This window comes from uncultured Campylobacter sp., assembly GCF_947255105.1.
Classification (GTDB): Bacteria; Campylobacterota; Campylobacteria; order Campylobacterales; family Campylobacteraceae; genus Campylobacter_B.
The window spans coordinates 1-57,671 of record NZ_CAMYFP010000003.1 but is presented as its reverse complement, the minus strand read 5'-3'; the positions used below and the strand labels follow the sequence as shown (position 1 = coordinate 57,671).

Sequence of the window (57,671 nt, the reverse complement as noted above, 5' to 3'; positions counted from 1 at the left end):
AGCTGAACTTCTTGTAAAAAAGGCAGTTACACCGCTCTCTTTATAGCAAGTAAATACTATTGGGAATGGATTTTTACGGATATAAAACCAAGTTATCAAAGGGTTGATAATCAGTGCCAAAAATAGCATTGCAACTACCAAAAGAATGGTAACTTTTGCATAGCTAATAAGTCCCTCTTTGCCTGTTACATAGATACTTGTAGCAATAAGTCCCATAACGCCTATCGGTGCAAATTGTATAACAAACTGAACTATCTTTGTGATAGCTTCTGAGAGATCTCTAAAGACATCTTTTGTGGTATCGCTTGTATATTTTAGAGTAACACCAAGTGCTACAGCCCAAACAACGATACCTATGTAGTTGGCATTTGCAATTGCTCTAAATGGGTTATCGACCATATTAAATAGCAAATTTTTAAGAACAGAGTCAAGTCCGCCAGGCGCTGATGTAGTGGCACTTTCAAGCCCAGTTAAGGTTATTTGAACAGGGAAGAGCATAGCAGCTCCAACGCCGACACATGAGGCTAGGAATGTAGCTATTAGGTAGAGAAATAGCACATTTTTAAGACCATCTATATTTTTAAAATCTCTTAGTAAAATCGCTGCTGCAATTAAGACAAATACAAGTATTGGAGCAACCGCCCTAAGAGCACCTACAAAAAGTGCGCCAAAGAGATCAAAAATAGCTGCAACTCCAGCACTTCCGCCAAAGCCGATTCTACATAGCAGACCTACAGCTGCACCAATCAATAGCCCAATGATGATACGATAAACTAAATTTATCGAAGTGTAGGCGTTAAATGCCTTGATTATTGGATTCATCTAAATACCCTTTGTTATAAAATAAAGTATGAATATAGCCAAACTTTAATAAAAATTGATTTAATTTTGCATATTTAGCTCAAATTTAACTCCAATTTGAAAATTGTATATTGGTATCTAAATTAAATTCATTTTAAAAATTAGATGGTAAAATTGAGACTTTATAAATATAGATAATAAGAGGTAAATTTTTATGTATTTATTTACATCAGAGGTAGTAAGTCCAGGGCATCCTGATAAGTGCGCTGATATTATTGCCGATACCATTGTAGATGAGGTTTTAGCAAGAGATAAAAATGCTAGAATCGCAAGTGAGGTCTTTATAGCGGGCAACAACATCATCATAGGTGGAGAGATAAAGTCTAGCTTTGAGTTAAAGCAAGATGAGTGTGAAAAAATTGTCCTAAAAGCTCTTAAAGAGATTGGCTATGATGGCAATCCACACTTTACAAAAGAGCAGTGCCTACATCCAGACGATGTTAAAGTTCAGCTACTTCTAAACAAACAAAGCCCCGATATCAATCAAGGTGTAGATCAAGAGTGCGGCGAGATAGGTGCAGGTGATCAAGGGATAATGTTTGGTTTTGCCACAAATGAGACCAAAGAGTATATGCCAGCGGCATTGACCTATGCTAGGGTTTTGTCAAATAAGGTCTATGAGTATGCAAAAGAGCATCCGCACGAAATAGGTGTTGATATAAAAACTCAAGTCACTGTTGATTATGGAAGTAAGAAAAATTTTGAAGAGTGCAGACCGCAAAAGATTCACACTATCGTAGTTTCAGCCCCTTGCGTAGAGAGTATGAAGATAGAAGAGGTAAGGGCGCTTATTGGCACTCTTATAGACAGCGCTGGACTTCCAAAAAAGCTCTATAACAAAGAGCAAACCATCATCCACATCAATCCTACAGGACGCTATGTCAATCACTCAAGCTTGCACGATAGCGGAGTTACAGGAAGAAAGCTTATAGTTGATAGTTTTGGCGGTTACTCGCCGATTGGCGGTGGTGCACAATCTAGCAAAGACTACACAAAGGTTGATAGAAGCGGACTTTATGCAGCTAGATATATAGCCAAAAATATAGTAGCAGCCGGACTTGCTAAAAAATGTATAGTTCAGCTTAGCTATGCCATAGGACTTGCAAAGCCAGTCTCTGTTAGTGTCGATTGTATGGGGACAAATAGAGGGATTAGCGATGATGAGCTGTCAAATTTTGTCTTAAGACGTTTTGCTTTGACTCCAAAGTGGATAATAGAGAAATTCAAACTAAATAGCCCTAAAGATGGCGGTTTTAGCTATGCACAAGTAGCTGCTAATGGACAAGTTGGACAAAAAGACTATCCATGGGAGAGCCTTGATAGCGTCGATATCTTCAAAGAACTTCTCAAAAAAGAGGATATAGAGGAGTAGTTTTGAAATTTAACCTCTTAAATTTTAGTTTTGAGGTTAAATTTATCCATTATAAAAAGCTTCAAAGACTCTATAAATTTAGCCAGCTCTGTTCTTTTTGGAGTTATTATCTCGCTTTTGCTGCCATTTACGCTGTGATAGACTACGGTGTTGTGCTTTGTAGCAAAATATTTTATAAAAAGTCTTTGTAGGGTTGGCTCTGTAGATGGAGTAAACCAAGCGTTGTTTGAGATGGCGATGACAAAACTTGGGCTGTTTTTGTAAATTTCAGCTCTAGTTGCCTCGTAGCAAATAGCATTTGTAAAGCTAACTCCATCAATCTCATAACTTCCAACTTCACTAGCCTTGCTAAAGTCATCTTGAGCTTCAAAGATAGTTTTGTTGATGAGTTTTTTGATAAATTTAGGCAGAGGAATTTCCTCTCCAAAAGGGACTAAAATGACTTTATCTAGCCTCTTTTGCTCACCTTTATCAAACAGGTAGGTAGAGTTGTAAAATTTGCCATCTTCATAAGAGAGAGCGCCAGTTACTATGGCTATCTGTTTTGATAGCTCTTTTAGATAATTTGTCAAATATCTCTCTTTGTTTAGATAGAGCATAAAGGCACTTTCAGGCAAAACAACAACTCTATATCCATCATCTATCGCCTTTGTGATGGTTGTTAAATTCTTTCCTATCATCTCATCAATTTTGTTGTCATCTAGTCGCTCGCTTTGATCTACATTGTAGTTTGCAAGATAGATATTAAGTGGTGCTTTATTTATAGCAAGAGTGGTAAAACTAAGAGCGCTAAAAAAGCCAATAAGTGCTAATAAAAATTTGAGTTGAAATTTAAGCCTACTTTTTAAAATGACAATGACAAATAAAAGAGCTCCAAGTCCTCTTAAATTTGGCTCAAAAACTCCATTTATCAAGGTTAGCTCCAAGCTAAACCAGTTAAATCCAAAAGGGTGAATATAGCCAATGGCAATAAGAAGCAACGCCCTTAAATAGAGCTGTTTTGGCAGTGCAGCGATAGTAAAAATCAGACCATAAACTATGGCTATTGCAACTATCTCTAGCGGTATAAAAAAGCTAAGATTAAAATATCTAAGAGAAAAACTTATCCAATAAAACCAAAAAACTCCGATAAAAAAACCGCTATGATAAAACTCCCATCTACTTGCACCAATGACTCTATAAAGACCATATATCGCAAGAAAGGGGCTTAAATTTTTGAGTAAAACTGAGTCAAAAAGATCAAGAAAAATAAAAGCCGATATAAAAATTGCATTAACAAAGCCTTTTATAATTTCATTTGTGGTAAAATACTCTCTTAAAAATTTTAACAATAAGGATTTACTACATGCAAGGAAATTTATTTGGTTCATTACTACCTCTTTTTGTATTTTTTGCTATTTTTTATTTTTTAATTATCAGACCTCAGCAAAAACAGGCAAAAGCACACAAAGAGATGCTCAACAACCTAACTAAGGGCGATAAAATAGTCACAAACGGTGGTTTAAAATGTACCGTTGTAAAAACTAGTGATGATTTTATCACAGTAAAACTTAATGATGACGTATTGGCTGAGTTAGATAGACAATTTGTTTCAAAGAAATTAGATGCGTAGTGCTAAAGTAACTTTTAAGCTGATTGTTTTGATATTGGCTGCTATTTTTGCCATAGCCTTTTCAGCCCCGTCGATATTTCAGCTTGAAAAAGGTTCTAAGATAAACTTGGGACTTGACCTACAGGGCGGTCTTCATATGCTTTTGGGTGTTAAGACCGATGAGGCGATAGCTTCTAGAGTTAAGTCAGTTGCTGCAAGTGTTAATTACTCTGTTAAAAAAGATGATCTTTTGATGAGTGATTTTATGATTGAAGATGACTATTTTAGTTTTACTGTTCTTGATAGCGATGAGGTGGCTAAATTTGACGCTATTTTAAAGGGCATTAATGGACTAGATATTCAAAAAAATGGTCTTAGCTATATAGTCTCTCTAACTCCTAAAGAGGCAGCTGATACTAAAGAGTATGCGATAGATCAAGCAGTTGAGACGATAAGAAATAGACTTGATCTCTTTGGACTAGCTGAACCTGTTGTTGCAAGACAGGGCGCTACAGATATACTTGTAGAGCTTCCTGGAGTAAAGAGCGCTCAAGAGGAGCAAAGAGCCAAAGATCTTATTGCAAAGGCGGCTCATTTGGAGCTGATGGCAGTAGATGAAAAAAGGCAAGATAGAGCTCATCAACTAAGCAAAGAGGACGCAGCAGCCTATGGCGATATCATCTATCCTGATGTAAAAGATGAAAAAATAAAATATATCTTAAACAAAGTTCCTGTGCTTGATGGCTCTATGCTAATTGACGCAAAAGTGGCTTTCGACCAAAGAAACAATCAACCTATTATAAACTTTACTCTCAACTCAGAGGGAGCCAAAATTTTTGGTGACTTTACAGCGGCAAATGTTGGCAAAAGACTTGCTATTGTGCTTGATGGCAAGGTCTATTCAGCACCTAGGATAAATGAGAGAATTGGCGCTGGTAGCGGACAGATAAGTGGAGCTTTTACAGTTGAAGAAGCAAGAGATGTTGCTATTGCTCTAAGATCTGGCGCGCTTTTGGCCCCTATAACTTTGCTTGAGAAAAGAAGCGTTGGACCAAGTTTGGGTCAAGAAAGTATCGATAAAAGTATCAATGCGCTTATTGGTGCCTCTATTTTTATAGTGCTCTTTATGATATTTTACTACCGCATGGCAGGCGTTATTGCCAATATTGCACTTTTTGTAAATATCTTGCTACTTGTCTCTGTAATGGCACTTTTTGGAGCAACTCTAACTCTGCCTGGTATGGCTGGTATAGTTTTGGCTGTCGGTATGGCAGTTGATGCAAACGTCATTATAAATGAGCGTATAAGAGAGGTTTTAAAAAGTGGTGCAGGGATTAGAAAGAGTATTGCGCAGGGCTATCAAAATGCAATGAGTGCTATCATTGACTCCAACCTAACAACACTTATTACTTCAGCAGCACTTTATACCTATGGAACTGGTCCTGTTAAGGGCTTTGCTGTTACTATGAGTATAGGAATTGCTGCCTCTATGCTTACAGCAATTGTTGGAACACATGGTATTTTTGACCTACTAATGGATCGCATAGAAAAGAGTGGCAATACCAAATTTTGGCTTGGTTATAAAGTAAGAAAGGCAGAAAATGCAACTATTTGATAAAGATAAAGTTTATAATTTTATGGGGATAAGAAATCCCGTGCTTATTGTCTCAACTATCTGTATGATTATAGCTGTAGTCTTGCTTTTTACTAGAGGTTTTAACTATGGAATTGACTTTAGCGGTGGAACGCTTATTCAAATTCAATATGATAAAAAGGCACCACTTGATAAGATAAGAGCCTCACTTGAGGGTGTTGAGGAGTTAAGTGGCGCAAATGTAACTGAGTTTGGAAGCGATGATGAAGTTATTGTGAGATACTCTGGAAGTAGTGACTCTCTTGGAAGTGATCCGGCGAAATTTATAAGCAATATTTTAAAAGATACTGGCAATTTTGAGATAAGACGTGTTGATGTGGTTGGTCCAAAGGTTGGCGATAGTCTTCGAAAGGGCGGTGTAATGGCACTTAGTATCTCTTTGGTGCTTATACTTGTCTATATCGCTGCTAGATTTGAGTTTAGATTTGCCATCGCTGCCATTATCTCTGAGATTCATGATATCTTGTTTGTAATTGGCGTCATACTTTTGCTAAAAATTAGTGTAAATTTGGACACTCTAGCGGCTCTTCTTACCATAATTGGATATTCGCTAAATGATACAATTATCGTCTTTGATAGGATTAGAGAGGGAGTTAGGGAGAGCGAGCATACGGATTTGAGCTATGTTATAAATGAAGCGGTCTCTAGAACACTTTCAAGAACAATACTTACCTCTTTTACAACATTGGCTAGTGTTGTTGTGCTCTATTTTTTCGGCGGAGATATGATAAAAGATTTTTCATTTATTATGATAGTAGGTATTATAGTTGGTACATATAGCTCTATATTTGTTGCTTCTCAAGCACTTATTTGGCTGAAATTTGATGTCAAAAAATACCGAGCTAATCTTGCAGAGAAGCATAGAAAAGAGAAAGAGAAAGAGAAAATGAGACAGATGTATGAACAAGGGACGGTGTAAGTTATGAATTGGGGTAGAGTTATACATGTATTTTTTGCCATAATGAGCCTTACAACGATTGCTGTTTATCTTTATGGACAAAATGAGATATCGCTTTTTTTAGCAGCCGGTATAAATTTGATATCAACTATATTAAAAGTTGGTGTAAGGTCGCTTTTGGCAGTTGAGATTTTTGCAAGTTCCCTTGTAGCAGACCTCCACTTAATACCTGCATTTACAATCCACATCTTAGGCGGAGATGAGACTTTGGTCTACTCTTTGGTTATTGGATCTTGTATTGCAAATGCATTTTCACTTATCTTAATAGTAATAGAGTCAGTAAAAAGTAGTGATGAGTTTTAAAGGAAATTTATGGGATACGATAGTTTAGAAATAGAAAAAAAATGGCAAGAAATTTGGGAAAAAAATGGCGATTTTGAGCCAAAAGATGACTATAGTTTGCCTAAAAAATATATTTTAAGTATGTTTCCATATCCAAGTGGGCGGATACATATGGGGCATGTTAGAAACTACACAATAGGCGATGCTTTTGCAAGATACTATAGAAAACAGGGCTTTAATGTCCTTCATCCAATAGGCTATGACAGCTTTGGAATGCCTGCAGAAAATGCCGCTATAAAACATGGCATAAATCCCAAAGTTTGGACATATGACAACATTAGCTATATGTCACAAGAGCTAAAAAGACTTGGTTTTTCTTTCTCTAAAAAAAGAGAGTTTGCCACATCAGATCCTCTCTATACTAAATTTGAGCAGGAATTTTTTATCAAATTTTATGAAAAAGGGCTAATTTATAGAAAAAATGCCATTGTAAATTGGTGCGAACATGACCAAACTGTTCTTGCAAATGAGCAAGTAGAGGATGGAAAGTGTTGGAGATGCGGGCATGAGGTAGATCAGCGTGAAATGCCTGGATATTATCTTAAGATAACAGAGTATAAAGAGGAGCTTTTAAAAGACTTAAAATTGCTTGAAGGACACTGGCCAAAAGAGGTTCTTACTATGCAAGAAAATTGGATAGGCAAGAGTTATGGGCTAGAGTTTTTGCTTAAATTTGACGATGAGAGTAAAAGGGCTTTGGGAGATATTGAAGGGTTTAAGGTCTTTACGACTCGTCCAGATACTATATTTGGTCTAAGTTACGCTGCTGTTGCGCCTGAGCATGAGGTTGTAAAAAGAGTGCTTGAGAAAAATTTACTTGACAAAGAGAGTGAGACAAAGCTAAGAGAGATCTTAAAAAAGACAGCTCGTCAAAGACAGATGGATGACAAAGAGGGATTATTTTTAAATCTATTTGTAACTCACCCTTTGACAAAGGCAAAAATTCCTGTTTGGGTGGCAAATTTTGTTCTGTCTGACTATGGTGGTGGTGCTGTTATGTCGGTGCCTGCTTATGATGAGAGAGATTATGAGTTTGCAACGAAATACAATCTAAATATCATTGAGTCTATTAAGCCTTATGAAAACGACTACTCTTTGCCATATTTGGGTGGCGGAGTTTTGATGAGTGGTGGTGAGTTTGAGGGGCTTGATAATGAAGATGCAAAGGGTGCTATTATTGACTATTTTGAAAAAAATGGTCTTGGCAAAAGGATAACTAATTATAAACTAAGAGATTGGGGAGTGAGCAGGCAAAGATATTGGGGTGCGCCAATCCCTATGATACACTGCCCAAAATGCGGTCTTGTGCCTGAAAAGATAGAAAATCTTCCAGTAACTTTGCCAGATGATGTTGTGATAAGTGGCAAAGGAAATCCGCTTGATAAACATCCTACTTGGAAAAATTGCCACTGCCCAAAATGCGGTGGCAAGGCACTTAGAGAGAGTGATACTTTAGATACATTTTTTGAGTCAAGTTGGTATTTTGCAAGATTTGCAAGTGATGAGCGCACTTGGAAAGATGTTGCATTTGATAAAAAAAGTGTAGATTATTGGATGAGTGTTGATCAATATATTGGTGGGATAGAGCATGCCATTTTACACCTTTTATATGCTAGGTTTTTCCAAAAAGCACTAAGAGATAGCGGTTATTTGAGAGATGATGAGCCATTTTCAAATTTGTTAGCACAGGGCATGGTTTTAAAAGATGGTCTAAAGATGAGTAAAAGCAAGGGTAATACTGTAGATCCAGATGATATCATAGAGAAGTATGGAGCCGATACAGCAAGACTTTTTATACTTTTTGCTGCGCCACCACAAAAAGAGCTAGAGTGGAACGATAGTGCAGTTGAGGGGGCTTTTAGATTTTTAAATAGACTTTATGATAGAGCCTCTTTGATAACTCCAACCGATACACTGCCTAGGATAAATCAAAGCTTGCTAGATCCAGCTCAAAAAGAGGCTAGATTTAAGGTTTATGACGCTTTAAGACGCTCAGAAGAGATTTACAATAGAACTTTTTCATTTAATACCTTGATAGCTGCTTGCATGGAGGCACTAAATGCACTCAATGCACAAAACAACAAAGAGCTTTTAACTGAGGGCTTTTGGATAATTTTAAACTTGCTTGAGCCAATTATTCCACATTTAGCTCACGAACTTAGTCAAAAACTTTTCAACAAAAAGAACTTTTTGCCTATAAAGTTGCTTAATGAGGTCTTTATAAAAGATGACCTTACTCTTGGAGTTACTGTAAATGGTAAAAAAAGAGCTCAAATAGAGGTAAAGGCGACTTTGGAGCAAGAAGAGATTATAAGTGAGGCAAAAAAGAGCGTAGAGAAGTGGATTGATGGAAAAGAGATTGTAAAAGAGATTTACGTCAAAGAAAAACTTGTAAATTTGGTCGTTAGATGAGATTTTTTCTAGCACTTTTTACTGCGATTTTTTTTGTTGGTTGTGGCTATAGACCAGCTTCTGTAGCCTCTAAAGAACTTTTGGGCGATAGTGTTTTTGTATCTGTTGTAATAAGTAGCACCGATCCGCAAAACACAGTTGCCCTAAAAGACGCCATAAGAGATGGAGTTGTCAATAGACTAGGTAGAAAACTTCTATCAAAACAGCAGGCATCAAGCAAGATTATTGCCTCTTTAAACTCTATCTCTTTTACTCCAATCTCCTATGATAGGCTTGGCTATATAACAGCCTTTAGGATAGATATCTCAGTAAATTTCAAAGTTGATTTTAAAGATGGTAGCACCTTTAGCAAAACTACCTTTGGCGACTATACTTTCAAAGTCTCAACTCATACCAAATACATAACAGATATAAATAGTATCTTAAGTGAATTTGATAGATACAATGCCATTGTTCAGTCATCTTCACAGGCATTTGATGAGTTTATTGCTACACTTTCTATAAAAGGATTGGATAGATAAGTAGATGAAATTTAAAAAATACCTATCAGAAAAACCGCTCTTCTATCAAAAATTTGACTTTGAGAGAATGCCACGTCTTTACAATAAGATAAAAGATGCTCTTGATACCAAACCAATCATCCACATCATCGGTACCAACGGCAAGGGCAGCACGGGACGTTTTATAACTCAGCTATTAGAAAAAGAGGGCAAAAGTGTAGGGCATTTTAGCTCGCCACATATCTTTAAATTTAATGAGCGTTTCTATAAAAATGGCAAAGATGTAGAAGATGAGGAACTAGAGAGAGCACATAAAGAATTGCAAAGAGTTTTAGGCGATGATATTGATGAGATTTCTTATTTTGAGTATGCTACATTTATTGCGATGATACTTTTTAGAGAGTGTGAGTTTTGGGTCTTTGAGGCGGGACTTGGAGGGGAGTTTGACTCTACAAATGTTTTAGAAAAAAAACTCACTCTTTTTACGCCAATTGGACTAGATCACACAAATGTCCTTGGAGATAGTATCGAAAAGATATCTCTTACTAAATTAAGAGCGATGGGTGCGGTGGCAGTTTTAAATAGCTCTATGGATAAAACAGCTTTGCATTTAGCACAAGACTTAGCAAAACAAAGAGGCTCAAAGCTCTTTTTAGCAGATGAGTTGATAACTAAATTTGAAAAAGAGCAGATAAAAAACTATATCCAAAAAAACTTACTTGCCCACTATCAAGAGAGCAATTTATCTTTGGCATATGCCGGTTTTAAACTTCTTGGCTTTAGCGGTATTGACGAGCTAGGGCGACTAAATATCGCAGGAAGACTTCAAAGAATCTCTTCGAACATCACCATAGATGTCGGACACAATCCGCTTTGTGCAAAGGCAATAAGAGATGAAATTTATCCAAAAAAGGTAGTTTTAGTTTATAACTCATTTTTAGATAAAGATGTAAAGTCAGTTTTATACAACTTAAAAGATATAGTAAAGCGAATTGAAATTTACAGATATGAGAGCAAAGATAGAGCGCTTGCAACAGATAAAATCAAAGATATTGCAAAAGAGTTGGATATTGAGTGCCTCTACTTTAGCTCCATTAAAAAAGATGAAAACTACCTTGTTTTTGGCTCTTTTATGTTGGTAGAGGAGTTTTTAAAAGGAGAGTTTTATGATACAAGCAAAAGTTTATGAGTATTTTAAAGAAAAAAATAGCATAGAACTTTTGGTAGTCGCAGACAAAAATGAAGCAAGAGAAGCGACTGAAGTTTTGGATTATTTGGGTTATACAACCTTTGTTTTACCAGATTTTAGGGCTAAATTTGGCGATGATTTGAGAGCTTTTTATGATGAGTTAGTAACTATTAGTAAAGAGCTTTCAAGTTATTATGAAAGTAGCGCAAACAAAAAGATTTTAATCTCTCCGATAGAGACCATACTTCACAAACTTCCAGCTAAAAAACATCTAAAAAAATTAGAGCTTAAATTTGGCGATGAGATAAATTTAGATGAGTTAAAAGAGGAGTTTTTGCACTTTGGCTATGAGTTTGTCGATATTGTCGAGGCAAAAGGCGAGGTTAGTTTTAGAGGAGAGGTGATAGATATTTTTGCCACAAATCAAAACAGACCAATTAGAATCTTGCTAGATGACACTCTCATAGAGAGCATAAGAGAGTTTGACGAAGAGTCTCAGCTTAGCAACAAAGATGAGCTTGAGAGCATAAGCATAGCGCCATTTATAGCAGCTCTTGATAAAAATGAGTTTGAACATATCGAGCATAAAATCCACAGCATAAAAAGCTCTGCTTTGATTGCTGACTTTGCCTCTTTGGGTTTTTGGGCGATAGATGACTTTGTAAGATATGGCGATATTTTCAAAACTGCGCTACTAACAAGTAGCTATAAAGATTCATTTGACAATGAGATTGATCTTTCTATCTTTAAAGAGGCCTCACTCATCAACGAGCCAAAAATTTACAAAGATCTAATCGCCACCTTTAGCAAAGATTTTATGCAGCTAAATCAAAACAAACAGATTACCATTCTTGCAAGAAATGACTCTTTGTTTGTGGCAAATGAGTGCTATTCTTATAAAAACTGCACTCTTAAGCACTCTACTGCCATCTTAAATATCTATAGTGATAGTGAGGTTATCATCTCACTTAACAAACCTTTGCCAAAGAGAGCCAAAAAAAGAGCAACCATCGTTCTTGATGAGTTAAAGCCGGGCGATTATGTCGTGCATGAAGATCACGGAATTGGCAAGTTTAACGGTCTAGAGCTTATCAAAGTTATGGGTGTTAAGAGGGAGTTTGTAGCTATTTTGTATCAAAACGACGATAAGCTTCTTTTGCCTGTGCAAAATCTCAATAAGATAGATCGCTATATCGCAAGTAGCGGTGTTGCTATGCTAGATAAACTTGGCAAAACAACCTTTATGAAGATAAAAGAGAAGGTTAGAGAAAAGCTCTTTGCAATAGCCTCTAAAATCATCGCTATGGCGGCACAAAGAGAGCTAATAGAGGCAAAAAAGATAACAATTCCAACAAAAGAACTTGGCGAATTTAGACAAGCTGCCGGCTTTACCTACACAAAAGATCAAGAAGAGGCTATTTTTGAGATTTTAAAAGATTTAGAAAGTGGTAAGGTGATGGATAGACTGCTTAGTGGCGATGTTGGCTTTGGAAAGACAGAAGTTGCTATGAATGCAATTTTATCTGTCATAAAAAGCGGCTATTTGGTTTTGTTTTTTGTCCCTACAACTATACTTTCATCACAGCACTACAAAACTCTAAAAGAGCGTCTTAGCCCCTTTGGCGTAGCTGTTTTTAAGCTTGATAGATTTACCACAACAAAAGAAAAAAATGAGTTAAAAAATGCTATCTCTAACAACACGCCATTAGTTTGTGTTGGAACTCATTCGCTTTTGGGACTAGGAGCTTTTAACGTTGGGCTTATCATTATTGATGAAGAGCATAAATTTGGAGTAAAACAGAAAGAAAAGCTAAAAGAGCTTTCTAAAAATTCTCATCTTCTTAGTATGAGCGCAACGCCAATCCCGCGAAGTTTAAATATGGCACTTAGCAAAATCAAAGGCTATAGCACACTTTTGACGCCGCCAAAAGATAGGCTAGATATCAAAACATATGTAAAAGAGAAAGATGATGTTTTGATAAAAGAGGTCATCTTAAGAGAGCTTCGAAGGGGCGGGCAGATTTTTTATGTCTATAACCATATAGCTGGCATTGAGGGAGTTAAAAAGTGGCTAAATGACCTTATACCTTTTCTTAAAATAGTAGTTCTTCACTCACAAATTGATTCCAAAACAACAGAAGATGAGCTTAATAAATTTATAAATGGTCAATACAATCTCATGCTTTGCACAAGTATCGTAGAGAGCGGCATTCATATGCCAAATGTAAATACCATCATCATCGAAAACTCAAATAAATTTGGCATAGCAGATCTTCATCAGTTAAGAGGTAGAGTTGGAAGAGGCGCTAGACAGGGATATTGCTACTATCTCATCGAAAACAAAAACTCACTTACAAAAGAGGCACTAAAGAGATTGGTAGCGCTTGAGAGTAACTCAAGTTTGGGTTCAGGAGCAGTTTTGGCATATCACGATCTTGAGATTAGAGGTGGTGGCAACTTGATAGGCGAGGCACAAAGTGGTCATATAGAGGCCATTGGCTACTCTTTATATCTTAGAATGCTAGAAGAGGAGATAAACAAACTTCTTAGTAAAGAGACGTCTAAGAGTGATGTTGATATCAAGCTTGAGATTGCAGCCTATCTAAATAGCGACTATATTCCTTATGATAGGATTAGGCTAGAGCTTTATAGAAGGCTTAGCAGGTGCAAAAGTGCGAGTGAGGTCTATGAGATATCAAGTGAGATGGAGGATAGATTTGGCAAGCTTGATATCTTTACAAAGCAGTTTTTAAATCTTATTATCATTAAGATTTTGGCAAATGAGTTAAATTTCAAAAGCATTACTAGCTATAAAGAAAATATCCTGCTAATAGATAGCAGCGATAAAAAAATCCAACTCAAAGCTAGCAGTAGCGATGATGACGATGTGGTGGTAAAAATTTTAGAGTATTTAAGAGGTAAAAAGCAGTGATTAACTGGCAAGAGACAAAGGCAGCTATTTTTAGAAGTAACAAAAAAACACTAAAGCCAATAAAAGAGATTGACATTCCAAATTTAGAATTTTTAGTTGGGCTAAAAAGACAAAAAGAACTCTTATATGAAAATACAGATAAGTTTATAAAAAAGAGCGAGGCAAACCACGCACTTTTATGGGGGCAGAGAGGTTGTGGTAAATCAACTCTTGCAAAGGCCATTTTTGGCAAATTTTATGATTTGGGACTTAGAGTTGTTGAGATAAGAAGTGCAGATTTGCTCTATTTAGAAGATATTTTAGATGAGATTAGAGAAAGTAGTTTGAAATTTATCATCTTTTGCGATGACCTTAGCTTTGAAGAGGGCGATTTTAACTACAAATACCTAAAACCGCTTTTAGAGGGCAGTTTGGAACTTGCGCCAAAAAATGTCTTAATGTATGCCACCTCAAACAGACGTCATCTTCTACCAGAATACCAAAAAGACAACCTAGATGTAGAGATTAGCAATGATGAGTTGCACTACGGCGATGCCATAGAAGAACGCCTTTCGCTCTCTGACAGATTTGGACTAAGTATCGGCTTTTATCAAGGTAGCTATGAGGAGTATCTTTTGATGGTTGAGAGTTATTTTAAGGACTACAAGGGCGATAAAGAGAAGCTTTTCAAAAAGGCAAAAGAGTTTTCTATGATAAGAGCTAGCCGAAGTGGGCGAACAGCAAAGCAGTTTTATCTTGCATATAAGGATAAATTTTGACAGAACTTTTTATAAATTTGTATAGACTAAATTTGGTAAAAGATCATAGATGGTGGCCAGGATATGGGACTTTTGAAGTTATAGTTGGGGCAATTTTGACACAAAATACAAAGTGGCAAAATGTAGAAAAGGCACTTGAATCTCTTAAAAAAAACAACTCTTTAACCATCAACGGACTTTTAAATTTGACTGAAGAAGAGCTTGCAACACTTATAAAACCAAGTGGCTTTTACAACCAAAAAGCAAAGAGGCTAAAAGGGCTAATGGAGGCGATGAGCCGCGATTTTGGCGACTTTGAAAGCTTCAAAAAAGAGGCAAACAAAGAGTGGTTAAGTAGGGTTAAGGGGCTTGGAGCTGAGAGTGTGGATTCTATCCTTTGTTATGCTTGCGAAAAAAACACAATGGTAGTTGATAGATATGCTATGAGAGTTCTTTCATATCTTGGCTATGAGTTTCAAAGCTATGAAGAGGCAAAGGAGCAGCTAGAGTCTATCGACTATGATTTTGTGGTTAGTGAGTGCGGTGTTGCTTATGAGCTAATTTTTGCGCTATTTCATGGGCTTATTGTTGAGTTTTGTAAGCTACATCTAAAAAAGGGTGAGTTTGATGATAGCGGGAGAGCTTTTTTAGATACTCTTAAGTTTTAAACTGTTTTGGCGGATAGTGGTGGTGAAATTTAGCTCTATTTATTGCCGCAAGAGTAGCTTTTTATCATTGTATTAGTTTGTCTTTTGTTGTGAAATTTAAACTATCCACTCTTTTATAATATCCTAATGACAAAAATTCTCTCTTTTTACAAGAGATAGTATGTCGATAAATATCTTTTAGCGATGAAAGAGAGTTGTTATCTAAAAAAAAGTGAAAATAAATTGTGAAATTTAAACTTGAAGATAGGCAAAACTGCCTATCTTTTTAAAGCTCCACAGAACAGGTAAAGTTGCCATGTAGATTACAGCGTGCTGTTGAGGTTAGTTTTTTGACACCTTGCAAATCAACTCTTGTGCTAAAAAATCCTCTTGATATCATAGGTTCAAGGCTTGTTTTGCCAACTAGTTTGTCATCTGCGTAGAGATCTATCTCATATATCCAGTGTTTTTCTTCACTTGGGTGGATTATGTTTTTTTGTCCGACAGTTATCTCGACCAAAGTAAAGCCCTTCTCATCTTTGTCTTTGATAGAAATTTCAGGAAGATGTTTTGCCTCAAAATCGGTCAAATTATCCCAATCTTTTATCTCAATGTCCTTTGTATTTATGATAAGAGTATCATCATAAGCTCCAAGGGCAGAAAAAGCAACTGCACTAGCACCAAGCACTTTTAACGCATCTCTTCTTTTCATTTTTTCTCCTTTTTAGTTTGAAAATATAAGATTATTATATCTATTTTTCGTTATAATCAATCAAAATAATTCTAGGAGTCCAAATGTCTAGCTTTTTTATATTTGTAATAGCTGTTATAGTTTTTGTTGGAGCTTTTATAGCTTCTTGTATTAAGGTAGTTTCACAAGCCGATTTAGTTATAGTTGAAAGACTTGGTAAATTTCACAAAACTCTTCAAGGCGGTTTTCATGTAATTATCCCAATTATCGATCTTCCAAAGGCAACTCTTAGCTCAAAAGAGCAGATTATTGACATTTATAAACAACAAGTCATAACTCAAGATAACGTCAATATAAGCGTTGATGGACTTGTCTATCTAAAGATACTAAATGGCGAGATGACCTACTACAATGTAGAAGACTACAGACTTGCCATATCTAGCCTTGCGATGACTACTTTAAGAGGCGAGATTGGTATGATGAACTTAGATGACACACTTTCTTCAAGAGATAGGCTAAATACCTCATTGCAACAGGCTTTAGGCGATGCGGCCGATAACTGGGGTATCAAGATAATGAGAGTTGAGATATCTGAGATCTCTGTTCCAAAAGAGATAGAAGATGCTATGAATCTACAGATGAAAGCAGAGCGTGAAAGAAGAGCAATAGAGCTCAAAGCTCAAGCTGAAAAAGAGGCTCTTATAAGAAATGCAGAAGCTCTAAAGCAAGAAGAGGTTCTAAAAGCAGAGGCGATTGAGAGAATGGCTCAAGCAAAAAAATATGAGCAAATTGCCCTTGCACAAGGACAGAGAAATGCTATGGAAAACATAAATGAAGCAATTCAGACATCCAATTATGGCGCTGAATATCTACTAGCAGTTGAGCGTATAAAGGCATTTAATGAACTTGCAAAAAGTAGCTCCAAAGATAAGGTGATAGTGCCATTTGAGACAATGGAATTTATAGGCTCACTATCAGTTATAAAAGATTTTTTAAGTAAGAAAAATGGTTAGTTTAAGCCCACTTATACTAATAACTCTTGGAGTGATTTTTCTCTTTATTGAGCTTATCACTCTAACTTTTTTTTCTATCTTCATTGCTATTGGATTTTTTGTTGTAGGAGCGGTTGCCTTTTTTATGGAGTTTGGCATTCTTTGGCAACTCTTTTTTGTAGCACTTATCTCTTTAGTTATGACATTTTTGTTAAAAAAGCCCATTAAAAAGCACTTCAATAAGAGTGATAAAACTATCAAAGATAACTTTTTAGATGAGAGTGGCGTTGGAGTTGTAAAAAATGGAATGATCTACTATAAAGGGACTTTTTGGCGTATAGATGATATTGGTAGTTTTGATGAGGGAGATAGAGTTGAAGTCTTGGGAGTTGATGGAAATAGGCTTTTGATAAAGGGCAGAGTTGAGAAGAATAGATAGAAAAGATGCGTTAGATCTTTTAAACAATTATGACCTAAAAGAGCTAGGCAGATTGGCGTTTGAGCGAAAAAGAGAGCTACATCCAGATAGGATTACTACATTTATCGTAGATAGAAACATCAACTACACAAATACCTGCTGGGTTGGTTGTAAATTTTGCGCCTTTTACAAAAAAAAAGGTGAAGAGGGCTCTTATCTTTTGAGCTTTGAAGAGATAGGCAAAAAGATAGAGGAGCTTTTGGATATTGGCGGGACTCAGATACTTTTTCAAGGTGGAGTTCATCCAAATTTGAAAATTGAGTGGTATGAAGAGCTTTTGGACTTTATACATACCAACTATCCAACCATAACAATACACGGCTTTTCAGCCATAGAGATAGAGTATATTAGCAAAGTAAGTGGCATTAGCACTTTGGAAGTTTTAAAACGGCTTCAAAAAAAGGGACTTTATAGTATGCCAGGAGCGGGCGCGGAGATACTTAGTGACAATGTAAGAAAGATCATCTCACCTAAAAAAACAGATAGCAAAACTTGGCTAAATATCCATAGAGAGGCTCACAGTATCGGCGTAAAAACTACAGCTACGATGATGTTTGGAACGGTTGAGAGCTATGATGATATTATAGATCATTGGGAGAAGATTAGAGAGCTTCAAGATGAGAGCGGTGGCTTTAGAGCCTTTATACTTTGGAGTTTTCAAGGCAAAAATACAAGACTTATGAAAGAGTATCCAACCATACAAAAACACTCATCCAACAGCTATCTTAGGCTACTTGCTACATCAAGACTTTTTTTGGACAACTTTAAAAATATCCAAAGTTCATGGGTTACGCAAGGTAGCTATATAGGGCAGTTGGCTTTGATGTTTGGGGCAAATGATCTTGGCTCTACAATGATGGAGGAAAATGTCGTAAAGGCAGCGGGCGCCTCTTTTAGGATGAATACCGAACAGATGATTGAGCTTATAAAAGATGTTGGGGAGATTCCCGCTAAAAGAAATACTAACTATGATATATTGGAAATTTATAGATGAAAAAAGAAATTTTAACTCTTAAAGGTCAAGATATAGATCTTATCTACGGATATGACAACTCCTTGCCTGTTGTTATCTTTAGGCTTGTGTTTAGAGCAAGTGGCGATTTTAGAAGTAGCAAGGCGGGAGTTGCAAAGATAGTAAGCGCTCTTTTAGAAGAGGGAAGCAAAAAAAATAGTAAAAAATTTATAAATGAACTTGAAAAAAGAGCCATATCGCTTAGTTTTGAGGCAGGTTTTGAGACCTTTGTAGTGGAAATAAGTTGTCTAAAAGAGCAGTTTAGCAAGGCTTTGGGCTTTTTAAAAGAGATTTTAAAAGAGCCAAATTTCACAGAAGAGAGTCTTAAAAAGGTCAAAACTATTCAAAAAGGGACTTTGCTAGCTCTTAAAAATAACTTTGATTATATGGCGCAACTCTCACTCTCTTCCATACTTTATGAAGACAAACTCAAGCAAAGATCGATATTTGGCACATTGGAGTCTATTGATAGTATAGAGCTTCAAGATGTAAAAAACTTTTTTGATACTCTTTGTTTGTCAAATTTATTTGTAGTTTTGGGCGGCGATGTTGCACTTAAACGTGAAGAGATAGCAGAAGCTTTGGACTCTTTACCTGTAGGCAAGGCAGAGAATTTGCCATTTTTCAAAACCTCTAGCAAAGAGGAAGTTTTAAAAACAAAAGAGATGACCAACCAAGCCTATATCTACTTTGGAGCGCCCTATTTTGTAGAGAGAGATGAGAAGTATTTAGCCGATGTTGCTACCTTTATACTTGGAAGTGGTGGCTTTGGAAGTAGGCTTATGGAGGAGGTTAGAGTCAAAAATGGACTTGCCTATTCTATATATGCAAGAAACGACTTAAAGCTTTCAAGTAGGTCAATTTTGGGTTATATGCAGACTAAAAATAGCAAAAAAGATGAGGCATTAGCTCTTATAAAAGAGGAGTTTTCTAAATTTGTCAAATTTGGAGTTGATAAAACAGAGCTAGAGCAGGCAAAAAACTTTTTAAAAGGCAGTTTGGTTCTTAGAAAAGAGACCTTTTTAAAACGTCTAAATATAGCTCAAGGCGAGTATTACGATGGATATAAGTTTGGCAAATTTGACGAAGAGATAGAAAAAATCATCTCTTTGAGTTTAGATAGACTAAATGGCTTTATCAAAGAGCACGAAGAGATAACAAAATTAAGCTTTGCAATGATTTATAATGAGGATTGAGAGCAAAGATAGAGCAAAACTTGCGCCATATGGCATAGAGAGCATTTTAGATATAGCTTTGGTATTGCCAAAATCTTTTTTGGATTTGAGCTTGACACCGACTCCAAAAGAGGGCGTTGTAACTGTTTGGGTTGTGATAAAGGAGTTTAAATTTCTATATAACAGAGCGGTTGTAAGTGCCTTTTGCAAAACTTGGCAAATGCCACTAAATATCGTCATATTTAACGCAAGAGCGTGGCATGGCAAAGTTTTTGGTGTAGGCAAAGAGCTTTTTATCCACTCAAATGCCACTTTTTATGGTGGCGCACTTCAAGTTACCAATCCCAAAGTCATCACCAAAGTTGGCGAAATAACACCAGTTTACCGAGAAAAAATTCCCTCTTTTAAAAAATATGTTGATAGGTATGTCACTAGATCAAATTTAGAAAATTTGGGGCTAAGAGATGATGAGTGTGAGCTACTTTTGGGACTTCATAAGAGTGATAAAAAAAGCATTGAGCTGTTAGATAGGCTAAAGAGCGATGATCGGCTTTTAAATATAGTCAAATTTGTTGAAATTTATAACTATATTTTAAAACTTAGCCAAAAAAAGCAGCACTTTAGAGCAAATTTTAGCGAGCCTAAAAATATAGATGAGTGGCTTGCAAAACTTCCATTTAAGCCGACCAATGACCAGCTTTTGGCAATTGATGAGATTAAAAATGACCTTAAAAGCCCTATGCAAAAAAGACGTGTTGTTATGGGCGATGTTGGAAGTGGCAAGACTTTGATAATGTTAGCTGCCGCTCTCATGGCACAAAAAGCCGCTCTCATGGCACCAACTACGATACTTGCAGAGCAAATTTATCAAGAGGCGAAGAGACTTTTGCCATCTGATTTTAATATTGTTTTGGTGACAAGTGAGCAAAAACAGGACTTTAGCGACTTTAATCTCATCATTGGAACTCATGCGCTGCTCTTTTTGGAACTTCCACCGCTCCCTCTTGTAATGGTAGATGAGCAACATAGATTTGGCTCTAGTCAGCGAGCAAAGATAGAAAAACTCACAAGAGATGGCGAGTTTAGGGCGCATTTTCTGCAATTTAGCGCAACACCGATTCCTAGGACTTTAAGCCTTATAGAGTCTGAGTTGGTGGAGTTTAGTTTTCTAAAAGAGCTTCCTTTTAAAAAGGATATTAGAACGGTTATTTTAACTACAAAAGGCTTTTCTTTGCTGCTTAAACATCTAAAAGATGAGATGGCAAAGGGCAGGCAGGCAATCATCGTCTATCCTTTGGTAAATGAGAGCCAAAAGAGCCTCTATCAAAGCCTAGAAGAGGGGAGCTGGTTTTGGCTAAAAAACTTTCCAAATGTCTATATAACTCATGGAAAAGACCGGGAAAAAGAGGAGATTCTTAGGGAGTTTAGAGATAGTGGCAATCTTTTGCTAACTACAACTTTGGTAGAGGTTGGTATCTCTTTACCGCGTCTTAGCACCATTGTCATAGTTGGGGCTGAGCGTTTTGGACTTGCTACGCTTCATCAGCTAAGAGGTAGAGTTGCAAGGCATGGCGGAGTTGGATATTGCTATCTTTTTACCAAGTTAAAGGAGCCGCCTGCTAGACTTGTTGAGTTTAGTAAAACTCTTGATGGCTTTGTAGTTGCAAAGATAGATCTCCAAAATCGCAAATCTGGCGATATCTTAAGCGGAGTTTATCAACATGGAGAGAGTTTTAGCTTTTATAACTATGAAGAGGAAATTACTCTGCTTGCTAAAAAACGGGCAAAAACTTGGCAAAATCGCATTGAAATTTAAGTAGCTTTTTGCTGCTCTTGCCTCTATATCTTAAAAGTTTCTATCTTGCTTTAAGAAATTTAATCTTTTTCTTATAATTAAAACAACTATTTTGCCACTTAAATTGGCTGTATCTACAAAATGTTTTAGAGCAAATTTAGTTAAATTTCATAATTTGTGGCTAAATTTAAAGAGTGAAATTTAGCCAAGTTATAGGCAAAAAGAGGCTTAAATTTATCCGCACTCTACTCATCTTTCAAAAGCTTTGTCGCCTTTATCTCATTGTGCTTTTTTAGATTTTTATACTGCTTGCTAAAATAGAGCTCAAAAACATCTTGACTATCTATCGCCTCTGCCTTTTCTGCTCTCTCCACCTTTTTATACTCCGAATTACTCAAAAGCTCAAATGCCAAAACATTATCACTAATTTGAACCTTTAAGATATCTTTTAGCTTTGTTCCTAAAGCTTGGTTTTTTATCGGTGTCATAAGCTCTAAGCGGCGCTCTAAATTTCGTGGCATCCAATCCGCACTTGAGATATATACATCCGGATTTGAGTGTTTGAAATAAAAGATCCTTGCATGTTCTAGGTATTTGCCAACTATAGAGATGACTCTTATATTTTCGCTAAGTCCCTTAATGCCAGGTCTAAGGCAGCAAATTCCACGGACTATTAAATTTATCTTAACTCCACTTTTAGAAGCGCTATAGAGAGCCTTTATCATATCGGTATCTACTAGCGAGTTCATTTTAAGGATTATCTCTCCCTCGCTTCCCATCTTCTCTTCGGTTTTTATCATCTCTAAAAGCCTCTTTTTTATCTGCATAGGTGACATTGAGAGGTGAATAAGTCTTCTATTTTTGTTGTAACCTGAAAGAATGTTAAAAAAGTTGGTTATATCAGTTGCAAAGTCCTCATCCGTTGTAAAAAAACTCACATCGGTATAGATTTTGGCGCTACTTCCATTGTAGTTGCCAGTTCCTAAATGCATATAAAATTTAAGTTTGTCATCTTGTTTTCTGATAATCTGAGTAACTTTTGCATGCACCTTAAATCCTGCTATTCCATAAATAACATGCGCTCCAGCAGACTCTAACTCTTTTGCCCAGTAAAGGTTGTTTTCTTCATCAAATCTAGCCTTTAACTCAACCATAACAGTGACTTGCTTGCCATCGCTTGCGGCGTTTATTAGGGATTGGATGATTGGTGAGTTTTTCTCAACTCTATAAAGTGTCATTCTTATAGAGATAACTTTTGGATCTTTTGACGCCTCTTTTATGAGCTTTGCCACAGGATCAAAGCTCTCATAAGGGTGATAGATGAGCGCCTCTTCCTTTTCGATAGAGTCAAAAATAGAGATATTGTCATCAAATGGCGGCAATGTTTTTGGACCATAGTGCGGAAAGCCTAGATGGGATAAGTTTTTATTGCTTGCTATCTCCCAAAGCCCATCGATAGTAAGTGGAATGCCATAATAGTAGATATCTTTATAAAATATTTTGGTATGAAAAGTTAAAAAGTCAAGTATCTGCTGGTCTGCATTTTTGCTTATCTGCATTCTAACAAAGGCCCCTTTTCTTCGGAGTTTTAGACCTTGCTCAAGTATCATCATAAAGTCATCTGCCTCTTCTTCTTCTATCACGATATCGGCATTTCTAGTCATTCTAAATGGTGTTGAGCTAAGAAGTTTATATCCTGGAAATATCTCTTCAACATGCCTTTGGACAATAGTTTCTATCGGAACATAGACATTTTCATTGACATTCACAAACCTTGGAAGAACGCGCGAAATTCTAACAAGTCCAAAATTTATATTATCAGGGTTGCTCTTATCGCTAAGTTTTACAGCCAAAGAGAAGCTTAGGTTGTTTAGATGAGGAAATGGATGTGTAGAATCGACCGCTATTGGGACAATTACATGGATTATGTTTGAGAAAAAATATTCATCCGCTCGTTTTTTAAGAGCCGGTGTTAGCTCGTTGTAGTTTTTGATGTAGATATTGTTTTTAGCCAAAGCACTCACAGTTTGGTTGTAATAAAGCTCTAACTCTTTTTGCTCGTTGTTTAGGTAGTTTCTAACAGCTCTTAACTGATCAAGTGGTGTCATACCATCATCACTTCTAACAGTTATACCAGCGCTAAATAGCTGTTTTAGACCGGCTACTCGTATCATATAAAACTCATCTAAGTTGGTTGAGTAGATAGCCAAAAACTTCAACTTCTCAAGAGGTGGAATCTCTTTGTTTGATTGGTATAAAACTCGCGTGTTAAACTCAAGCCATGAAAGCTCTCTATTTATGTAAGGATTTTCTTTTCTATTCATCTAATCTACCTTATAGGATTTTGCTTATTATAACAAAATAGTGCTGTTTTTGCTATAATCTTAAAACTATGAAGATTTTTAATAGCTTTAGAGAATTTCTCCTATTTATGGCAGCTTTGGGCTGCGTATTTGCATTAAACCTCTTTTTAATTTATAGCGATTACAATAAATTTAAAGAAGATAGCGGCTTTTTAAAGGCAACTGTGATAAATAGCTATCTAAAGACAAGCTCCAACAACAAAAGCTACAGAGTTTTACTTTTGGAGTGCGATAAATTTAAGTTTTATACCACAACTTACAAAAAAACGAAATTTAGCCCACATCAAAAAGTTTTAATAAAGCCAAATAGAGCAAAAGTTGGCTTTATAGACTATCTAAAAGGGAGCTTTTATATGCCAAATTTGGCGATAAAAAAACTTGATCTTGGTAGAGATAGCTCCATTAGAGATGAAAGCATAAAGAGCATAAAGTCTTTGCATAAAGATGAGAAAATCGCCTCTTTATATAGTGCTCTTTATCTTGCAGCACCTATGCAAAAAGAGCTAAGAGCCGATATTACAAAGTGGGGGATAGCTCATCTTATGGCAATTAGCGGCTATCATATAGGAATTATTTTTGCTATTTTGTTTTTTCTTTTGAAGTTTTGCTATCTTCCTTTGCAAAAGAGATATTTTCCATATAGAAGTAGAGAGTTTGATCTCTCTGTTTTAATATTTGGCTTTTTGGTTTTTTATCTATTTTTGCTAGATTTTGCGCCAAGTTATCTAAGGTCGCTTATAATGTCGCTTCTGCTTTTTTTCTTTGCCATTAGAAATATTAAAATCATCTCATTTGAGACTCTTTTTCTAACAATTATTATCGCAATAGCTCTCTTTCCATCTTTAATTTTTTCGGTTGGATTTTATTTTTCTTGTATGGGCGTGCTTTATATCTATCTTTATGTTAGCTACTTTTGGGGCAAATTTAACAAATTTGTAGATGTGATTTTGCTAAATTTATATATCTTTTTTGCGATGAATATACCTGTTTATTACTTTTTTAGTAGTTTGAGTTTTACTCAGATAGCAGTAGTGCCGCTTGGCTTTGTCTTTTTGCTCTTCTATCCGCTCTCTGTTGCTTTGCACTTGGTTGGTGCTGGTGATTTGCTAGACTCTTTTTTGTTGGACTTTTTAAATTTCAAAGTGCAAAAATTTGTTGTTGATATACCGCTTTATCTCTTTATCATCTCAAATTTAGTCTCCATTTTGGCTATTAGATGGAAGCTCTTTGCAATCACTGCCTGCGCTATAGGCTTTACTCCTCTGTTTTTTATCAAGTTGGTAACATAGCTTAAGACCATAAAGATAGACAATCCACGCTATATAAATCCACAAAAAGAAAAAGAGCAAAATGCTAAAAGAGCCATAAAGACTTAGATAAGTTCTGTTATAAAATGAGTATTGCACAAAGATAAATTTAGAGATATTCCAGAGCAAACTTGCAAAAAATGAGCTTATGATGATGTTTTTTGTATATGTTTTCTCATCTACGCTTACTTGATAACTAATGGCAAAGATAACCCATATGATGATGTAGGGTAGCATAGTTAGGATATTTATCCAATTGGTAAGATAGGTTCTATCTAAAAAGAGTTGCACCTGCGAAGAGAGATAGAAAGAGAAGCCAAGTCCAAGTGGCGCTAATGTAATGAGTGTCCAATATTTGCTAAAGCTTTGCCAAAAGCCCTTTTGTTTTAGCCTCATTATCTTTGATACAACATATTCATAGTCGCTAAAAAACATCAAAGAGGTGATAGTTATTGCCATCACTCCAAAGACTCCAAGGCTTATTTTGTTGGCTAAAAACTGCTCTATGTAGTCTGTTATAGCGTTTTGATGTGATGGAAGTAAATTTGAAAAGATAAAGAGCTTGATTTTGGCATAATACTCATCAAAGCTAGGAAGTTGCGTAAATATTGAAAATGAGAGCAAGAGTATCGGAATGAGAGAGAGAAGCGTATGGAAACTAAGACTTGCTGCATAGTGCATAAGCTCCTCATCATATATGAGCTTTGTCCAAAATCTCACTCTTTTAAAAAAGGCTCTTATCTTTGACATTTTAGATTATTAGATTCCCATTTTGTCAGGATTTAGGATATTGTTTGGATCAAATGCTTTTTTTATCCTTCTAAAAAGCGCCAACTCTTCATCGCTAAATGCCATCTTCATATATGGTGCTTTACTTAGCCCAATGCCATGTTCGCCGCTAAGTGTGCCGCCAAGCTCGATGGTTATCTTAAATATCTCTTCGATAGCCTCATAGCCTCGCTTTACCTCATCTTCATCTTCTTTATTTACCATTACATTTGTATGGACGTTGCCATCGCCTGTATGCCCAAAACAAGGGATTGTAAGACTATATTTTTGTGAGATTTCTTTAATTTTTTGCAAAAGAAGAGGGAGTTTTGATCTAGGAACTGTAATATCCTCATTAATCTTTAAAGTGCCGTAGATATTGATACTTTGAGAGCAGTTGCGTCTTGCAAACCAGATATCACCACTCTCTTTTTCATCTTTGGCTACTATAAACTCTTTTGCTCCATTGTGTAAAAAGGACTCTTTTAATGTCTTTAGATCATTTTCAATCTGCTCTTCTATATTGCCATCAATATCGGCTATAAGAAGTGCTCCAGCCTCTTTTGGAAGTCCTTTGTTAAATTTCTCTTCAACAGCTCTTATGCAAAGATTGTCCAAAAACTCCATAGCTACAGGGACAACTCCGCTTGCCATAGTTTTATAAACTGCATTCATCGCATCATCAACACTATCAAAAACGCCCATAGCTGTCTTTTTGAGCTTTGGTTTTGCAATGAGCTTTAAGGTAATCTCTGTAATTACAGCCAAAGTTCCCTCGCTTGCTATGAGAATTCCTGCTATGTTATATCCAGCTACATCTTTTATAGTTCGCTTTCCAGCTCTGATGATATCGCCATTTGGCAAAACAGCCCTTAGAGCCATGACATAGTCTTTTGTTATGCCATATTTTGCCGCCCGCATTCCACCGGCATTTTCAGCGACATTTCCGCCAATAGTTGAGTAGCTCTCACTTGCAGGATCTGGCGGGAAAAATAGTCCCTTTGCCTCAACTGCCTTTTGAATATTCAAATTTATCGCACCAGGCTCAACTACGGCAACTAAGTTTTGCATATCTATCTCTTTTATCTTATTCATATGCTTTTCAAATCCAAGAATAATGCCGCCACTAACTGCAAGAGATCCGCCAGTAAAGCCACTTCCTGCACCACGTGGAATTATACAGATTTTATTTTCGTTGCAGTATTTTAAGATTGCACTAACATCGCTCTCATCTCTTGGAAACAAAACTCCATCAGGAAGATGACGTTTTTTGGTCGCATCATAGCAGTAGGCTAGCTTGTGCGCATCATCAAAGTAGGCATTCTCTTTTCCTAAAAGTTTTTCAAAAAACTTTATATCTTTGTTATCTATCATTTTTTACTCCTATAATATCTCTATAATAGCTATTATAATCCTTTATATAGTGGCTTTTTGGGTTGAAAATAGAGGTTTTGATCTCCTTTACTCTTGAGTAAAATGGAAGTTGATACTCATCGATTTTGTCTGTTTTGAAGCTTTTTAAAATTTTAAAGCTGTGACAATCTAGCAAAAAGCTCTCCCCATCCAAAACAAAAAAGATAGCTCCAGCTTCATTTTCATAGCAGGCATTTTGAAACTCTTTTTTAGTTGGATTTGGCTTGCGACCTATAAAGAGCGAAGCGGCCATTAGATCTGAGTTTATAAAGTTTGTTGCTCTAAATTTATCAATTGTAGAGTCATAACTCTTTTTGTTTGGCGCAATAAGTAGCACTCTGTTGTAGAGATGATTTAGCAAAACTCTATCTGTAGGGCTTGGCTTGATGTTGATATTTGGAAGTGCCTTTTGAGTAAGTTGTTCATATGGACTAAGTAAAAGTGTCGCCATTTTGCCATCTTTTGCAACAACTTCGCCTCTTGCAACGATAAAACCATCAAAGCCACCTGTTGGCTGGTGCAACACTACTGCGCTGCTACCTACTACTATGTTTGGGCTATCTGCTATGAAAGCTCTATCTTTGGAGAGTGAGATGATTGATGTTTCATATGATGGCAGGTTAAAGCTGTTTGAAAATAAAAGTGTAGTTAGAGTTAAAATTGCTATTAGCTTTTTCAAATTTACTCCTGATTCTAAAATGGTGCTAATTATACAATAGAATAAATTTACTTTTGCTAAATTGAGATTTTGGAGCAATAGATATGACTTTTTAAATTTGTTTTAATATAAATTTAAAAAGTTTTTGCTAAATATAAGCTAAATTTAGTTACCATTGTGCTTTCAAAATGATATGTTGTTTGGATAAAGGATTAAGATGTATAGGTTGATTTTGCTGTTTTTAACTGTTGTAGTCTTTTCTTATGGAAAAACTCCAACACTGCAATATACAACCTTTAGTTGGGAAAAAGGAGCGACTCTTTTACAATTTCTTGAGATAAACAACATTCCAAGAGCACTCTATTATAACCTTTCGCCAGAAGATAGAGAGCTTGTAAGCGAGATAAGAGCAGATGTTGAGTGCGATATCTTAAAAGATGAGTTTGGAGTGATACATCAAGTGCTTATTCCTATAAGTTCTGAACTTCAAATCCAAATTTATCAAGACAAAAGCGGACATTATGCTATGGATTTTATCCCAATTATTTTTGATGAGGTTGAAAAAGAGTTACTTATATCGGTTGAGAGCACTCCTAGCCAAGATATCCAAAAGGCAACAGGAAGCGGCGCTTTGGTGCGGGCTTTTTTAAATATATATAGAGGACAGATAGATGATAGGAGATTTAGAAAGGGAGATAAAGTTGCTATCATTTATCGTCAAAAGATAAGAGTTGGCAAACCTTATGGAGATCCTGAGATAATCTCAGCAGTAGCCAACCAATATAAATTTAGCAAATATCTCTATCTTTATGAGTCAAAATACTATGATGAAGATGGCAAAAGAGCTGAATCTTTTCTCTTTAGGTTGCCACTTAAGGGCAATTTTAGAGTCTCTTCCAAATTTACACCCAAAAGATATCACCCAATCCTTAAAAAATATAGAGCTCATTTAGGCACAGATTATGCAGCACCTAGAGGAACTCCAGTTTATGCAGCAGGAGATGGCAAAGTTAGCTTTATAGGCAAAAGAGGAGGTTATGGAAACACTGTAGAGATACGCCACGAAAATGGATATTTAACTCTTTATGCACATCTTCAAAACTTTGCCAAAGGACTAAAAAAAGGTCAAAAAGTTAGCCAAGGAGTGCTTATTGCCTATGTTGGCACAACAGGACTAAGTTCTGGGCCACATCTTCACATTGGGCTTTATAAAAACAATGTTGCTATTGATTTTGAAAAGGTTGTCTATGTAGAAAGAGCAAAAGACAGAGTAAAAAAAGAGGCTAAATTTAAAGAGATAAAAGAGATACAAAATAAAAAATTAGCGGCTGTTCTTGATGGTAAATTTAAGCCATTTGAGTATGAGAATTTTAAAAACTATATAGAGTATGAGCAAAAAGATGGAATATGATGAGATAAAAGAGGCAAAAGAGTCTCTTAGACAGTATATTGCCCATAAGAAAAAATTAAGTGGCAGCGATGTAGTTGAGTATCTAAAAGATTTAAAAAGAGCCAAAAAAGAGGAGTATTTATACTATTTGGAGCTTTTAGATCCTGAAAGTTTAGCCCAGGCTGCAGTAGAGATGCCAGATCATATGCTAGAAGATGTGCTGCTTCACATTCCAAAAACCTACATCGTAAAGGCACTTGAAGAGCTTGAAAGTGATGAGCAATTTGAACTTTTTGGATATTTGAAAGATATCGATGAGACTAGAGCCAAAGAGATATTTAAAGGACTTGACAAAGAGGATCAAGAGGATATCTTAAAGATTTCCAAATACAACGATGACGAAGTTGGCGCCTATATGCAAACTGAGATGTTTAGTGCAAAAGCAAACGAGACCTTAAGAGAGGCGATAGATAGACTTAGAGATCTAAGACATCAAGATGAGATAGAACATGTTTATCAACTTTTTTGTGTAGATAAAAACAACAAACTCAAATACTCCATTCCACTATCCGATCTTATCATCTACAACTATAGTCTTACCATTGGTGAGGTTGTAAGGATAGCGGGCGAGAACAATTTTAAGCCAATTTTTAGCTATGATACCGACTCTATAGATAGCGCTGTTATTAAATTTAGAGAGTTTGATCTAAGTGTTTTGCCAATCATCAACAAAGATGGCGTTTTGGTTGGTAGAATAACTGCTGAGAGCGTTCACGATCTCATACAAGACAAAGCAACTGATCAAATTTACGGCTTTGTTGGAGTTGATGAGGATGTAGAGCTTGAAGAGACTGTCACTAAAGCTGCCAAATCGCGAGCATTTTGGCTGCTTATCAATCTTGTAACTTCACTTATCTCTGCAACAGTTATAAGTCTTTTTTCAGGCGAGATAGAGAAGTTGGTTGCACTTGCTGCTCTTATGCCAATAGTTGCAAGTATGGGCGGCAACACCGGTTCACAAGCACTTGCTGTTACAGTTAGAAGACTTGCACTTGGGCAGATAGAGTTTAGGGACGCAAAAGAGGTAATTTTAAGAGAGATTGGCATTTCGCTTATAAATGGCGTTATCTTTGCCATCGCCCTTGGACTAATAGCCTATTTTTGGTTTAAAATCCCACTTCTTGGAGTTGTAATTGCTATCTCTATGGTTATAAATCTTGGTATTGCTGGACTTATTGGAACATTTGTTCCGCTTACTTTGAAACGTTTTGGGGTAGATCCTGCTGTTGGATCTAGTGTATTGCTTACTGCAACTACCGATGCTTTGGGCTTCTTTTGCTTTTTGGGACTTGCAAAATGGATACTTCTATAAAAATCATCAAAATTTCAAAGTTAGAAGATGATAAGTTTTTAAAGCCATTTCGCATAGATTTTGAGCAAAATGGTGTTAGGCGTCATTGGGATTGTGTTAATGTGCATGATAGCGTTGCGGCGCTTCTTTATCACAGGCAAAAAGACGCAATTCTCCTTGTAAAGCAGTTTAGAGCGCCTGTTTGGTACTATCAGACAAAACATAATACCAACCAAGAGATGGAGCTAGGTTTTACCTATGAGCTTTGCGCTGGCATAATGGACAAAGGCATAAGTAGGGAAAAGACCATAAAAGAGGAGATTTTGGAAGAGACTGGCTACTTGGTAGAAGAGGTTGAGTATGTGACATCTTGCTTTAATGGACTTGGTTTTAGCGCCAACCAACAGACAATGTTTTATGCCACTATAGATGAGAGTATGAAAAAAGGCTTGGGTGGTGGAGTAGATGGGGAAGATATCGAACTTTTTTTCTTGCCGTTAAAAGAGGCAAAGAGTTTTATCTTTGATGAGAGGCTAGTAAAGGCGCCCGGACTTTTGTATATGATAATGTGGTTTTTAGAAAACAAAAAAGAGCTCTATAAAAAATCTATCTAAATTTCAAAACAGCATATTTTGGTGCTATTTTGCTTTTTATCCTCTTAGCTTGAAATTTAACACTTGAAATTTAACACTTGAAATTTAACACTTGAAATTTAACACTTGAAATTTAGAGTTGAAATTTAGAGTTGAAATTTACCGCCGCCGCTGTTTGGTAACCCAACTGCTAGCTTAAGTATCAATTTTGGTCATGGGACTTGTGTCCCACAACCTATTTTCCAAAGAGCTTTCCAAGTCCTTTGTCTATGAGCTTTTCGACATTGCTATTGCTAGAGTCTTTGCCATCATCTTTGTTTTTATTGCCACTTCCAAGTAGCTTGCCAACTTGCTTTGTGACCGCGTCATCTAACTTTTGTTTGAGATAGTTTGAGGAGATTTTGTATTTTGGCTTTTGAGTAGTTCCAGTTATCAAAACATTTATATCGGTCTTTTCAAAGTTTGAGATAACAGGGATATTTAGAGCTTTTGTTTTAGTGTTTAGCTTTCCATTTGTTACAGAGATTTTGCTTCTTGAGGCTTGCATATTGGCGTTAAAATTTATCATCTCTTGCTTGATGGTGCCATCAATCTTTGTATCTTTATAGACCTCATTTGCGATATCAAAGCCAGTAGTTGCTCTTATAAGGTTGGTAAAATTGTTTGCAACAAGCGCGCCATCTTTGATATTTGCATTAAATTTACCGCTCTTTTTTAAGATATCATAGTCCAAATCAGCCGTTCCAACTCCTTTGTATATGCGATCCATAACCAAAAGATCGCTTATCTTTTCTGTGCTAAAGCCATTAAAATTAGCTTTTAAGATGTTGTTTTTGAGATTTGCAACAAGTTTGCCATCTAAAAAGTCTGAATATAAATTTAAAAGCGAACTATCTTTTTTAAATAAAAGGTCGCCATCTGCCTTAAAATCGCCATTTAGTTTGGTGCCAGCCATAAACTCAAGCTTTGAAAGGCTTGGGATATAGAGTTGATAGGTCGCTTCGAGTATGGAGTTTGCTATGTTGAAGTTGCCATCTAGCTTTGTAAGGTTGGCGAGATCTGAGTTTAACTTGCTCTTAAAGTTTGCTATTTGGTTTTTGATGTTGAATGTAAAGTTACCATTAAAGCCAACATTTGTTGGAAACTCTTTTTCTAGGATTTTATCCAAAACAGGCTTATTTAGCACGCCAGCTACATTGATAGTGCCATCGCCGCTAAGCTCTTTTGTATCAATTGATGAGAGTTTTATCTCACCATTTATCTTTCCAGATGAGTATATTGGCTGTGCGATTAGCGCCAAAAGCTCTGATATCTCTATGTTTTTTATGGAGGCTGCTAGTTTTTTGCCATCGCTATTTAGCGCAACAGAGCCATCAAGAGTAGAGATGAGAGCATCTAAGTTTTTAAGCTCACTTTCGATAAGAGTTGCCTTTCCTTTGGCATTTAGTGAGCTATTTGAAGTGATATTTGGAGATATTTTAGAAATTTGTGGGACTATCAACTCAAAGTCTAGATCTGCCCTTTCTTTGGCGATATCGTAAGTTACATCCATCGTTTTTGTGTTAAACAAATTTGAAAAAATACCTGAAGTGCTTGTTATTTTGCCGCTATTTATGAGAGTTTTATTTGCTAGTTTAAAATCAAAGTTCTCCAAAAGGGCAAAATCTGTAAGTTTCTTTAACTCATCTTTGTTTATTGTGCCGTTATCTATGAAAAGATTGATAGAGCCTTGCATATTTTTGCTATCATAAATCTTTGATATATTGGCAACTCCATCTAGCTTTGCACTGCCAAGACTAGGGTTTGAAAGAAGGTTTATAAGTTCAATTGACTTAATCTCTACATCAAGATTTTCATCCTTTAAATTTGCCAAAATCTCCCCGCCAAAGCCCTTGATAACAGCCTCTATAAACTGAGGTTTGTTTTCTTTTATGACTATGTTTGCACCTACTTTTAGCGCTCCTACAAACTTCTTGCCAATTAGTGGCTCTAGCTTTTCAAGATCTGCAATATAAAGTGTCAAATCGCTTGTTAAGGAGCTTGAGGCTATATCATAATTTGTCCTATTTGCCTCCAAATTTAAGAGATCTGAGGCTATTTTTGTCTTTGCTGCAATTTTGTCACCATCTATCTTAATGCCAGAGTTAAGTATAAAATCAGTCTTATCTGGTGGAGTTATTCCTAGTTTTTTTAGACTAGCTTTGTCTATTTGCGCCTCTTTTGTCGCAATTAGCGCCGTTCCACTTCCATCTTTGATATCTGCTTTTATCGTTAGTTTGCCATCTAAATATTTATCAATATCAAAGACCTTTTGCATTTTTGCGATATCAAACTCTCTGCCCTCCAAATTTGCATCCACAACTCCAAAATCAACTACTTTCGCTCTGTAGTTTAAATTTGAGTTAAACATCGCTCCATTGCCATCTAGGACAAACTCTTTAAACTTGCCATTTATACCTCCGCCAACACTTAAAGGCTCTTTTAGATTTAGATTGAAGCTCTTTAAGCCATTTACATTTAGCTGATATTTTAGGTTTAAATTTTGGCTAAACAAAGAGTAGTTACCCTTGCTAGCTAGCTCTATCTCGCCATTTACAACAGCAACGATATCAATATAGTTTATCTTAATGTTAAATTTATCAAACCTAACGTCAAAGCCACTTTTGTATCTAAGATATTTTTCAACATAGGGCTTAACAAACGCATTGCCGTTATCTGTGAGTAGATATCCAACAAAAATCCCGCCGCAAAGCAACAAAACTAAAATAAGTAAAATGATATATTTTAAAGCTCTTATCATCAATCATCTCCATGAAATTTAATTCTATAAGTTTATCCAAATTTAGGTAAATTACGATTAACAGCTCAAATGGTCAAATTTAGTAAATATTTTTATAAACCTTTAGCATACTTGACTAAAGTTTAACAAAATTTAGTGCAAAACTATTGACATATTTGTAAATATGCTATATAATCCTGTCACTTAAGCACCTAGAGTGCTAAAATTTAAAATTAAGGATTGAAGAATGAACTTTAAACCACTTGGAAAAAGACTTCTTGTAAAAAGAGAAGAAGAGACTAAAACTACAGCAAGCGGCATTATCATACCAGATAACGCAACCAAAGAGAGACCATCTAGCGGTAAAGTAGTTGCAGTTTGTGATGAGTGCAAAGAGATAAAAGTAAATGACACAGTTGTTTTTGAAAAATATGCAGGCAATGAGATTTCTCTAAATGATGAGAAATTTTTAGTCTTAAAATGTGAAGATATTCTTGGAATTATAAAATAGATTAGGAGTGATGATATGGCAAAAGATATAATTTTTTCAGATGAGGCAAGAAATAGACTATATAGCGGTGTAAAAAAGCTAAATGATACTGTAAAAGTTACAATGGGACCAAAGGGTCGCAATGTGCTTATGCAAAAGAGTTTTGGCTCACCAGTTATTACAAAAGATGGCGTAAGCGTTGCAAAAGAGATTGAGTTAAAAGATAGTGTAGAAAACATGGGCGCAGGACTTGTAAGAGAGGTTGCAAGTAAGACAAATGATGAGGCAGGCGATGGAACAACAACTGCAACAATACTTGCTCACTCTATCTTTAAAGAGGGCCTAAGAAACATAACTGCAGGAGCAAATCCAGTTGAAGTAAAACGCGGAATGGACAAAATGACTGCCGCAATCATTGAAGAGTTGAAAAAGATCTCAAAACCAGTTGCAGGCAAAAAAGAGATTGCTCAAGTTGCAACTATCTCAGCTAACTCAGATCACAATATCGGAACTTTGATTGCAGATGCGATGGAGAAAGTTGGTAAAGATGGAGTTATTACTGTTGAAGAGGCCAAGTCAATAAACGATGAGTTAAATGTAGTTGAGGGAATGCAGTTTGACAGAGGTTATCTAAGCCCTTACTTTATAACTGATGCAGAGAAGATGATAGTTGAGTTAAATAGCCCATATATCTTGCTTTTTGATAAGAAGATTACTAACTTAAAAGATCTTTTACCAGTTTTGGAGCAAGTTCAAAAAAGCTCACGCCCACTTTTGATTATTGCTGAAGATATCGAAGGAGAGGCACTTGCAACATTGGTTGTAAATAAACTAAGAGGAGTTTTAAACATCTCTGCTGTAAAAGCACCAGGATTTGGCGATAGAAGAAAAGCAATGCTTGAAGATATTGCTATTTTAACAGGCGGAAGTGTTATAAGTGAAGAGCTTGGAAGAACACTAGAGAGCGCATCTATAGGAGATCTTGGAGAGGCTGAGAGAGTTGTTATAGACAAAGACAACACCACCATAGTAAATGGCAAAGGCGACAAGTCAGCCATCGAGGCAAGAGTTGCACAGATAAAAGCTCAGATAGAAGAGACAACTAGCGATTATGACAAAGAAAAACTTCAAGAGCGTTTAGCAAAACTAAGCGGCGGAGTAGCTGTTATTAAAGTTGGTGCAGCAACAGAAACTGAGATGAAAGAGAAAAAAGACCGCGTAGATGACGCACTAAGCGCTACAAAAGCAGCAGTTGAAGAAGGCATTGTAATTGGCGGTGGAAGCAGCCTTGTAAGAGCTGGTCTTAGAGTCAAGTTAAATCTCAAAGGCGATGAGTTAATAGGCGCTGATATAGTAAAAAGAGCCATCTACTCACCTCTTAAGCAAATTGCAGAAAATGCAGGCTTTGATGCAGGAGTTGTAGCAAATACAGTTGCAGTTAGCAAAAAAGAGAGTTTTGGCTTTGATGCGATGAGTGGCGAGTATGTTGATATGTTTGAAGCAGGAATTATCGATCCACTAAAAGTTGAGAGAATTGCACTTCAAAATGCAGTAAGCGTTGCTAGCTTGCTACTTACAACAGAGGCTGCAGTTAGTGAGATAAAAGAGGATAAAGCGCCAGCTGCTATGCCTGATATGAGTGGTATGGGCGGCATGGGTGGCATGGGCGGAATGATGTAGTCCATTTTGGTTGGCAGAGTGAAAGCTCTGCCTTTTTGATTTATACTTCTAAAAACTCTAAATTTATACCCTAAAACTTGTATTTAAAAGTGAGGTTTGTAAGCATTCCCTTGCCACTTTGAAATTTACCATCAACTGTATCTAAAAAAGTCTTACCTTGTTTATCTACCCTTCTGTTTTGTCTATCTTGATAGAGGAAAGATCCTGCTAGCTCTTTGTTTTTGTCTATCTTATAGCTAAAGCCCGTAGAATAGACATAAGCCTTTGTATCAGGCAACTCAAAACCGACATATTGACTCTTTGTAGCAGCCTCATCATAACTAAATCCAGCCATTAGTCTTAAACTATCATTTACTCTATATCCAAGGCCTATTCTATAGGTATTTGCATCTTTCCAGTTTTTTTGTTGCGGCTCTTCAAAGGCCTTTGCAAATGGAACTGTGCCATCATAGTCAAAATCAAGCTCTTTTAACTTTGACCAAAATGTTCTTTCAAATGCAAACATAAAGTCAAATTTATCATACTCATAAGCACTTGCTAGGATAAGTGTAGCAGGAAGAGGGACTGTTATGGAGGCACTTCCGTCATAACTTCCAGTTAGGCTCATGATAGGTGGTGTTGATGTTAAAGTTATGCGACTATTGCCCTTTAGTGTCAAATTTACCTTTGATTTGTAGGTTGCACTAAAAGCAAGATTGTCCAATGGCTTATATGTTGTTGCTACTAGGTAGCCAAAGTCGATACTATCGCCATTCATATGCCTTGTTGCATTGACTTTAATAGGAGTTCCAGGAACTTCTAAATTTTCTATATAATTTTCTGTTTCGCCCTCAGAATAGACTGCTCTAGCGCCAGCTGCTATGCTAAAATTATCACTTACTCTATAGGCAGCACTTGAAGAGATTTCAATTATTTTTAACATGAAAAGATGTGATGTAGCCTTTGCATAGTCGCCATCCCACTTCATAGCTATTCCAGCAGGAACTGCCAAAGAGATGCCATATCTAAATTTATTATACTCTTTGGTAATAAAGTGAAAAGTTGGTGTAACAAAACGCTCTTTTTTAGATGTTTGATCTTTTGTTCCAGCAACTTTTGAGTAGTTTTTAAATTTGGTTTTGCCAAGATAGATATAGGTAAGACCACCTTCAATAAAGTAGCTATCTCTATCTAAAAAACTCATATTGGCAGGGTTATAAAACGAAGCATCCGCACCATAGCTTTTTGCAATATTTGATGAGCCAAGTGCCACAGAATCGCTACTTTGCTCAGGGATTTTATAACCTGCACCAAAAAGTAGCAAAGGTGACAGAGCAGCGCTAAATAGTAAGATTTTTTTATTCATATCTGTCCTTAAATTTGTTTGAAGATTTATTATACAAAATTTTTTATTTTTTCAGATGCTATTTTGCTAAGTTGTATATAATGGTTGGATAATTTTTATAAAGGATTTAAAGTGAGACATGCACTAAGCATTGCAGGAGTTGATCCATCAGGTGGAGCGGGAGTTATAGCCGATCTTAAAGTATTTATTGCTCATAATATCTATGCCATGGGAGCTATTACAGCTGTTACAGCACAAAATACACAAGGTATCTTTGGAATGGAGCTAATAAGTGGCTCGCTTATTAAAGAGCAGATTGACAAAATTTTTGAAGATATTAGAGTTGATGTTATAAAAATTGGTGTTTTACCAAGTGCTGAGATTATAAAAGCAGTTGCCAATAGTCTAAGGGAGAAAACAGAGCTTCCGCCAGTTGTGCTAGATCCTGTAATGGGCTGTAAAAACGGCAATATCTGGCTTGAAACAGAGGCAAAGAGCGCCATTGTAAAGGAACTTTTTCCACTTGCAACAGTCATTACACCAAATATCCACGAAGCAAGAGAGATATTGAAAAAAGAGATAAAATCAAAAGATGAGTTAAAAGAGGCTTGCAAAAGACTTTTGGACTATGGCTCAAAAAGTGTCTATTTAAAGGCTGGTGAGTTTGACGGAATCTCTTTAGATCTCTTTTATGATGGCAAAGAGTTTGTAGAGTTTAAAGACAAGAGGCTAAATACCACCTCAACCCATGGATCTGGCTGCTCTTTGTCTAGCGCAATAGCTGCCAACTTAGCAAATGGCAAAAGCTTAATAGATGCTGTAAGTGCTGCAAATGAGTATATTTTTTTGGCTATCAAAAATGCCTTTTTGGTAGGCAAAGGTTGCAATCCTGTAAATCACTTCTTTAAATTTCACAATGAAAAGAGTTAAGACCAAAAAGCTAAAAGTAGGCTCTGTTGAGGTTGGTGGCGATGCACCCATCTCTTTGCAGTCGATGACCTTTTCCAAGACAAAAGAGATAGAAGCAACTATTGCTCAGATAAACAGACTCTACTTTGCAGGTGCAGACATTGTAAGATGTGCTGTGCTTGATATGGAAGATGCGGCGGCTCTAAGGCAGATAAAGGAGCAAAGTCCGCTTCCAATAGTTGCTGATATACATTTTAACTACCGCCTTGCTTTGGAGGTTGCCAAGTTTGTAGATGCTGTTCGTATCAATCCGGGCAATATCGGCGGAGAGGACCGTATAAAAGCAGTTGTTGATGCGTGCTCGGCTAGAAATTTACCTATTAGAATCGGTATAAATTTGGGAAGTTTGGAGAGAGTTTTTGAGGATAAATTTGGGCGAAGTGTCGATGGAATGATAGCTTCAGCGGTTTATAACTATGAACTTTTAGAAAAGCTTAATTTTTTTGATATTGCCATCTCTTTAAAAAGTAGTGATGTATTAACAACTATGCAAGCCTACAGAAAACTTCGTCCGATGTGTGATTATCCATTTCATCTGGGTGTTACTGAGGCTGGAACTACCTTTCATGCGACTATAAAGTCCTCTATTGCTATTGGTGGGCTTTTACTTGAGGGTATTGGCGATACTATAAGAGTTAGCATAACAGGCGAGTTAGAAGAGGAGATAAGGGTTGCAAAGGCGATTTTGCAAGATAGTGGCATACAAAAAAGCGGTCTAAATATCATCTCATGCCCAACTTGTGGAAGACTTCAAAGTGATTTGGTAAGTGCTATAAAAGAGATAGAAAAACGAACATCTCACATAACAGCTCCTCTAAATATCTCTGTTATGGGTTGTGTTGTAAATGCCATTGGAGAGGCAAAAGGAGCGGATTTGGCTATAGCATTTGGCAAAGGTAGCGGACTTATCATAAAAAAAGGAGAGATCATAGCAAGACTTAAAGAAAAAGAGTTGGTTGGGAGATTTTTAAAAGAGCTTGAGATGGAGGCAGAAAATTATGATAAGAGAAAATAGTATAGATCTTTATAAAGCAGGCATAGATGGCATAGAGAGGTCAGTTTTAAGCTCAATTATAAATAGCGATGAGGCCTTTAGCATAGCGCACTCTATCATCAATAGGCATGACTTTTCTTTGCCAGCTTATGGAGATATATTTGAGGCAATTTGTGCTTGCGTGGATAATGATGAGCCTATTGAAGTGGCATTTATCAAAAAGCGACTTGGCAAGAAATTTAACGAAAACGTCCTTGCAGATATCCTTGTAACAGGTCCAATTGTAGATGTTGAAACATATGCAAATGAGATAAAAGAGCATAGTATAAAAAGAGCTCTTATGGATGTCTCTGTCAAAATCCCAAAGATAGTAGACAACTCTTCAAATTTAAAAAATGCAATAGATGAGATAAGCTCTGAAATTTACGCACTTTTAGAAGATAGAGTAGGGGGCGCTATAAAGGAGAGCAAAGAGGTTATAAGAGATGTTCTTTTAGATATTGAGCTACAAAAAACCAGAGATGATAAAGATCTAGTTGGGCTTGATACGGGCTTTAGATATCTAAATGAACATACCAAAGGCTTTAAGCCAGGAGAACTTATCATCATAGCAGCACGTCCTGGCATGGGAAAGACCGCTTTTGCGTTAAATTTGACACTAAAAACAATAAAGCAAGAGAAGGGAGTTGTCTTTTTTAGCCTTGAGATGCCGGCAAAAGATCTTATGAAAAGAGTTTTAAGCTCTCATACAGGCATTCCACTTTCCAACATAATGACAGCAAAGATGCAAGATAGCGAATATACACGTTTTGGCGATGCGTGCGATGAGCTTAGTGACAAAAAGCTCTTTATCTACGATAGTGGCTATGTCAATATCCACCAGATAAGAACACAGATGAGAAAGCTAAAGAGCAAAAACGAAGATATCTCACTTTGTGTGATAGACTACATAGGACTTATGACAAGTAGTAGCAAATATAGCGAACGTCACTTGGAGATTGCCGAGATTTCACGTGGCTTAAAGCTCTTAGCACGTGAGCTAAATATCCCAATTATCGCACTATCGCAACTTAACCGCGGTGTTGAGTCTAGGGCAAACAAGCGCCCAATGTTAAGCGATTTAAGAGAGAGTGGCGCGATAGAGCAAGATGCCGATACTATTTTGTTTGTCTATAGAGGTGATGTTTATGCTGAGCAAGAGGAGATGGAGAGGCGCGAGCGATATAGAAATGAGGGCAAAGATATGAGTGAGTATAAACCGCACGTCCCACTCAACAAAGATATGGAAGAGGCTGAGATAATTATAGGCAAAAACAGAAATGGACCACTTGGCACAGTAAAAGTTGTCTATAAAAAAGAGATTACCAAATTTGCCGATGCGTTGCTTGAGCAAAGTAGCGAGCCTTTGGGTGAGTTTTCGATGGATGATGGAGAGGAAAATTACGAGAGAAATTTAAGAGGTCTAGAGGGCTGATGAGAAGGGTAGCGCTAAATTTATCCATTGTTGCTACCATCTATCTATTTTTTATCTTTTGGGCAAGGCTTAATTGCACTTATTTAATAGCGCTTTTTTTGCTACTACTTGGTTTTTTGATAGTTGAAATTTACTCATACAGAGCACTTTTTAGAGTTGTTGTAAGTAGAGCATTTTTCAAAAAAGGGGGAGTTTTAAGGGCGCTTTTTAGTGGCAAACTATTTTCATTTGTTAGCTCTTTTTTCTATGCAAGCTTGCTTTTGTTTAGCTTCATCTTTACTATGATGTTTATAACAAAGCTTGAATTTGTCCTTTTTGGGCTACTTTTACCACCATTTTTTCTGCTAGTAAGAAGAGCTTTTTTTGCCCTGTTTAAAAATGAGCTAAACTACAATCAAAATTTAAAACGAGTTAGCATCTATTTTTGCTCTTTTGTTGCAAGCTTTGTCTATACAGCGGTGGCTCTCTTTTTTTTAAATGGTGCAGAGAGTGAGTTTTTTGCCTTTTTAGTAGGTGAAAATCTATGCAGTGCAAACTGCTCTTTAATAAATGAAATTTACAGCTCTGTTTTCTACTTAAAACGGGCTATTCTTTGGCTAGAGCAGAACTTTTTTATAGAGCATAAGTTGCTTTTATTTCTCATTTTTGGTCTAAATAACTTTCTCTTTTTTGTCGCTATTTTTCATCTAATCTCACTTTTTTTTGGCGGCAAAGGGCTAAATTTGGGCTACTTTTTAACTACTATTTTTACGCTTTTTTATGCAACTTCGCTTTTTATGGTTGTCTCTTTTACAAAGGAGATAGCACCATCTGGCACAGTTTCGAAAACAAAAGAATTTGTAGAGATAGTTGTGCAAAATAGCAAATTTAAGATAGAAAAAAGTGAGCTTTTATCACTTCTAAACTATCAAAAAGAGTCAAAAGAGCGTCACAAAGAGAAGCTAAAAAGAGATTTGGATAACTATATTGATCTTATCTATGAAAACTCGTCCACTATTTTTGCAAACAAATTAGCAGAGTTTAAATACTCAGTTTTTAGCGACTATTTAGTGCTTTGGCATGGAGTTTTTGATAATGAAGATTTTGTAGAAAAGAGGGTAGAGGAGCTTTTAAAAGAGTCGTTTCCTAAGAGTTTTACACAAGGGCTTGATGGCGCGATAAATAGAGAACTTTCTAGTTATGAGAGAGAAATTTATGACAAACTCTCCTTAAATTTATCAAATTTAGAGCTAAATTTATCAAATATTGCCTATTCAAACAGACAAAGAGTTGGAATAAGTGGTAGTTTTGGAGCAGGAATTGGTGCAATGCTAGTTGCAAAAAGCCTAACAAAAACGGGTGGAAAGGCAGCATTTTCTAGTAGCAGTGCAGCTGTGGGAGCGGTTTGTGGGCCAGCGGCTGTAATTTGCATACCAGCAATTGCCATTGGAAGTTGGTTTGGCTTTGACTATATTTTTGCCAAAGGCGATGAGTTTTTAAACAAAGATAGCTTTATAAAAGAGGTAAAAGAGGAGTTGATGAGCCAAAAAGATGGCTTTAAAAGAGAGCTTTATATGAAGATAGATGAGCTTTTTGATGAGGTTGATAAGAGTATATTTATCATAGATGAGTAGAAATTTAAGGAGTTTTGAAGTGATTAGGGCATTTGGCGAGTGGGAAAAACAGGAGATGTTGCTAGTGACGTTGCCACACGAAAATAGCGATTGGAACTGCTATTTAGACGATATATTGTCATCTTATTGCTCTTTTGTAAAGAGTGCTGCAAAGTATCAAAAAGTGGGTGTAATATCGCCGTCAAAGGAGAAATTTAAAGCTTTTTTAGATGGTATGAATTTGAGCAATCTACATGAGATTGTCTCTTTTGAGATAGCTACTAATGATACTTGGATAAGGGATTATGGTGCGATTGATGTTTTAAAAGATGGCGAAATTGTAAGTTATGATTTTGGTTTCAATGCTTGGGGCGGGAAGTTTGATAGCTCTTTGGACAATAGTGTCAATAAAAAACTCTTTGAAAATTGCTACTTAAAAGGCTCTTTAGAGGAGATTGATCTTATTCTTGAGGGTGGAAGTGTTGATTTTAATGGAGAGGGAGTTTTGCTTACAACAAAAAAATGCCTGCTAAATAGCAACCGCAACGCCAAATTTGATCAAAGCAAGATAGAGACAAAGCTAAAAGAGCTTTTTGGGCTAAAAAAGATAATTTGGCTTGAGAGGGGCTTTATAAAGGGCGATGATACCGATAGCCACATCGATACTTTGGCTAGATTTATATCTTGTGATACTATCGCTTACTCATCGTGCGATGATAGGCAAGATGAGCATTTTGATGAGTTGGCGGCGATGAGAGAGGAGCTAGAGATGAGTGGCTTTAAGCTAGTTGCTCTTCCACTTCCAAAGGCTAAATTTTACAAAGGCAGGCGCTTACCTGCAACTTATGCAAATTTTGTCTTTGTAAATGGCGCTTTGATAGTGCCTGTGTATGGCGATAACAATGATGAGATAGTTTTAGATAGACTTCAAGATGCCTTGCCAAATTTGGAGGTAGTAGCTGTTGATGCAACTGTTTTTATCAGACAAAATGGCTCACTACACTGCTCTTGTCAAAATAGATTTGCATTATCTTAGGCTAGCTATATATGTTAAATTTAATCCACTTTTGATACAATACCTTTAAATTTATCCATAAGGTTGAGAGTGAAAAAAGTTCATTTTATAGGCATTGGCGGGATTGGTATCTCTGCTATTGCTAGGTTTTTAAACGAGAAAAAAGAGTATGTTATAAGTGGCTCAGATATAAAAGAGAGCGAAGTTATAAAAGAGCTTAGAGATGAAGGTATGCAGATCTCTACACCGCACAACAAAGCAAACATCAAAGATCAAGACTTAGTTATCTACTCAGCTGCCATCAAAGAGGACAATGCTGAGCTAGTTGAGGCTAGAAAAAAGCAGATAAAGTGCTACTCTAGAAAAGAGATATTGCCATTTATATTGCAGGATAAAAAGGTCTTTTCGGTTGCTGGCGCACATGGCAAAAGCACAACTTCAGCTATGCTTGCAAGCCTACTTGATGGCTCAGTTATCATTGGCGCTATCTCAAAGCAGTTTAACTCCAATATGAAATACAACAAAAATCAAAATGTCATCTTTGAAGCAGATGAGAGCGATAGTAGCTTTTTAAACTCCAATCCCTATCTAGCGGTTGTTACAAACGCAGAGCCTGAGCATATGGAGCATTATTGTTATGATTTAAATAAATTTCACTCTGCCTACAAAGGTTTTTTGGAGCGCGCAACAATAAGAGTTATCAATGCCGAAGATGAGTTTTTGGGCGCTTTGAAGATGGACTCTATCAAGCTTTTTCCAAGCAAAGATATAACCGATATGAAGGTAGTTCTCAAATCCCACCAACCCTATATGAGCTTTTGTCTAAAGGGTCTTGGGACATTTGAAGTTTTTGGGCTAGGAGAGCATATTGCAATTGACGCAAGCCTTGCAATACTTGCAGCAAGCACGCAGATTGGGCTTGAAGAGATAAGAGAAAAGATTAAAAGCTACAGAGGGATAAAAAAACGCTTTGATATCCTCTATGCAGATAGTAATTTTGTCTTGATTGATGACTATGCACACCACCCAACTGAGATAGAGGCAACCATAAAAAGCATAAAAGAGTATGCCAAGCTTTTGGGTCTTAAGCGTATTATTGCCATTTTTCAACCACATAGATATACAAGACTAAAGGCAAATTTAGCCAAATTTAAAGAGTGCTTCAAAGCTGTTGATGAGGTTGTGATTTTGCCTGTTTATGCGGCTGGCGAAGATGATAATGGCATAAATTTAAAAGAGGAGTTTTCACACCTAAATCCACTCTTTACAAATTCTTTAAAAAGAGTTGAGAGGGGAGTTGAGTTTATAGATGATTTTGGAGTAAAACATCTGCTTGATGAGGGACTTGTCGTTGGCTTTGGTGCTGGAGATATAACCTATCAGTTAAGAGGTGATTTTAACTAAAGGAGATGATTTGATAAGACTTATATTTTTTTTACTAATAATACTATTTTTAATCTTACTATTTTTGCTTAAAAACTCCAAAAGAAATAGCATTATAAAGAGTATAGTTGGAATTTTTTTGATAGTTACATTTGTTTTTGGCTATTTTTATGAAAGCGAAGTCAAAAAAAGCGAGTATGAGCTAAGAGATGAACTAATAGTCCATTTTGAGCAGGGTGGCACACTTAATTGCAACGGCACAACTGTAGATAAAGACAATTTTGGCTTTTCATATGCATCATCTAGTTTTATTGCCAAAAAAGAGGCAAAAGTTGAATTTCAAGGGCTTGTTTTTGATATAAAAGAGTGCAAAAAATGAATCAAGAGTTTATAGAAAGACTTGATCTTAAGGAGTATATGGATAAATTTAACTCCTTTTTAGCTAGAAAAAAGCCACTTTTTATAGAGGGAGATAGCAAGATTGCCTACAGACAGCTTTTAGAGCTTAGTAATGTTTTGTTAAAAGAGTCAAAAGAGGTGGCAAATTTAGATGACGCACTTATTAGGCTCTCTAAACACTTTATACTTCATATTAGTGAAATTTATGAGTTTTGCAAGATTATCTCCTATTTTGTCTATATCAAAAAAACCAAGCTTGATGGAAGCATAAAAGAGTGGCTTGATAAGATTGTCATACCAGATGAGATCTATCAAATTTCAACATATTTTAACGACAAAGGCGAGTTAAAAGAGGAGATTGATGAACGTTTTAAGAGCTTAAATGTTGCATTTGCCATAAAAAAAGAGGCGATTGATACTATCTTAAAGAGAATTGTCTATTCTAAAAACTTAGCGCCATATCTAGTCGATACTCAGATACACTACATAAACGAAAATGAAACTTTGCTCTTAAGAGGCGGCTTTAACCACTTTATAAAAGGAAGAGTTGTTGCAAGAAGTAGTGGTGGATTTTTCTACATCATACCAGACTCTATCTCCAAGCTAAAAGATGAGCAAGAGGAGATTTTGCAAAAAAAAGAGCTCATCATCGAAGAATACACCAAAAAAATAAGTGCCACTTTTAGCAAAAATTTAGCCTTTCTTAAGTTTATAAATGGTGCTTTTGATAGGTTAGATAGCCTTATTGCACGAGTTATGATGGCAAAGTGCTATGACTATGAGTTTGTTTTACCAAATAACTCCAAAGAGATTGTGCTAAAAGAGTTTGCCCACCCAGCACTTAAAAATCCAAAAAGAGTAGATATCTCTTTTGATAAAAAGGTGCTTTTGATAACAGGCGTAAATGCCGGTGGAAAAAGTATGCTTCTTAAGTCCATTATCACAGCCTCTTTTCTTTGCAAATATCTACTTCCAATGTCAATAAATGCCGCCAACTCTTCTATCGCGACCTTTAAAGAGTTTGATCTTATTATGGAAGATCCGCAAAATGTAAAAAACGATATCTCAACATTTGCAGGAAGAATGCTACACTTTAGCAAACTTTTTGGCAAAAAAAATATCCTTATTGGTATAGATGAGATTGAGCTAGGAACGGACTTTGAAGAGGCAGCAGCGCTTTATAGCAGACTTGTTGGGACGCTTATTAGAGATGATGTTAAGGTTGTCATTACCACTCACAACAAACATCTTGCCGTGCTTTTAGCCAAAAATGAAGATGTTGAGATGTTGGCGGCTCTCTATGATGAAGCAAAAGCCCTTCCAAAATATGAGTTTTTAAAAGGGACAATAGGCAAGTCTTATGCTTTTGAGACAGCTTTGCGATATGGCATTCCATCAAATTTGGTAAAAGAGGCAAAAGAGCTTTATGGCGAAGATAAAGAGGGACTAAATGAGGCGATTAGCAAGGCTATAAATTTAGAGTCAGAACTTAAAGAGAGCCTGCAAGAGTGCCAAAGAAAAGAGCAAAAACTTCAATCCCTAACCAAAAAAATAGAAGATGAACACGAACTTTGGCGCAATAGACAAAAAGAGAGTTTATCGCGGCTAGAGCTTGAGTATTACAATGCGATAAATGAGCTTAAAAAAGGTATAAATTTAAAAGATACAAAAGAGAAGCAACGAGCAATAAATAGGGCAAACGAGCTTAAAAAAGCGATACTTTTACCAAAAGAAAACAGACCAAATTTAGAGTTTAAGGTAGGCGACGCGGTCAAATACCAAAACATAAAAGGAACGATTATCTCCATCTCCAAAAACGAAGCCACAGTCCAAACAGAGGGGATTAGTCTAAGAGTTGCACTTAAAGAGTTGCGTCCTACTACTATAGTAAAGCAAAATAGAGCCAAAAATATAAAAATAAGTGTAGAAAAAAGCGGCTCAAATGCTTTGGTGCTTGATCTCCACGGACTTAGATCTGATGAGGCGATAATGCTACTTGATAAATTTATCTCCGATAGCCTTATTGCAGGTTTTGATGAGGTTATAGTAAAGCACGGCATTGGCACTGGCAAACTTGCTTGGGCTGTAAAAAACTTTTTATCTACTCATCCAAGTGTAAAAGAGTTTTATGACGCGCCACCTAGTCAAGGCGGTTATGGCTCTAAAGTGGTAAGATTGTAGCTTGATTTAAGGAGTAGAGCGTGAGTTTTTGGTCTATATTTTTTCAAGGAGTTATGTTAGGATTTGGTCTTGTCATACCGATGGGTCCAATCAATGTCCTAATCATAGCTTACGCTCTTGTCTCACTAAAAGTTGCGATAGCCTTTGGTTTTGGGGCTTTGAGTGCTGATATTGTCTATTTTACCTTGCTAAATGTCGGAGTTTTGGCCTTTTTAAAGGGAACTATAATGATGAAGGCACTGGCCCTTTTTGGCTCAGTTTTTTTAACTTATATAGCAGTTATGATAATAAAGGGCGCAAATAGGCCGCTTGATATAAGCAAAGCAAAGCAGATAGACTCACCATTTAAAAGCTACATAAAGGGGCTGTTTCTTGGCTTTGCCAATCCCTATGCCATAACTTTTTGGCTAAGTATTGCCGCTATAAGCGCTGGATATAGTGGTGGAATTGTCTTTTTGGCACTTGGTTTTTTTATCGCCTCATCTTTGTGGCTTGTTTTGTTGCCACTTGCTATCAACAAAAGTAGAGCCTTTATCTCACAAAAAGCAGTAAAACTCTTTGCCTATTTTTCCGCTATTATCATTATGTTTTTTGTCTTTAAGCTCATTTATAAGAACTTTTTAGTTTAGTTGAGATTTAAGCACAGCGATATCTTTTGTTTAAATTTGAAATTTAAAGGTGTCAAATATAAGTCTTTAAATGTAACAATAAAATAATGAGTCAAGCTTTTAAATTTGGCTAAATTTGCTATTAAATGTAATCATTTTGATATAATATAAAAACTATTTAAAAGGAGTTTCAATGAAAATAATATCTACCAAAAATGCACCAGCAGCGCTTGGACCATACTCTCAAGGGGTTTTGTCAAATGGTTTTTTATTTACATCTGGTCAAATTGCTATGAATGTAAATGGGGAGTTTTTAGATGGCGGTATTGCTCTTGAAACCAATCAAGTCCTTATAAATTTAAAAGCTATCTTAAAAGAGGCAGATCTTACCTTAAGCGATGTCGTTAAGGCAAATATATTTCTAGTAAATATGGATAATTTTGATGTTGTAAATAGAATTTATGAAAAATTTATGGGCGAACATAAACCGGCAAGATCGACTGTTGGCGTAGCTTCACTTCCAAAAAATGCAAACATCGAGATAGAGTTTATTGCCAAAAAAAGATAGCCAAATTTAGGGGCGATTATTCCCCTAAAACATTCCGTAAATATCGTCCAATACGAAGTATTTACAATCCAAAGTTCCTCTATAAAAAGTTTTAAATGTATTGTTATAAGACTCTTTAAAAAAGCCGCTTTGACCAAGCTCAATGATAGTTTCGTTTATCTTGCTAAGTAGTTTTGTGCTACCTTTTTGTACTGCAACACAGTCCATAAATGACTGACCTATCTGCTTGATACTTATCTCATAATCTGGGTTTATTAAAGGTATTGTTGCGACACTTACGATGTTGTGCATAAAAGCATCTGCATCTTTGGCTCTTAGCTTGTTATAACACTCTTTATTGTCTTGACAATAGACAATCTTAAATTTACCAACTTTTTTAAGATAGTCATCTGAGTTTGTATTTTCTATGGTTAAAACTCTCTTGCCGTAAAGATCCGAAATCTTTTTAATGTTGGCACTTATCGGTGTAACTACTGATAAATTTATTGAAAAATAGGGAATCGAAAAGTCAACCACTCTAGCTCTTTTAGGATTTCTTGTATAAGCAGCAACTATCATATCCACCTTATCTTCTCTTAATGCTTTACTTCTGTCTGATTGCTGAACTGCTATAAATTTCACCTCTACATCTTTTCCAAAAATCTTTTCAATAAGCACTTTTGAAAAACCTATCTCAAATCCTTCAAATTCTCCATTGTCATTTTGCATGCTAAAAGGCGGCATATATGGCGATACACCAATTCTTACAAATTTGTTTTGAACTATCTCATCAAAATCAGCGCCAAAAGAGTAGCAAAGGCAGAGCAGTAAAAGCAGTAGTTTTTTCATAAAAATCTCCAAATCTAAATTTAACCATAGAATTATAATTATAAATTTGTTAATAATATATTTAAAAAAACAAAGAAGAGCTAAGAGTTGGCGATTTTAATGGAAAAAGATTTATAAAAATTTGAAATTTAATCATTTTTATTTTATATTAAAAATATTATTTTTAATATTATTGGAAACAAATTAGAAAATTTAAAGTATAATCATCAGCACTGTTTATTTTAAGAACAGATATCAATTCAAGGATAAAAGATGAAAAAAATCTTCTTAGTTTTAGCAGCTACGCTATTTTGCTTGACTGGAGTCTTTGCACAAGAAAATTTTTCAAAAAAAGCTACAGTTGAGCCACTCTATACACAAAAAGGCGATGGCAAGGAGTATTGCCCAATATGCGGAATGGATTTAAAAATGCACTACAAAACAGTCCATATGGCAAAGCTAAAAGATGGAACCGATAGAGAGTATTGCTCTATAAGATGTCTTATAGAGGACAGAAAGAGCAAAGAGGTCGATATGACTACAGTAAAAGTTATTGATGCCAAAAGCCAAAAAGCAATAGATGCAAAAAGTGCCTATTATGTAGTTGGAGCCAACGCACCAACAACAATGTTGCCACTTAGCCTTTATGCCTTTAAGGATGGAGCTGATGCAAGAGAGTTTAGGGCTGAGTTTGGCGGAGAGATTAAGACATTTGATGAAGTTTATGAGCAAGTTACAGGAGTAATGCAAACTAGCGAAGCAGCAAGGCAGTCTAGACTTGAAAAGAATGTCTATCCAAAAGGTCAAAAGCTCTATGAGTCAAAGTGCAAAGAGATAAATCCATCAAGCTATGAAAATATCGCCAAATTAAAAGCAGATCTTAAAAATTATTGTGATATAAAAGACCCTATGCAATTCCAACCAATTGCTCTTTATCTTTGGGATGTAAAGAGAGAAAAAAGTAGCGATGAGAGCTTCTCTATGAGTGTTACAAAAGAGGATAGATGCCCAGTTTGCGCTATGTTTGTGAGCAAATATCCAGAGTGGGTTGCTAAAGTAGAGTATGATGGTGGATACTATGCATTTGATGGTGTAAAAGATATGATGAAATTTGTCTTTGACCCTAAAAAATATGCTGGCAAGGAGATAAAGATAAAAAGAGTTCTAGTAACTGACTACTACAACCAAAAAGGGATAGATGCAACTAAAGCTTACTATGTACTTGGTAGCGATGTTTATGGACCAATGGGCAATGAACTTATCCCATTTAGTAGCAAAAAAGAGGCACAAAACTTTAGAAAAGATCACAAAGGCAGTGATGTGTTGAGCTATCAAGAGATAACCAAAAGCATTGTTTGCCAACTCGATGGACTAAAATGTGACTAGAAGAGTTAAGTTTTATATAGCTACATTTGCAGTTGTTTTTGCATATGCTTTTTTACTCTTTTATCTTATAGAAAGAGAGAGTTATATCGACGAAAAAAGGGCATTTGTAGCTATAACCAAAACAAACAGCTTTTCTTTTTGGAGCCAAACACCCTATGTAAGAGAGCAGTTTGGCTCTTGTGTTGGCGATATTTACAACTACCATCCAGGGCTTTTAGAGAGCAAGAGTGCTACATTTATCAACTCAGGACTATACAAAAGATATGAATAATATATTTGACTATACACTTGCATCACTTACTAGATATGGCTTTAAAAACATCTTTATCGTTGTCATTTTTGGCTTTTTAGTCTTTTTAATCTCATCTGTCATTATGATAACCAACTCACTAAAATATGAGTACAAAATCATACAAAAAGAGCTTCCAGATATCATATTGCAAAAAAACTATGGTGGCAAAAGCTATCTTATAAGCGATGGAGATATTGAGTTTATTTGGAACTATTCAGGCATTAGTTCAGTTGAAAAAAGAGTTTGGGGACAATATCATCTCATAAATGAGGGAGTCTATTTTTCAGTTTATGGAGTAGATCCTTACAGCACCATCTACAACAAAGAGATACAAAAGGCTGCAATGCTCTATGAAGAGAGCTTGGATAACTCATTTATAGCTTCAAAAGCGCTTGTTAAAAGATTGGATAGATATATCAAGACCTTTAACGCTATACCATTTTATACACCAGATAGATCTATCCTATCTCTTAAGCTAGCAGGAGTTTATAACTTTGGCAGTTCGCTTGAAAATAACGATGTTATCTTAGTAAGTGTTGAGAATGCTAGGAAAATTTTAGGGATAAAAGATGGCTACTATAGCGATATTTTGCTAAACATCTCCAATCCGCACGAAGTTGATTTTATAGCAGATAAAATTATGATAGAAGAGCCTACCATCAAAGCCATTACAAAAAAAGAGATTTTAAAAGAGTATGAGCTACTTTATGACTTTAAGTCCGGTTGGTTTTTGATGGGAATTTTCATCTCATTTGTCACTTTTTCTATCATACTTTATGAGAAAGTAAGCGGGATAAGAAGCGAAGAAAAAAGAGAGCTAGGTATCCTTAAAGCCCTTGGTTGGGAGATATCTCACGTTATAACTTATAAACTTTTGGAGTCTTTGATTCTTAGTGTTTTTGCATTTTTTATCGGTTTTTTAGCAGCTATGTTTTATGTCTATGTCTTGGGCGCTGTTGGCATTAGGGGAGTTTTTACAGGATATGAGAGTATAAAACATCCATTTGATCTAATTTTTGTTATGGACTTTAAGACTATGATTATGCTCTTTTTGATGAGTGTGCCGCTATTTGTCGCTGTTAGCATAGTGCCTGCTTGGAAGATTGCTACAAGTGATGCTTTAGAGGTTATAAAATGATTGAACTTATCGATATTACAAAGATTTTTAATGAAAATGAGCCAAATGAGTTTTGCGCTCTAAAAGAGCTTAGTTTCAAGGTAGAAGACAATAGCATTTTTGCACTAAAAGGGATTAGCGGGAGTGGAAAAAGCACAGTTTTATCTATCATCGCTGGCATTGCAAAGCCAAGTTTGGGGGAAGTTTTGATTGATGATGTGAGCATTACAAAGCTCTCTTTTAAATTTGCAGATAAATTTAGGCGAAAAAACATTGGACTAATATTCCAAAACTTCAACCTTATTCCAACTTTTAACATCTTAGAAAATGTTTTGTTGCCAACTCTTCCTGATGGCGGTGGCAAAAAAGAGCGAGCTTTGGAGCTACTTAGTTATTTTAAACTAACAGACAAAAAAGAGGTCAAAGCCAAATTTTTATCTGGCGGCGAACAGCAAAGAGTTGCCATTATAAGGGCTTTGATAAACGATCCAAAATATATCTTAGCAGATGAACCCACCGCCAACCTAGACTTGGCACTTAGCAAGGATTTGTTGAAGTACTTTGAAGAGATTAGAGATATGGGAAAGACCATCATCATCGCCTCTCACGATCCGCTAGTTTTGGAAAGTAGCCTCATCTCATCTACTTATGAGATGAAAAGGGGCTAATTTGATACTTCTAAATCCATTCATACTGACATTTTTGGCAGTTGAGTCGCTACTTTTTTTCTTTGCCTTTATCGCCTTTTATTACTCTTTTAAGATAGTTTTAGGATATCGCGCCAATCGCCTTAGCACAAAGGACTATCTACTCTCTAAACAGGGCTATTTAGTCTCTACTATCATAGTTTTTATACTCATCATAAAACTTCCGCTTTTTCTCTTTTTTGTCTGGAGTATGGATGAGATATCCTTTTTGGTGCCTGGTGCGATGTGCGGCGTTGGTATAGTTGATGCTACAAATTTTGGTGCCTATATGCTTTTTTTAAAGATAATCAACCTTTTTTTGCTCTCAGGTTGGCTTTTTATCAACTATAAAGATTTTCAAAGTCCAACTTCAAACTTTTTTATAACCAAATTTAAGTTTTTTATACCGCTTTTTATCTTTTTTATCTTTGAGTTTGTCTTTGAGTGGATTCACTTTAGCTCAATAAGAGTTGATGAGGTTGTTGAGTGTTGTAGTCAAATTTTCAAAAGCACAGCACTAACTAAAGTCCCATTTTGGCATAAAAATTTATTTATATTATCTATCTTTTATTTTTCATTTTTGTTGCTGCTTTTTTGGGCGCTAACTAAGATAGAGGTGATGTTTGGGTTTTTTAGTTTTATTTTTATGTTTTTTACCATCTATGCGATTATTCGCTACTTTTCGCCATATATTTATGAGTTGCCACTTCACAAATGCCCATTTTGTATGTTGCAAAAAGAGTATCACTATATCGGCTATCTCATCTATCTGTTGATATTTTTTGGAACGTTGCCTGGGCTTTTTGTCTTTTTAGAAAAGATCTTAGAGGTCGATGTGGATTTGAAACTATATAAGATATCTATGATTATAAATACCATTTTAGTGCTACTTCTTAGCTATTTTCCACTTAGTTACTACATAAAAAATGGCGTTTGGCTATAGATTGAAATTTAAAGGGTTGTTATGAATAGTCTTGAGTTATATGCAAAAATAGAGGAGCTTTTGGATTTTGACATGGCAAGAGCAGAGCTTTATAGTAGTTTTCTCTCACTTTTTAAGGAGTTTTCTATACAAAACTGCGCCACTTTAGATTTTGGGTGTGGTTCGGGAGAGTTTGCAAGACTTTTGGAAGACAGGGGCTTTAGTGTCATTGGGATAGACAAGAGCCAAACTATGGTAGAGCGGGCGGTAAATTTTGGCGTTGATGCAAGAGCTTGTTCTTTGAGCGATTTGGGTAAATTTGCTCTTATTACGGCTACTTTTGATGTGCTTAACTATCTTAAAAAAGATGAGTTGAAGCTCTTTTTAAAAGAGATTCCAGAGCATTTAGAAGAGGGCGGATACTTTGCTTTTGATATAAATTCCAAGTATGGATTTAGTCAGATTGCACAAGGTCTTTTGCACGAGAACGACGATGATGGCGACTTGATAATTGACGCAACATATGAAGATGAGATTTTAAAGACAAAGATGATCTATTTTGCAAAAGAGGGCAAGTTATACAAAAAGATAGAAGAAGATATTTTGCAATATTATCACGAAGTTGAGTTTATAAAGAGAAATTTAGCCCTTAAATTTATTGAAAAGAGGGATATTTTTTTATATAGTGATGATAACCATGCCGATAAAAATATCTTGCTTTTTAAAAAGGAGAAAAATTGAGAAGAAAGACAAAGATAGTTGCAACCATAGGTCCAGCAAGTGACAACATACAAACGATAGAAGAGCTTGTAAAGGCAGGAGTCAATGTCTTTAGAATGAACTTTAGCCACGGCGATCACGCCTATCATAAGTCAAATTTAGACAAAATACGAGCGGTAGAAAAGAAGCTTGGCATAAGGATAGGAGTTTTTCAAGATATAAGCGGTCCAAAGATTAGAGTTGGAAAGTTAGAAGATATCTTTCGACTAAACTCCGGCGACAAACTTATCTTTATCAAAGAGCAAGTTGTTGGAAAGGCCATAGATAAGGGTGTTTATGAGCTTTGCATAAATCATCCTGAGATTTTAGATCTCATCAAAGTTGGCGAATATATCTATCTTTGCGATGGTGCAATACGTGCCAAAGTCATCTGTAGCAGTGACAAAAAGGTAGAGGCCATCCTTGAAAACAGCGGCATACTTACTTCAAACAAAGGTGTAAATTTCCCAAACACTAGGCTAAATATTGATGTTATCACCAAAAAAGACCTAAAAGATTTGGAATGGGGCGCCAAAGAAAATGTTACATTTGTCGGTATCTCTTTTGTCCAAAACTCCAACGATGTCCTTAGAGTCAAAAAGATACTTGATGGCTTTGGTAGCAAGGCAAAAATTTACTCAAAGATTGAGAAATTTGACGCAGTGGAAAATATCGATGATATCATCAGTGTAAGCGATGGCATAATGGTAGCAAGAGGGGATCTTGGCATAGAGGTGCCATATTATGAGGTGCCAAACATTCAAAAGATGATTATCAAAAAGGCAAATGAACATGCAAAGCCAGTCATAACTGCAACACAGATGATGCTTAGTATGACCGAGAACGAAAGAGCAACAAGAGCCGAGATAAGCGATGTTGCCAATGCTGTTTTAGACGGAACTGACGCTGTAATGCTCAGCGAAGAGAGTGCCGTTGGCAAACACCCACCTTTGGTCGTAAAGGCGATGAGCAGCACGATAGAACAGATTGAAAAGATCTATCCATACAATAAATTTGATAAATATGAATTTTTTGATGAGACCGATATGGTGGTCTCAAGTGCGGCAAGACTTGCACAAAGCATAGGCGCTAGCAAGATTTTTTGTATCACAAGCTCTGGCGCTTCAGCTATAAAAATGGCAAGAAACCGCCCACAAATAGATATCTATGCCATATCGCACGATGAAGAAACAGCGCACTCTTTGACCATCGCATGGGGAGTTTGTCCTATAATGGTGCAAGAAAAACTTCAAGTCCAAGAGCTAATAGCAAAGATTATAAAAGAGGGTTATAAGAAAAATCTCATCGAAGATGACAAGACCTATCTCATAACTGCGGGCTTTCAAACAGGCGCTCCAGGAAGTACCAACTATATAAGAATCATCAAAAAAGATCAGATTGATTACTATAGAAATTTAAAGTCTGAAATTTAAGCTTTTTTGCCTAAAAGCTCTCAAAACTTGCCTATTTGCAAAGTGAAATTTAGACTTTTTTATCCTAGTAAAAGAGCCTAAATTTCAAATAGAGCTATTTTTTTAAATTTAACTTTTTTTGACTTGAAATTTAGCCATTTTTAAGCGACTTTTTACAGCTTGCATTGTCTAAATTTGGCTACAATATCCTAAAAATTTGGAGATTTGGATGAGAATTTTATCTATTTTTATCTGCACTGCTCTTTGTTGTTTTGGAGCCACAAGCAAGTGCTTGGAGTATAAAAACAACCCAACTCTCATAGTCAAAGAGCAAAATAGCCCCGCTTTTGAAAAGTGCAAAGAGGCGCTTTTTGATGATGAACTTTTAAAAGAGCTTTTTGATGTTGCTTACAAAATAAGAGGCGATGAGATAGATTGCGATGGTATGGGAGTTTTGGACTACAAAAAAGCCTTTGAAAACTCAGTCTATCTTATGCTTTTTGCACCGCAAGAGTATAAGGATGCAAAGGCGCTTTTTGTCGATGATGAGCGCGCTTATCTTGAGTATTGGAGCTATAGAAGCTTTTACAACTATGAACTCTATTTGAAATTTAACAATCTCCACAAAGAAGCGATAAGCAAGTTTAAAAGCCACTTTGTAACAAATTTTGGCTATGACAACAAAGAGGCGGATTTTTTAGCTGAGTTTATAGGTGCGAAATTTATAGACTACATCGCAGGACAGAGCGCCTTAGAATATAGTTTTTCAGCTATAGAGGAGCTAGTGCTTGATAAAAATATAGATATCGATGAGTTAAAGTCACTGCTTCTTTCTAAAAACATCTCCAACCTTGACCTTACCAATGCGCTTTTTATAGCGATTTTACAAAATAGAGAGATAGGTTTTTTAAATTTCTTGATAGAGAGTGGCGCAAGGATAAATTTAGGCGATGAAAACAGCCTCTTTTTTGCACTTAAAAACAGAGCAATATTGGAATTTTTGCTATCAAAAGGTGCCAATATCAACTATCAAAACAGCTTTGGCAAAAGTGCGATTTTTTATGCTGTAGAGTTAAAAGATAGCGATTTGGTTAGCTTTTTGATAGAAAATGGCGCCAATGTCAATGCAAAATATATCTCCGAGTCTGAAAAGTTGGCAAAAACTATGAGCGGCAATACGCCATTTTACATAAAATTTTGCGCACTCAATCACACCTCTAAAACTCTTTTGATGCATGCAGCTCATCACTCCAACTTAGAGATTGTAAAGCAGCTCATCGCACACAAAGCAAACATCAATGCAGTTGATGACATGGGCTTAAATGCGCTTGATTATGCGATTTTGGGCAACAATGAAGATATCGCTGCATATCTTAAAAAAAGCGGTCTTAAAAAACAAAATTTAGGAGAATATTATGAGTAAAAATATACTAATAACAGGTGCTACATCTGGATTTGGCGAAGCAACAGCGCTACTTTTTGCAAAAAATGGCTATAACACTATTTTACTTGCAAGAAGGAAAGAAAGACTTGATAGTCTAAAAGATAGTATTGCTAAATTTGGCGTAAAAGCTCACACGATTTGTGCTGATGTTATGGATAAAAAAGCTATTTTTGAAAGTATTGAAAGCCTGCCAAAAGAGTTTAAAAACA

General features: G+C 36.1%; 51 protein-coding genes (1 of these 51 running past the window's edge). 41 read left to right on the top strand and 10 right to left on the bottom strand.

What is annotated here, in order from left to right; all coding sequences use genetic code 11:
- Positions 1 to 822 carry the 5' portion of a serine/threonine transporter SstT gene (gene sstT, locus Q0X52_RS02700; RefSeq protein WP_297574551.1) on the bottom strand. The gene continues 429 nt to the left of window position 1, outside the view, so only the first 822 of its 1,251 coding nucleotides appear in the window; the start codon lies at positions 820 to 822; the stop codon falls past the left edge of the window.
- A 193-nt stretch (positions 823 to 1,015) separates the two neighbouring features.
- Here sstT and metK point away from each other — a divergent pair, with 193 nt between their 5' ends.
- Complete coding sequence (gene metK / locus Q0X52_RS02695) at positions 1,016 to 2,233, top strand: methionine adenosyltransferase (RefSeq protein ID WP_297574548.1); 1,218 nt, start codon at positions 1,016 to 1,018, stop codon at positions 2,231 to 2,233.
- 17 nt (positions 2,234 to 2,250) lie between these two features.
- Here the strand turns inward: metK and Q0X52_RS02690 are convergent, their stop codons facing one another.
- The gene (locus tag Q0X52_RS02690; protein WP_297574546.1) at positions 2,251 to 3,564 is read right to left on the bottom strand and encodes an apolipoprotein N-acyltransferase; all 1,314 of its coding nucleotides are present in this window, start codon (positions 3,562 to 3,564) and stop codon (positions 2,251 to 2,253) included.
- A gap of 14 nt (positions 3,565 to 3,578) precedes the next feature.
- Between Q0X52_RS02690 and yajC the strand changes: the two genes are divergently transcribed.
- Genes yajC through Q0X52_RS02640 form a run of 10 tightly spaced genes read left to right on the top strand, consistent with a single transcriptional unit; the run spans position 3,579 to position 15,216 of the window.
- Complete coding sequence (yajC, locus tag Q0X52_RS02685; RefSeq protein WP_297574544.1) at positions 3,579 to 3,845, top strand: preprotein translocase subunit YajC; 267 nt, start codon at positions 3,579 to 3,581, stop codon at positions 3,843 to 3,845.
- On the top strand, positions 3,838 to 5,439 hold the full coding sequence (secD, locus tag Q0X52_RS02680) for a protein translocase subunit SecD (RefSeq protein WP_297574542.1): 1,602 nt from the start codon (positions 3,838 to 3,840) through the stop codon (positions 5,437 to 5,439). Before yajC ends, secD begins: the two co-directional genes overlap by 8 nt.
- On the top strand, positions 5,426 to 6,397 hold the full coding sequence (gene secF, locus Q0X52_RS02675; protein ID WP_297574539.1) for a protein translocase subunit SecF: 972 nt from the start codon (positions 5,426 to 5,428) through the stop codon (positions 6,395 to 6,397). The genes secD and secF overlap by 14 nt, the downstream gene beginning before the upstream one ends.
- 3 nt (positions 6,398 to 6,400) lie before the next feature.
- Positions 6,401 to 6,739, top strand: a complete 339-nt coding sequence (locus Q0X52_RS02670) for a DUF6394 family protein (protein WP_297574536.1) — start codon at positions 6,401 to 6,403, stop codon at positions 6,737 to 6,739.
- A gap of 9 nt (positions 6,740 to 6,748) precedes the next feature.
- On the top strand, positions 6,749 to 9,190 hold the full coding sequence (gene leuS, locus Q0X52_RS02665) for a leucine--tRNA ligase (RefSeq protein WP_297574533.1): 2,442 nt from the start codon (positions 6,749 to 6,751) through the stop codon (positions 9,188 to 9,190).
- Positions 9,187 to 9,711, top strand: a complete 525-nt coding sequence (gene lptE, locus Q0X52_RS02660; protein WP_297574530.1) for an LPS assembly lipoprotein LptE — start codon at positions 9,187 to 9,189, stop codon at positions 9,709 to 9,711. Before leuS ends, lptE begins: the two co-directional genes overlap by 4 nt.
- 4 nt (positions 9,712 to 9,715) lie before the next feature.
- Entirely contained in the window at positions 9,716 to 10,879 is a 1,164-nt protein-coding gene (locus tag Q0X52_RS02655) for a bifunctional folylpolyglutamate synthase/dihydrofolate synthase (RefSeq protein ID WP_297574526.1), read from the top strand.
- Entirely contained in the window at positions 10,860 to 13,811 is a 2,952-nt protein-coding gene (locus Q0X52_RS02650; protein ID WP_297574782.1) for a DEAD/DEAH box helicase, read from the top strand. Before Q0X52_RS02655 ends, Q0X52_RS02650 begins: the two co-directional genes overlap by 20 nt.
- Entirely contained in the window at positions 13,811 to 14,569 is a 759-nt protein-coding gene (locus tag Q0X52_RS02645; protein ID WP_297574780.1) for an ATP-binding protein, read from the top strand. Before Q0X52_RS02650 ends, Q0X52_RS02645 begins: the two co-directional genes overlap by 1 nt.
- On the top strand, positions 14,566 to 15,216 hold the full coding sequence (locus tag Q0X52_RS02640; protein WP_297574523.1) for a 3-methyladenine DNA glycosylase: 651 nt from the start codon (positions 14,566 to 14,568) through the stop codon (positions 15,214 to 15,216). The genes Q0X52_RS02645 and Q0X52_RS02640 overlap by 4 nt, the downstream gene beginning before the upstream one ends.
- Before the next feature lie 265 nt (positions 15,217 to 15,481).
- Here the strand turns inward: Q0X52_RS02640 and Q0X52_RS02635 are convergent, their stop codons facing one another.
- The gene (locus Q0X52_RS02635) at positions 15,482 to 15,907 is read right to left on the bottom strand and encodes a desulfoferrodoxin family protein (protein WP_297574520.1); all 426 of its coding nucleotides are present in this window, start codon (positions 15,905 to 15,907) and stop codon (positions 15,482 to 15,484) included.
- A gap of 83 nt (positions 15,908 to 15,990) precedes the next feature.
- Here Q0X52_RS02635 and Q0X52_RS02630 point away from each other — a divergent pair, with 83 nt between their 5' ends.
- The 5 genes from Q0X52_RS02630 to recG are packed head-to-tail and all read left to right on the top strand — an operon-like array spanning position 15,991 to position 21,359.
- Positions 15,991 to 16,899 carry an SPFH domain-containing protein gene (locus tag Q0X52_RS02630; protein WP_297574518.1) on the top strand — a complete coding sequence of 303 codons (909 nt, stop codon included), beginning with the start codon at positions 15,991 to 15,993 and terminating at the stop codon, positions 16,897 to 16,899.
- Positions 16,892 to 17,317: an NfeD family protein gene (locus Q0X52_RS02625; protein ID WP_297574515.1), complete on the top strand. Its 426-nt coding sequence runs from the start codon at positions 16,892 to 16,894 to the stop codon at positions 17,315 to 17,317. Before Q0X52_RS02630 ends, Q0X52_RS02625 begins: the two co-directional genes overlap by 8 nt.
- Entirely contained in the window at positions 17,301 to 18,350 is a 1,050-nt protein-coding gene (locus Q0X52_RS02620) for a dehypoxanthine futalosine cyclase (RefSeq protein WP_297574512.1), read from the top strand. The genes Q0X52_RS02625 and Q0X52_RS02620 overlap by 17 nt, the downstream gene beginning before the upstream one ends.
- The gene (locus Q0X52_RS02615) at positions 18,347 to 19,564 is read left to right on the top strand and encodes a pitrilysin family protein (RefSeq protein WP_297574509.1); all 1,218 of its coding nucleotides are present in this window, start codon (positions 18,347 to 18,349) and stop codon (positions 19,562 to 19,564) included. The genes Q0X52_RS02620 and Q0X52_RS02615 overlap by 4 nt, the downstream gene beginning before the upstream one ends.
- On the top strand, positions 19,554 to 21,359 hold the full coding sequence (gene recG, locus Q0X52_RS02610) for an ATP-dependent DNA helicase RecG (protein ID WP_297574506.1): 1,806 nt from the start codon (positions 19,554 to 19,556) through the stop codon (positions 21,357 to 21,359). The genes Q0X52_RS02615 and recG overlap by 11 nt, the downstream gene beginning before the upstream one ends.
- A 224-nt stretch (positions 21,360 to 21,583) precedes the next feature.
- On the opposite strand, the gene Q0X52_RS02605 is transcribed toward recG, so the two are convergent.
- Entirely contained in the window at positions 21,584 to 23,662 is a 2,079-nt protein-coding gene (locus Q0X52_RS02605; RefSeq protein WP_297574503.1) for an RNA degradosome polyphosphate kinase, read from the bottom strand.
- Positions 23,663 to 23,769: 107 nt separating this feature from the next.
- On the opposite strand from Q0X52_RS02605, the gene Q0X52_RS02600 reads away from it, so the two are divergent.
- Positions 23,770 to 24,990, top strand: a complete 1,221-nt coding sequence (locus Q0X52_RS02600) for a ComEC/Rec2 family competence protein (protein ID WP_297574500.1) — start codon at positions 23,770 to 23,772, stop codon at positions 24,988 to 24,990.
- On the opposite strand, the gene Q0X52_RS02595 is transcribed toward Q0X52_RS02600, so the two are convergent.
- Genes Q0X52_RS02595 through Q0X52_RS02585 form a run of 3 tightly spaced genes read right to left on the bottom strand, consistent with a single transcriptional unit; the run spans position 24,895 to position 27,868 of the window.
- A complete protein-coding gene (locus Q0X52_RS02595; RefSeq protein ID WP_297574497.1) occupies positions 24,895 to 25,758 on the bottom strand; it encodes a YihY family inner membrane protein in 864 nt (287 codons plus the stop codon). The two genes, Q0X52_RS02600 and Q0X52_RS02595, sit on opposite strands and share 96 nt — an antisense overlap.
- 9 nt (positions 25,759 to 25,767) lie before the next feature.
- Positions 25,768 to 27,150, bottom strand: coding sequence for an FAD-linked oxidase C-terminal domain-containing protein (locus Q0X52_RS02590; protein ID WP_297574494.1), 1,383 nt, complete (start codon positions 27,148 to 27,150; stop codon positions 25,768 to 25,770).
- The gene (locus Q0X52_RS02585; protein ID WP_297574492.1) at positions 27,140 to 27,868 is read right to left on the bottom strand and encodes a plasminogen-binding N-terminal domain-containing protein; all 729 of its coding nucleotides are present in this window, start codon (positions 27,866 to 27,868) and stop codon (positions 27,140 to 27,142) included. The genes Q0X52_RS02590 and Q0X52_RS02585 overlap by 11 nt, the downstream gene beginning before the upstream one ends.
- Before the next feature lie 196 nt (positions 27,869 to 28,064).
- Between Q0X52_RS02585 and Q0X52_RS02580 the strand changes: the two genes are divergently transcribed.
- Genes Q0X52_RS02580 through Q0X52_RS02570 form a run of 3 tightly spaced genes read left to right on the top strand, consistent with a single transcriptional unit; the run spans position 28,065 to position 31,202 of the window.
- Positions 28,065 to 29,258 carry a peptidoglycan DD-metalloendopeptidase family protein gene (locus Q0X52_RS02580; protein WP_297574489.1) on the top strand — a complete coding sequence of 398 codons (1,194 nt, stop codon included), beginning with the start codon at positions 28,065 to 28,067 and terminating at the stop codon, positions 29,256 to 29,258.
- The gene (gene mgtE, locus Q0X52_RS02575; RefSeq protein WP_297574486.1) at positions 29,236 to 30,609 is read left to right on the top strand and encodes a magnesium transporter; all 1,374 of its coding nucleotides are present in this window, start codon (positions 29,236 to 29,238) and stop codon (positions 30,607 to 30,609) included. Before Q0X52_RS02580 ends, mgtE begins: the two co-directional genes overlap by 23 nt.
- Positions 30,594 to 31,202: an NUDIX hydrolase gene (locus Q0X52_RS02570; protein ID WP_297574483.1), complete on the top strand. Its 609-nt coding sequence runs from the start codon at positions 30,594 to 30,596 to the stop codon at positions 31,200 to 31,202. The genes mgtE and Q0X52_RS02570 overlap by 16 nt, the downstream gene beginning before the upstream one ends.
- A gap of 214 nt (positions 31,203 to 31,416) precedes the next feature.
- Here the strand turns inward: Q0X52_RS02570 and Q0X52_RS02565 are convergent, their stop codons facing one another.
- Positions 31,417 to 33,981, bottom strand: coding sequence for a hypothetical protein (locus Q0X52_RS02565; protein ID WP_297574480.1), 2,565 nt, complete (start codon positions 33,979 to 33,981; stop codon positions 31,417 to 31,419).
- Between the two features lie 226 nt (positions 33,982 to 34,207).
- Between Q0X52_RS02565 and groES the strand changes: the two genes are divergently transcribed.
- Both groES and groL read left to right on the top strand, forming a co-directional pair.
- A complete protein-coding gene (groES, locus tag Q0X52_RS02560; RefSeq protein WP_297574478.1) occupies positions 34,208 to 34,471 on the top strand; it encodes a co-chaperone GroES in 264 nt (87 codons plus the stop codon).
- Positions 34,472 to 34,486: 15 nt separating this feature from the next.
- Positions 34,487 to 36,130: a chaperonin GroEL gene (gene groL / locus Q0X52_RS02555; protein WP_297574476.1), complete on the top strand. Its 1,644-nt coding sequence runs from the start codon at positions 34,487 to 34,489 to the stop codon at positions 36,128 to 36,130.
- Between the two features lie 70 nt (positions 36,131 to 36,200).
- On the opposite strand, the gene Q0X52_RS02550 is transcribed toward groL, so the two are convergent.
- The gene (locus Q0X52_RS02550; protein ID WP_297574474.1) at positions 36,201 to 37,475 is read right to left on the bottom strand and encodes an OmpP1/FadL family transporter; all 1,275 of its coding nucleotides are present in this window, start codon (positions 37,473 to 37,475) and stop codon (positions 36,201 to 36,203) included.
- 111 nt (positions 37,476 to 37,586) lie between these two features.
- On the opposite strand from Q0X52_RS02550, the gene thiD reads away from it, so the two are divergent.
- The 10 genes from thiD (at position 37,587) to Q0X52_RS02500 (ending at position 48,637) form a co-directional block, all read left to right on the top strand.
- On the top strand, positions 37,587 to 38,384 hold the full coding sequence (gene thiD / locus Q0X52_RS02545; protein ID WP_297574472.1) for a bifunctional hydroxymethylpyrimidine kinase/phosphomethylpyrimidine kinase: 798 nt from the start codon (positions 37,587 to 37,589) through the stop codon (positions 38,382 to 38,384).
- On the top strand, positions 38,371 to 39,438 hold the full coding sequence (ispG, locus tag Q0X52_RS02540; protein WP_297574470.1) for a flavodoxin-dependent (E)-4-hydroxy-3-methylbut-2-enyl-diphosphate synthase: 1,068 nt from the start codon (positions 38,371 to 38,373) through the stop codon (positions 39,436 to 39,438). Before thiD ends, ispG begins: the two co-directional genes overlap by 14 nt.
- Complete coding sequence (locus Q0X52_RS02535) at positions 39,422 to 40,891, top strand: replicative DNA helicase (RefSeq protein ID WP_297574468.1); 1,470 nt, start codon at positions 39,422 to 39,424, stop codon at positions 40,889 to 40,891. The genes ispG and Q0X52_RS02535 overlap by 17 nt, the downstream gene beginning before the upstream one ends.
- Positions 40,891 to 42,504 (top strand): hypothetical protein, encoded by a 1,614-nt coding sequence (locus Q0X52_RS02530; protein WP_297574466.1) that lies wholly within the window; start codon positions 40,891 to 40,893, stop codon positions 42,502 to 42,504. Before Q0X52_RS02535 ends, Q0X52_RS02530 begins: the two co-directional genes overlap by 1 nt.
- 19 nt (positions 42,505 to 42,523) lie before the next feature.
- Positions 42,524 to 43,519, top strand: a complete 996-nt coding sequence (locus tag Q0X52_RS02525; RefSeq protein WP_297574464.1) for an agmatine deiminase family protein — start codon at positions 42,524 to 42,526, stop codon at positions 43,517 to 43,519.
- 69 nt (positions 43,520 to 43,588) lie between these two features.
- Positions 43,589 to 44,902 carry a UDP-N-acetylmuramate--L-alanine ligase gene (murC, locus tag Q0X52_RS02520; RefSeq protein ID WP_297574458.1) on the top strand — a complete coding sequence of 438 codons (1,314 nt, stop codon included), beginning with the start codon at positions 43,589 to 43,591 and terminating at the stop codon, positions 44,900 to 44,902.
- Positions 44,903 to 44,912: 10 nt separating this feature from the next.
- Positions 44,913 to 45,260: a hypothetical protein gene (locus tag Q0X52_RS02515; protein ID WP_297574456.1), complete on the top strand. Its 348-nt coding sequence runs from the start codon at positions 44,913 to 44,915 to the stop codon at positions 45,258 to 45,260.
- Positions 45,257 to 47,461 (top strand): endonuclease MutS2, encoded by a 2,205-nt coding sequence (locus Q0X52_RS02510; RefSeq protein WP_297574454.1) that lies wholly within the window; start codon positions 45,257 to 45,259, stop codon positions 47,459 to 47,461. The genes Q0X52_RS02515 and Q0X52_RS02510 overlap by 4 nt, the downstream gene beginning before the upstream one ends.
- A 20-nt stretch (positions 47,462 to 47,481) precedes the next feature.
- The gene (locus tag Q0X52_RS02505; RefSeq protein WP_297574451.1) at positions 47,482 to 48,090 is read left to right on the top strand and encodes a LysE family transporter; all 609 of its coding nucleotides are present in this window, start codon (positions 47,482 to 47,484) and stop codon (positions 48,088 to 48,090) included.
- 172 nt (positions 48,091 to 48,262) lie between these two features.
- Positions 48,263 to 48,637 (top strand): RidA family protein, encoded by a 375-nt coding sequence (locus Q0X52_RS02500; RefSeq protein ID WP_297574448.1) that lies wholly within the window; start codon positions 48,263 to 48,265, stop codon positions 48,635 to 48,637.
- A gap of 24 nt (positions 48,638 to 48,661) precedes the next feature.
- On the opposite strand, the gene Q0X52_RS02495 is transcribed toward Q0X52_RS02500, so the two are convergent.
- Positions 48,662 to 49,465, bottom strand: coding sequence for a transporter substrate-binding domain-containing protein (locus Q0X52_RS02495; protein ID WP_297574445.1), 804 nt, complete (start codon positions 49,463 to 49,465; stop codon positions 48,662 to 48,664).
- 252 nt (positions 49,466 to 49,717) lie between these two features.
- Here Q0X52_RS02495 and Q0X52_RS02490 point away from each other — a divergent pair, with 252 nt between their 5' ends.
- The 9 genes from Q0X52_RS02490 to Q0X52_RS02450 form a co-directional block, all read left to right on the top strand.
- The gene (locus tag Q0X52_RS02490; protein WP_297574442.1) at positions 49,718 to 50,830 is read left to right on the top strand and encodes a nitrous oxide reductase accessory protein NosL; all 1,113 of its coding nucleotides are present in this window, start codon (positions 49,718 to 49,720) and stop codon (positions 50,828 to 50,830) included.
- The gene (locus tag Q0X52_RS02485) at positions 50,823 to 51,101 is read left to right on the top strand and encodes a hypothetical protein (RefSeq protein ID WP_297574439.1); all 279 of its coding nucleotides are present in this window, start codon (positions 50,823 to 50,825) and stop codon (positions 51,099 to 51,101) included. Before Q0X52_RS02490 ends, Q0X52_RS02485 begins: the two co-directional genes overlap by 8 nt.
- Entirely contained in the window at positions 51,058 to 52,260 is a 1,203-nt protein-coding gene (locus Q0X52_RS02480; RefSeq protein ID WP_297574436.1) for an FtsX-like permease family protein, read from the top strand. Before Q0X52_RS02485 ends, Q0X52_RS02480 begins: the two co-directional genes overlap by 44 nt.
- Positions 52,257 to 52,907, top strand: coding sequence for an ABC transporter ATP-binding protein (locus Q0X52_RS02475; RefSeq protein WP_297574433.1), 651 nt, complete (start codon positions 52,257 to 52,259; stop codon positions 52,905 to 52,907). The genes Q0X52_RS02480 and Q0X52_RS02475 overlap by 4 nt, the downstream gene beginning before the upstream one ends.
- Position 52,908: 1 nt before the next feature.
- Positions 52,909 to 53,868 carry a hypothetical protein gene (locus Q0X52_RS02470; protein ID WP_297574429.1) on the top strand — a complete coding sequence of 320 codons (960 nt, stop codon included), beginning with the start codon at positions 52,909 to 52,911 and terminating at the stop codon, positions 53,866 to 53,868.
- Between the two features lie 21 nt (positions 53,869 to 53,889).
- Positions 53,890 to 54,588, top strand: coding sequence for a class I SAM-dependent methyltransferase (locus Q0X52_RS02465; protein WP_297574427.1), 699 nt, complete (start codon positions 53,890 to 53,892; stop codon positions 54,586 to 54,588).
- Positions 54,585 to 56,039, top strand: a complete 1,455-nt coding sequence (gene pyk / locus Q0X52_RS02460) for a pyruvate kinase (RefSeq protein WP_297574425.1) — start codon at positions 54,585 to 54,587, stop codon at positions 56,037 to 56,039. The genes Q0X52_RS02465 and pyk overlap by 4 nt, the downstream gene beginning before the upstream one ends.
- 208 nt (positions 56,040 to 56,247) lie before the next feature.
- Entirely contained in the window at positions 56,248 to 57,441 is a 1,194-nt protein-coding gene (locus tag Q0X52_RS02455) for an ankyrin repeat domain-containing protein (protein WP_297574424.1), read from the top strand.
- Positions 57,434 to 57,671 (top strand): SDR family NAD(P)-dependent oxidoreductase (locus Q0X52_RS02450; protein WP_297574422.1); only part of this gene is annotated, 238 nt, incomplete at its 3' end. The genes Q0X52_RS02455 and Q0X52_RS02450, both read left to right, overlap by 8 nt.

Excerpts from the sequence above, each read along its gene's own strand:
- Q0X52_RS02615 (WP_297574509.1), top strand. The coding sequence starts at position 18,347 with ATGAAAAAAGAAATTTTAACTCTTAAAGGTCAAGATATAGATCTTATC.
- groL (WP_297574476.1), top strand. The coding sequence starts at position 34,487 with ATGGCAAAAGATATAATTTTTTCAGATGAGGCAAGAAATAGACTATAT.
- mgtE (WP_297574486.1), top strand. The coding sequence starts at position 29,236 with ATGAGCAAAAAGATGGAATATGATGAGATAAAAGAGGCAAAAGAGTCT.
- Q0X52_RS02600 (WP_297574500.1), top strand. The coding sequence starts at position 23,770 with ATGGCAGCTTTGGGCTGCGTATTTGCATTAAACCTCTTTTTAATTTAT.
- Q0X52_RS02500 (WP_297574448.1), top strand. The coding sequence starts at position 48,263 with ATGAAAATAATATCTACCAAAAATGCACCAGCAGCGCTTGGACCATAC.
- Q0X52_RS02495 (WP_297574445.1), bottom strand. The coding sequence starts at position 49,465 with ATGAAAAAACTACTGCTTTTACTGCTCTGCCTTTGCTACTCTTTTGGC.
- recG (WP_297574506.1), top strand. The coding sequence starts at position 19,554 with ATGAGGATTGAGAGCAAAGATAGAGCAAAACTTGCGCCATATGGCATA.
- metK (WP_297574548.1), top strand. The coding sequence starts at position 1,016 with ATGTATTTATTTACATCAGAGGTAGTAAGTCCAGGGCATCCTGATAAG.
- Q0X52_RS02630 (WP_297574518.1), top strand. The coding sequence starts at position 15,991 with ATGTCTAGCTTTTTTATATTTGTAATAGCTGTTATAGTTTTTGTTGGA.
- Q0X52_RS02570 (WP_297574483.1), top strand. The coding sequence starts at position 30,594 with ATGGATACTTCTATAAAAATCATCAAAATTTCAAAGTTAGAAGATGAT.
- Q0X52_RS02530 (WP_297574466.1), top strand. The coding sequence starts at position 40,891 with ATGAGAAGGGTAGCGCTAAATTTATCCATTGTTGCTACCATCTATCTA.
- Q0X52_RS02655 (WP_297574526.1), top strand. The coding sequence starts at position 9,716 with ATGAAATTTAAAAAATACCTATCAGAAAAACCGCTCTTCTATCAAAAA.
- Q0X52_RS02595 (WP_297574497.1), bottom strand. The coding sequence starts at position 25,758 with ATGTCAAAGATAAGAGCCTTTTTTAAAAGAGTGAGATTTTGGACAAAG.
- Q0X52_RS02455 (WP_297574424.1), top strand. The coding sequence starts at position 56,248 with ATGAGAATTTTATCTATTTTTATCTGCACTGCTCTTTGTTGTTTTGGA.
- Q0X52_RS02475 (WP_297574433.1), top strand. The coding sequence starts at position 52,257 with ATGATTGAACTTATCGATATTACAAAGATTTTTAATGAAAATGAGCCA.
- groES (WP_297574478.1), top strand. The coding sequence starts at position 34,208 with ATGAACTTTAAACCACTTGGAAAAAGACTTCTTGTAAAAAGAGAAGAA.
- Q0X52_RS02465 (WP_297574427.1), top strand. The coding sequence starts at position 53,890 with ATGAATAGTCTTGAGTTATATGCAAAAATAGAGGAGCTTTTGGATTTT.
- yajC (WP_297574544.1), top strand. The coding sequence starts at position 3,579 with ATGCAAGGAAATTTATTTGGTTCATTACTACCTCTTTTTGTATTTTTT.
- Q0X52_RS02590 (WP_297574494.1), bottom strand. The coding sequence starts at position 27,150 with ATGATAGATAACAAAGATATAAAGTTTTTTGAAAAACTTTTAGGAAAA.
- Q0X52_RS02510 (WP_297574454.1), top strand. The coding sequence starts at position 45,257 with ATGAATCAAGAGTTTATAGAAAGACTTGATCTTAAGGAGTATATGGAT.
- Q0X52_RS02670 (WP_297574536.1), top strand. The coding sequence starts at position 6,401 with ATGAATTGGGGTAGAGTTATACATGTATTTTTTGCCATAATGAGCCTT.
- Q0X52_RS02535 (WP_297574468.1), top strand. The coding sequence starts at position 39,422 with ATGATAAGAGAAAATAGTATAGATCTTTATAAAGCAGGCATAGATGGC.
- secF (WP_297574539.1), top strand. The coding sequence starts at position 5,426 with ATGCAACTATTTGATAAAGATAAAGTTTATAATTTTATGGGGATAAGA.
- Q0X52_RS02625 (WP_297574515.1), top strand. The coding sequence starts at position 16,892 with ATGGTTAGTTTAAGCCCACTTATACTAATAACTCTTGGAGTGATTTTT.
- secD (WP_297574542.1), top strand. The coding sequence starts at position 3,838 with ATGCGTAGTGCTAAAGTAACTTTTAAGCTGATTGTTTTGATATTGGCT.
- Q0X52_RS02580 (WP_297574489.1), top strand. The coding sequence starts at position 28,065 with ATGTATAGGTTGATTTTGCTGTTTTTAACTGTTGTAGTCTTTTCTTAT.
- Q0X52_RS02490 (WP_297574442.1), top strand. The coding sequence starts at position 49,718 with ATGAAAAAAATCTTCTTAGTTTTAGCAGCTACGCTATTTTGCTTGACT.
- Q0X52_RS02550 (WP_297574474.1), bottom strand. The coding sequence starts at position 37,475 with ATGAATAAAAAAATCTTACTATTTAGCGCTGCTCTGTCACCTTTGCTA.
- Q0X52_RS02565 (WP_297574480.1), bottom strand. The coding sequence starts at position 33,981 with ATGATAAGAGCTTTAAAATATATCATTTTACTTATTTTAGTTTTGTTG.
- Q0X52_RS02635 (WP_297574520.1), bottom strand. The coding sequence starts at position 15,907 with ATGAAAAGAAGAGATGCGTTAAAAGTGCTTGGTGCTAGTGCAGTTGCT.
- Q0X52_RS02605 (WP_297574503.1), bottom strand. The coding sequence starts at position 23,662 with ATGAATAGAAAAGAAAATCCTTACATAAATAGAGAGCTTTCATGGCTT.
- lptE (WP_297574530.1), top strand. The coding sequence starts at position 9,187 with ATGAGATTTTTTCTAGCACTTTTTACTGCGATTTTTTTTGTTGGTTGT.
- ispG (WP_297574470.1), top strand. The coding sequence starts at position 38,371 with ATGAAAAGAGTTAAGACCAAAAAGCTAAAAGTAGGCTCTGTTGAGGTT.
- leuS (WP_297574533.1), top strand. The coding sequence starts at position 6,749 with ATGGGATACGATAGTTTAGAAATAGAAAAAAAATGGCAAGAAATTTGG.